The organism is Halogeometricum limi, assembly GCF_900115785.1.
In the GTDB taxonomy this organism is placed as follows: Archaea; Halobacteriota; Halobacteria; order Halobacteriales; family Haloferacaceae; genus Halogeometricum; species Halogeometricum limi.
This window is the reverse complement of record NZ_FOYS01000005.1, coordinates 227699-284583: the sequence shown is the minus strand read 5'-3', so window position 1 is coordinate 284583 and position 56885 is coordinate 227699. Positions and strand designations below refer to the sequence as shown.

Here is a 56885-nt window from a genome sequence, read left to right as displayed (position 1 = left end):
CGTCGGGCACCACACGACTGACAGAGACGAACCGCGGTTCGGCGCGCGCCCGAACGAGGGGTCGTTCCTCGGACTCCGCGTCGAACTCGACGACCGGACGGAGGACGCCGCGGAGACGACGTGGTTTCGCGACTGGCGAAGCCGACAGCGCTACGTCGACCCGCGTTCGGACGTCGTCGAGACGACCCACACGCACGAGGGGTTCGGACTGTCGGCGACGGTGACGGACGTCGTCGACGCGGAGACGGACGTCCTCGTCCGCGAGGTGTCCGTCTCTCGGTCTCCCGACTCTCCCGTCCGACGCGCGGTGCTTCTCGCGTTCGCTAACGTCGACGTCACCGTCTCGAAGCGGCGGTGGTCGCCACTGCAGGACCTCCGGCGACGGTGGAACGGGGACAACCACGCCGAGTACCACCGCGACGTCGGCGCGGTGATGTTCTGGAAGTCCGGAACCGACGACTCGGCGGACGAACCGCAGAGCGTCGCCGTCGCGTTCGCGTTCGCCGGGCCGTGCGACGCGTTCCACGTCGGGTCCGACGACCAGTTCCCGTCTCGGGGGGCGACCCCCGCCGACGCGTACGCCGTGGCGACGCAGGGGACGTTCGACCGAAACCGGTCTCACACGGGGACGACGACGGGCCTTCTTGTCCGTTCGCTCGACTTCGAGACCGACTCGAAGGCCGACGCCACCAGGGGCGACGTCGCGAGTGCGACGGTGCTGTACGCCGCCGCGACGACGCCCTCGGACGCTCGTAGAGTCCTCGCGGACGCACGCGGACGCTCGCCCGACGCCGTGCGGGGAGACAAGCGCGCGTGGTTCGACGGCTACCTCGGCGACGCACCGATGCCCGCGACGGACGACCCCGTCGTCGTCGCCGTCGCGTGGCGCGCCCTCGTCACACTCGTCACCAACTACGACCCGCAGTCGGGCGCGGTCGTCGCCTCTATCGCCACCCAGAGCCCGTACGCCCAAGACTGGCCGCGGGACGGCGCGTTCTGCAACCACGTCCTCGACCGAATCGGCCGCAGCGACTGGGCTCGAAAGCGGAACCGATGGTACGCGTCGCTGCAAGAGTCCGTCGGATGGGGAGTGCTCGGAACGACCATCGTCCCCGCGGGCAACTGGGCGATGAACTACTACGCCGACGGCGACGAGGGCGGGCCCATCCCGTGGGAGATAGACCAGACCGCGCTGACGGTCTGGGGTCTGTGGGACCACTACCAGACGACCGGCGCGCGCGAGTACCTCCGCGAGGTGTACCCCGCGATTCGTCGCGCGGCCGACTTCTTCGTCGCCTACCGCGACCCCTCGACGGGCCTGCACCGCGCGGCCCACGAGGACGACAACCTCGTCCGCTCCCGCACCATCGTCGGCGCGAGTACGGTGTGGCTCGCACTCGACTCGGCCGTCCGCGCGGCGACGGTACTCGGTTTCGACGCCGACGTCTCTCGCTTCTCTCGCCGCCGCGACGAACTCGCCGGAGCGATAGAGATGCACCTGTGGAACCCCGCTGACGGCGCGTACACGCGGAATCGGTCGTTCGTCGACCGACTCGTCGCCCATCCCCTCGTCCCCGACGCGTTCCGCGCGCTTCCGCTCGTCCCGACGACGAGTGGCGCGTCGGTGCTCTCGTGGCCCGCCCGGTACGCCGACGTCGACCAGCCCCGGATGCGCCGTCACCTCGAACACGTCTGGAAACACGTCTCGGCGTCGTTCGCGGAGCCGGATTCGGGCTCGCGGCAGTTCGGAATGTACGAGACGAAGGCGCTCATCGCGCTGTCGAAGGCGTGGGCGGACGACCCGGTGCGACTGGAACGCGTCCGCGACGGCGTCCGCTGGGTCGCGCACGAACACGCGACGTTCGATACGCACGTCCTCGGCGAGGCGTGGATTCGCCACGACGGCGACGTCGTCGCCGCGGTGTGTCAACCGCACACGTTCACCGGACTGCTGTTCTACTACGCGGCGTTGGAAGCGTTCGGGACGGCGTCGTGACGGGCGTCGCTCTGTTTACTTTTCGCGGGGACTCTCTTCGGTGCCGGGTTTTCCGGACGGTGGGAATCAGAACGGGAACAGTTCGGAATCGTCGAGGGAGTCGTCAGAGTCCGGCGCGGCGGACGACCCCAGAGAGACCACGAAATACCCGAACGAGCGAGCGACCGTCTCCCCGACCTACACCTGTTCGAGCAAGGCCGTCGCGACGTCGAAGCGGTCGCCTCTCCGGACGGTCCTCGACGGACGGTCGACGTCGAACACGCCGGCGTCGTTCAGTTTCGGCAGGTGCACGTGACGGAGCATCGTCGCGATGTCGGCCGCGGCGTCGTCCACGTCTTTCTCGGCCGTCGGGCGGTCTTCCCGTTCGGCGAGTTCCCGAGCGAGTTCTTCGACGGTCTTCGAACCGGTCCCCTTCTCGAAAATGTCGACGAGGCGGCGTCTCCGCGCGTCGGCCAAACAGTCGAACATCGAATCTACGTCTTCGAGTGCCGACTCGTCTGCGAGCCTCCGCTCCCGTGGTGGAGGGGAACCGTCCGGGGAGTCATCGCCTGACAACATCTGGTATACAGTAAGAAAGACAACTCGTCCGGGTCACTCTTGTTGCTGTTTATACAACGCGCTTATATACTCTGCCATCAGGCCTCGAGCGAGGCGAGCGTTCGGCCGAGCACTTGACGTATCCCGCGCCGGAGACGCGAGGCGACGGCCTGCTGTGTAATCCCCAACTCCTCGCCGAGTTCGGCCATCGTCACGTCGCGCGGCGAGTTGAAGTAGCCGCGTTCGTAGGCGAGAAAGAGTAGCTCCTGTTGCGGGTCTGTGAGCGACGACTCGACGGTGGTTTCGACCGGTGTGAGCGTGTTCAGAGCCGTCAGCGACACCGGAATGTCGCGGTCCCGGCAGAGTTGCTGAAAGTTCGCGACGTTGCTTCGTCGGTCGCCTCGAATCTCGAAGGTCCAGCGGTCGTCCGTCCCCACGGCCGAGATGAGGGGAACCTCCGTCTCGGCGAGTGTGCTGAGAACTCCTTCGTAGGTCGAATCCCACTCCGCGCGCAGGAGATACTCGTCCCCGACGGAGTCCACCAGTCGGATGGTCTTCACGCCGGGATGCTCGGCGAACGCCGCCTCCACGTCGTCGATGTCGACGCCGCGGACCCAGAAGTAGGGGATGACGACCCCGTTGCCGGGGACGATACGCTCCAGTTCGACGGTGACGCCCGGAACCTGCTCGAATATCGTTCCCAGCGGAAACTCGTCCGTCGCGACGGTGAACGTCGCCTCGGTGGCCATACCTTCCTCTCGTTCCGCGTGGAGATAGACTTGCGCTCCGGTCTGCGGGTCTGGGGGGTGTACGGGAGACGTGCGGCGATTCGCGCCGCTCCGAAACTCGACATACCAACGGCCAGACACATGCTAATAGCTAACTATGGCCGTCGATACCGCGTACGTACGGATGCCAGAACCAATCATCGCGTCGGTCGGCGCCTCGCCGCTCGGCCGCACGGACCTGCCGGGCCGCGACCTCTTCTCGGTCGCCCTCGCGGAGGCGTTCGACGAACTGCCCGACCCCGCCGACGTCGTCGAGGCGGTGTACGTCGGCAGCCAGTCGGAGAGTTACGAACACCAGATCATGTACGGGACGCTCTTGGCCGAGTGGGCCGGTCTCCGTCACGTCCCCGCCGAGCGGGTAGAGGGCTGTGCCGCCGCGGGTGCGCTCGCACTGCGTCACGCGGTCAAGGACGTCCGGAACGGCGAACACGAGGCCGTGCTCGCGTGCGGCGTCGAGAAGATGACGTCCGCGGGGACGAGCGGTGCGACGGACGCGCTGTCGGCGGCGTTCGACCGCGCCATCGAACAGCGCTCCGGCGTCACCGCGCCCAGCCAGTACGCGCTGCTCGCCCAGCGCTATCTCCACGAGACGGACGCCACGGAGCGCGACCTCGCCGAAATCGCGGTGAAGAACCACGCCAACGCCGCTCGCAACCCGCGGGCGCAGTTCCCGAAGGAAGTCGACGTCGAGACGGTCTTGGAGTCCAACCCCGTCGCTTCGCCGCTGAAGCTCTACGACTGTGCGCCGGTCGGTGACGGCGCGGCGGCCGTCCTCGTCACGACCGCCGAGTTGGCGGCCGACCTCGACTGCCCGCAGGTGCGCGTCGCGGGCAGCGGAGCGTCCGCGAACAACATCGCGGTCGCCGAGCGCGACATGACCGACATCGCGGGCGCTCGCATCGCCGCCGAGACGGCCTACGAGGAGGCGGGCATCGACGCCGCCGACGTCGACATCGCGGAGGTACACGACGCCTTCACCGTCTGTGAGGCGCTGCTGGCGGAGGCCGTCGGCTTCGCTCCGACGGGAACGGGGTATCAGAGCTATCTGGACCCGGCAGACCGGGCCGACGGCTGGACGGACGTGCAGTTGAGTCCGAGCGGCGGGCTGAAGGCACGTGGCCATCCAATCGGCGCGACCGGGCTCTTGCAGGCGCTCGAAGCGTACGAACAGCTCACGGGGGCCGCGGGCGACCGGGCGGTCGAGGGAGCCGAGACGGCCCTGTTGCTCAACGAAGGGGGCGTCGCGGACGCCGTCACCGTCGGTCACGTGCTCACGACGGCGGAGGCACAATGAGCGACGACACCCTCGATTCGAGCGACCCGCGGACGCTCCCGGGCTTCTTCGACGCCCTCGCGGACGAGGAACTCCTTGGTGGCGTCTGTACGGACTGCGGACAGGTACTGCTGCCGCCGCGACCGGCCTGCTACGCCTGCGGCAGTCGCGCCGTCGACGTCGAACCGCAGTCCCGGGAGGGGGAGATATTCTCGTACACGGAGGTCCACGCGGCACCGCCGGCGTTCGCGGCGGACGCGCCCTACACGGTCGCCGTCGTGGAACTCGCGGACGGCGGCCGCCTCCTCGGGCGCGTGAACGCCGACTACGCCGACGTCGCCATCGGCGACCCGGTCGAACTCACGGTCCGAGAGCCGACGGCCGCAGAGCGCGACGCCGCACTCGACTACGAGGCCGACTGGCCGATTCACGTCTTCGAACCGCGGTAAGAGTCGGTCGCGGCTTCGCGCCCGACTCGGCGACGACGCCGATGGGACTCACTCTCGACCCGCCCGCACCACCGCGTCGGCCAACACCTCCACGCCGAGTCCGAGGCTCGCTTCGTCCACGTCGAACGCCGCCGCGTGGTGGCCCGCGGGGTGGTCCGTTCCGACGACGGCGTACGTCGCAGTCCCACCTCGCTCCGTCACCCGCTTCATCAGGTACGTCGCGTCTTCGCTCGCACCGAACGCCTCCGAGGCGACGGCGTCGGTCACGCTCGGGTGTTCCTCGGCGGCGGCGAGGACGTGTCGCGACGTTCGCTCGTCGCTGTCGGCGCGAATCGCTTCCCCCCTGACCGTCACGTCCGCGTCGCACCCGTATCGCTCTGCGGCCGTCCGTATCACCGTCTCGCACTCTTCGTACATGTACTCCATCAGGTCGGTGTCGTCGCCGCGAACCTCCAACTCGAACTCGGCGGACTCGGAGACGACGTTCGTCGTCGTCCCGCCCTCGATTCGGCCGACGTTGACCCGCGTCGCACCGCCGCCGTGACGGGGTATCGCGTACACGCTCGACGCCGCGTCGACGGCCGCCTGCACCGCGTTCGCCCCCTGCTCCGGGTTCTTCGCGGCGTGCGCCGAGGTGCCAGAGAACTCGACGAAGAACCGGCGTTTCGCGAGCATCTTCGTCATCCCCGCGACGACGGTTCCCGTCGGTCTGTCGAGTCCGAGGTGGACGGCGACGAGGTGGTCGACGCCGTCCACGTGACCGCTCTGAGCGAGCGCTCTCGCGCCGCCGGCCACCTCTTCTGCGGGTTGGAAGACGACTTTGAACGTCCCCTCGAAGTCGCTGTCTCGCACCGCCTCGAGGACGCCGAGTCCGATGGCCGTGTGGCCGTCGTGGCCGCAGGCGTGCATCACGCCGTCGGTGACCGAGCGGAACCCCTCCCTCGTCGGTCGATGGCTCTCGGCGTCGGACTCGGCGACGAACAGGGCGTCCATGTCGACGCGGAGGGCGACTGTCGGTCCCGACCCCCGTTCGAGGACGGCCACCGCGCCCGTGTAGCCACCGCGGGTGCGTTCGAGGACGTCCGTTCGCGCACCGCGCTCTCGCGCCCGTTCGTGCCACGCCTCCAGTTCTTCCTCGGGCGGAAGCGACAGTCTGCGCTCGGATTCGTACAACTCCCGGCCGTAGTGGAGTTCGTCGACGCCGATTCGCTCGGCTTCGTCGACGACGGCGCTCGTGGTGGCGAACTCGCACCACGCCGGTTCGGGGTAGCGATGGAGGCGTCGACGTATCTCGGACAGACGCTCGCTGACCGGCGGAGTGCCTTCAGTCGCCATCGCCGCAGAGCACCTCCCGGAGTTTCGACGTCGCGAGGTTCTTCCCGGAAATCTGCAGGACCACCGTCTGCCCGGCGAGTTCCTCGCGGCGTTCCAGCGCCGCCGCGACGGACGCGCACGCGGCGCCTTCGAGCAGGAGGTGTTCCTCTCTGAGCATCGCTTCGACCGCTTCTCGAATCCGGTCGTCGCCGACGAGAACCATCTCTGCGAGGTGGTCGCGGAGGAGTCGCGTGGTCAACGCGAACGGGACGCGCGACTGCAACCCTTCGGCGTACGTCTCCGCGTCCTCGCGCGGCCGGAGGTGTCCCTCGGCCCACGCGTGGTACATCGCGCTCGCGTTCTCCGACTGGACGCCTATCACGTCCGCGTCCGTCGTCTGGCCGACGGTCAGACAGTACCCCGCCGCGCTACTCCCGCCGCCGACGGGACAGATGAGCGTGTCGACGGCGGGGAGTTCTTCGACGACTTCGAGGCCCGCCGTCCCGACGCCCGCGACGAGTTTCGGTTCGTTCGCCGAGTGGACGTATCGGTAGCCGTGTTCCCGCGCCTGTTCTTCGGCCCACTCGCGTGCGGCGTCGTAGTCTCGCCCGTGCGGGTGGACTTCCGCGCCGAACCGCTCCATCGCGGCGACCTTGTCGGGGTTCGGGTCGCCCGGCACGGCGACCAGAACGGGGATGTCGAACGCTCGCCCCGCGTACGCGACGGACTGACCGTGGTTGCCCGTACTCGCCGCGACGAGGCCGGGGTCCGTGAACTCCTCGTCCAGCGTCGCGCACAGGTTGATTCCGCCTCTGACCTTGAACGCGCCCGTCGGAAGCGTGTCCTCGCGTTTCAGGTAGACGTCGGCGTCGAGTTCGGCCGAGAGATACTCGCTCCTGACGAGGGGGGTTCTCGGGAGGTACCGTCCGACGACGCGTCGCGCCTCGTAGACGTCGGCCAGCGTCGGCGGGTCGAGGTCGTGATACGAGAACAACGTCGTCTCGTCCGGCGACTCTCTCGTGTCGTACGTTGTCATAGTACGCGATTACGGTCGGACTGTAAAACACTGCCGACGCCGCGGAATTACCTCGTTCGTCCCGGGGATGTGGACGTTCCGAGGGCCGAGACTCGCGTTGGGCACGCCGAACAGTCGTCGGGAACGAGTGACGCTTCGTCGTTTCGTCGACACCGCCTGCGAGCGTGTTACAGCGTTAGTGAAACACGTCGACGCTACGTGTGATACCCCCGGGTTCGTAGCCGTTCGGTTCGCCTCGGGGGTCGGAACGGCCGTCGTCTCTTTACTTCTCGCCCTGCACTCCCTTCTGAGATGGCACACATCGCAGTGACTGGCGCGTCGGGGAACGTCGGCGGTGCGGCCCTCGACGCGTTCGACAGCGACGAACACGAAGTGACGGCAATGACGAAGTCGGGTCTGGACGACGGCGACAGCATCGTGGTGAACGTCCTGGACAGAGCGGCGCTCACGCAGAAACTCCCGGACGACGTGGACGTCATCGTCCATCTGGCCGCGAACCCGTCGCCGTACGCCGACTGGGACGAGGTGAAAGACGTGAACGTCGACGGCGTCTACAACGTCTATCACGCGGCCGTCGAGAACGACGTCGACCGCGTGGTCTACTCCTCTTCGAACCACGCGCTCAACGCGCACGAAGTCGCAGACTCCTCGGAACCGGAGACGCTTCGCGAGGACGCCCCGGCGATATACCCCGACGACGAACCGTTCCCGGACTCGTTCTACGGCGTGACGAAAGTCGCCGGGGAGTCGCTCGGCAAACTGTTCGCACACCGGGAAGGTATCGAAGTCGTCAACCTCCGCATCGGATGGCTCCTCTCGGCGGACGAGTTGCGAGAGACCCTCGCGGACCCGGTTTCGGAGGAGTACGCCGAGGAGGCCGCACGCTTCGCGCGGGCCATGTGGCTCAGCCCCCGCGACTGCCGCGACGCCGTCAGGTCGGCGGCGCTCGCGGACCTTTCGGAGAACCCGGTCACCGCGCACGCGATATCCGCGAACGACGAGCGGTGTCTCTCGCTCACGCACACGCTCCGGACCATCGGCTACGAACCGCGAGACAACGCGGCCGACGTCATCGCGTCGAACTGACCGACGACCGGTCTCGGGTCGCCGTTCACGACACCCAGAGAGTTCTCCACTCGGTACGACACTCGAGTTCGGAGACCCGACGGTTGACCGAGCTCTGAGCGTCGGCGACGGCGGTTCGAATCAGACCGTCGTCGCGCCGTTCGAGAGCGTTTCGACGTTTCCTATCTCTCTCGACGTGGTCGCCTTCGGCCAGCGTGAAATCCTCGGGTGGGACGAGAGACGTGCCGGTCAGGAGGACGGCGAGTTCTGAGACGGCGTCGTGTTCGGTGAGCGCGGTCACGAGTTCGTCGCACGTTCGAACCATCCCGGGTCGTAGACGAGGTTGAACCCCCCGTCGGTTCCGACGTCGGACGACGGCTAGCTGAACTCCGTCGTCTCGATACGGGTGCCAGACGGTGCCATGGTCGGCGTTCGAGAGTCTCCCTGAGAGTTCGGACGGCCGTTCGGGCACTCGTCGCGTCCACCCGTCGTGCGACCCGCCATCGCGCTTAAGCGACTGCCGCTTGTCCCCCCGATGACCACCCCATGACGAAAGTTGCAGTCTTAGGCTCGGGCTACGCCGGGTGTGCCGCCGTGCAGAGCTTAGAAGACGAACTCGGCGACGACGCCGACGTCGTCTGGGTCTCTGAGGACCCGTATCATCTGGTCCTCCACGAAGTCCACCGCTGCATCCGCAAGCCCTCCGTTCGCGACCACGTCACCGTCCCCATCGACGAGATAGCCGACGACGACACGGCGTTCGTACGGGGACGCGTCGTCGACATCGACGTGGCCGACGACGTCGTCGTGTTGGACGACGAGCGAACCGTCGACTACGACTACTGCGTCGTCTGCCTTGGGAGTCAGACCGCCTTCTACGGCATCGACGGCCTCGAAGAACACGCGCTCACGCTCAAGAGCCTCGACGACGCCCTGCGCATCCACGAGCAAATTAAGGACGCCGCGCTCTCGGCTTCGAGAACCGACCCGGCGAACGTCGTCGTCGGCGGCGCGGGACTGACGGGTATCCAGACGGCCGGTGAGATAGCCGAACTGCGCGACCGGACCGACGAACCCGTCGACGTCCACCTCGTCGAGCGAGAAGACGAGATATTCCCCGGTCACGACCCCGAGTTCCAGGGCGCTATCGAGAAGCGACTGGAGCGACACGACGTGGACGTGGTCACGGGCAAGGCGATGTCCGAAGTGCGCGCGGACACCGTCGAGTTCGACGACGGCGACACGATAGCGTACGACGTCCTCGTCTGGACGGGCGGCGTGACGGGACAGGACGCTCTCGAAGACGTCGACGTCGACAAAGACCAGAACCGCGCGTACGCCGACTCGACGCTGAAGACGAGCGACGACCGGGTGTTCGCCATCGGCGACTCCGCACTCGTGGCCCAGGACACCGAGGGTGGACCACTCTCCGAACACGACCTGTGGGAGCAGGTGGTCCACCCGGACGCCGACGCGTCGCCGCCGCCGACGGCGGAGGCGGCCATGGAAGAGGGAACACACGTCGGGCAGAACGTCGCGCGGACCATCGAGGGGCGTGACCTCGTCCATTGGTCGTACATCGACAAAGGGACGCTCGTCTCCGTCGGGGACGACGCCGTCGCTCACGACGTCCTCGGCGTCCCACTCGAGACGTTCGGCGGTCGTCCGGCCCGGTTCGTCAAGAAGAGTATCTCGTTTCGGTGGCTGAGGAAGATATCGTCGCTCCGGCGGGCCGCCCGCGCGTGGGACGACATGTGACCTCCGCTCGTGTGTCCGGGCCGGCCCGATGGGAGAGCCGATTCGGGCTCTCGCTGGGCGGTCGAGTAGGCTGTGCAGGACGGACGAGCGTCGTTATCGACGTCGGGACGGCCGTAAGACACCTAACCGACGCCCTCCTCTTTCGCGTACACAACATGGACGGGACTCATCTCCCGAGTGACAAGGACGCGCTACTCAGTTCGCCGCGTGACGCGGGCGGGTACGTGCTGGCGACGGTGAACCAGTACCCCTCCCGCGTCGTCGACGAAGACTGGCGCGGCGCACTGATCGAAGATACGTCCGCGTTCCGCGCCGACGTCGAACAGTTCAGCGACTTCCACACGCTCCTCTGGGACGCCGACCGGGAGCAGACGCTCGACGTGCGCCGGGACGCCGTCGAGAGCGACGTCGAGTACGAGTCGCCGCGCGTCCCCGAGACGCACATCGAGAACGCGTTCGAGTTCGCCGACGGCACCGAGGCGTCGTTGAGTCAGGACGTTCTCGTCTGCGGCGCGGAACCCGCGCTGTTCGTCCGGAACCGAGCGACGTTCGACGCGTCCGGCGAACGAACGCTGTTCTCCGTTCTCAACTCGTCTATCCGCGACGGTGCCGAAGAGAACGACGGCGACGACGCCCACGTCACCACCGTCGAGGGCGAGGAGCGAACGTACGAGTGCATCGTCTCACACGACGGTGACCGCTACTTCGCCGTTGCACTCCACCGACCGGAGACGGGTCAGACCTCGTTCGACGGTCACCGAATCGGTCGCATAGGAGATACCGAGGGCGACGAGAAGAGCGCCTGGCACGACATCTACGAGGAGAACGACGGTTACATCGACTCGAACGAGGAACTCTCGGGGCAGTTAGACCTCGGATTCGGGCTCTACGTCGACGACGACACCGACGTGACGTGGGAGACGGCCGTCGGGTTCGGTCGCAGCGAGGACGACGCACTCGACGCCGTCGCCGCGGCACTCGACGACGGCTACGAGGCCAAACGCGAGGCGTTCGCCGACGCGTGGGAGGAGTGGCACGACGGCGTCGCCGACGGGCCGACGGACGACGACACCGCGAACGCGATGTACGAGCGGTCGCTGACGAGTATAAAGTGCGCGCAGGACCCGCGCGGCCCGATGATAGCCGGTGCGTTCGAACCAGACGACCAGGGGTATCGGTACGTCTGGCCGCGCGACCAGGTGTTCCTCGCCGCGGCGATGCTCGCGGCGGGCGCGGAGGACGAGGCCCGCGCCGCACTCGATTGGCTACGAGACGAGCAGATAGTCGAGGAGACGACGGACGAACGGGACATCCAGCGCCGAGGGACGTGGTGGCAGAACTACCGCACCGACGGCGAACCGCACTGGACGGTGCTCCAACTCGACCAGATAGGCGGTCCCATCTACACGCACTGGCTCGTCTGGCAGGAGACCGGCGACGACGACGTCCTCGACGAGTACTACGAGATGAGCGAACGCGCGGCCGACTTTCTCCTGTCCTACGACAACGGCGACGGCTTCCCGGGTAAATCGCAGGACCCGTGGGAGGAGGTGTGGGGCCACTCCACGGAAGGCAGTGCGGCCTCCATCGCCGGCCTGCGGTGCATGGCCGAGATGGCCGACGCCCGCGACGACGGCGACTTCGCGGACGAGTGTCGCGAGCAAGCCGACGAGTGGGCCGACAGCTTCGACGACTACTGCTTCCGCGAGGACGCCTACCTCGGCGACCACTACGTGACGGCCGACAGCCCCGACGCGGAGGACAACGTCGCACCCGACCAGCGACCCGACGCCGCCGCGTTCATGGCGACGTGGCCGTGGAACGTCGTCGCCGCCGACAGCGACGAGATGCGCTCGACGGTCGAACTCGCCGACGACCCGTCGTGGGGGGCGTCGGAGGTTCCGTGCGTCGGCCGCTACCCCGAGGACGACTACACCCCCTCGGGCGAAGTCGAAGACGGGGGCTGGCCGCTCTGTGAGGCCTACGCCGACGCCGTCCGATGGCTCGACGGCGACGAGGACGCTCTCGCCGAGTATCTCTTCGAGGACGCTCCGAACTGGACGTCCGCGGCGGGACTGCTTCCCGAACAGACGACCGGCGACGGGTCGGTCCGCTGGAACTCCAACCTTCAGTGGAGCCAGGCGATGTACGTCCTCTTAGCCGAGAGCTACGTCGACGACGAACCGTACGGGATGGCTCCCGGGCCGGACTGAAACGGACGAAAACCCGCTCTGTCTCTCCGCGTCCCGACTTCTCTCGTCGCTCTGATAGCAGTGCTGTCTCATTCGTTTTTCTCTCTTTGATAGCTTTTTCAATTTTGCTAGTTTTGCTGTCTTTGCCAAAGTCTCCGACTTCCTATTTTTGTCGCTCAGTTTCTCTCGTCTCGGAGGCCGAAGCGGAGTCGGGGCGTCGCTGTCGCGGACGGACGTTCCGCCGACCCGTCGCACTCTCAGAGTCGGTACGTCGGTGACCGTTAGGAGGGGACGCCCGGCACCGTACCGAGGTATCCACGACCGATCTGTCGCAGAATCGACGCCCACTCCGCGTCGAGCCACACTTCGACGACTTCGCCCCTCTCGTGTCTGTGACGTCCGTGCCCCGAGAACGAGACGTCCGCTCCGCTGGGTGGAATCCCCGCTACGGTGCCGGTGTGGGTGCCGTTGAACTGCCACGAGGCGTAGACGAACTCGTCGTCCGCGTACATCTCTTCGAGTTCGATCTCGCAGTCGGGAAACGCCGTCTGGAATAGTTCGACGACGCGTCGATACTGCGCTCGGCCGATGGTCTTCGGCACCGGGAAGCCGTGACCGCAGAAGTCCGCCGCGTAGATGTCCCGGACGGCCTCCACGTCGCGTTGTTCCCAGACGCGCGTGAAGTCCTGACGGCTGATGGCCATCCGCCCCTCTTTGGACTCTCTCATACCACCCATTGCGCCAAACGAGTGATAAAATCTCGCCCCGGTGACAGGACTGTGGAACGAGTTCCACGGCGTGGTGATGTGTTCGCGTCCGGCCGTCCTCTCTCGTTTCGCTCTCCGCCTGCGAGTGCGCTTTTGTCGCCTCGGCCCGTGATACGAACGATGGAGCACACCGCCCTCGTCGACGTGTACGACCGCCTCTCGTCGACGAGTTCGAACAACGAGAAACGCGACGTCGTCGCGGAGGCGTTCGCCGAGAGCGACGCTCACCTGTGGCGTCTGGTCGTCCTCGTTCGCGGCCGACTGTTTCCGGCGCACGACCGGCGCGAACTCGGCGTGTCTTCGCGTCTGACGCTCGAGGCGGTTCTGACGGCGACAGGTGCGCCCGAAGACGAGGTGCGAGAACGATGGCGACAGACCGGTGACCTCGGCGACGCCGCCGCGTGGGCGGTCGAAAACGGCGGCCAACAGACGCTGTTCTCCGAGACGCTCACGGTCGGTCGGGTCCACGACGGACTCCGCGAACTCGCCGACTTCGAAGGTGACGGGAGTCAGGGACGACGCGTCGACGCCCTCGCGGGACTGGTCTCCGTCGCGACGCCCGACGAGGCGCGGTACGTCGTCAGAACCGCCCTCGGACACATGCGAGTCGGCGTCGGCGAGGGGACCATCCGCGACGCCATCGCCGTCGCCTTCCTCGACGGCGGCGACGACGCCGTTTCGGCGGTCGAACGCGCCTACCAGGTGACGAACGACTTCGCCGTCGTCGCCGAGACGGCCCGCGACGGCGGCCGAGACGCACTCGCCGAACTGGACGTCGAACTGTTCCGTCCGATCCAGTCGATGCTGGCGGAGAAAGCCGAGTCGCTCGCCGAGGGCCTCGCGGACGCCGCCGCGGACGGACGCGTGCGGTATGAGTACAAGTACGACGGCATCCGCATCCAAGTTCACGTCGGAGGCGACGACGTCCGCCTGTTCACCCGACGACTCGAAGACGTGACCGCGCAGTTCCCGGACGTGGTCCGCGCGATGGAACGCGGCGTCACGGCCGAGAACGCCATCTTCGACGGCGAACTCGTCGGCTACACGCCGGAGACGATAGCGGGAGACGACCGCACCCCGGTCGTCTTCCAAGAACTCTCTCGCCGCGTGAAGCGCGAGTCGGACGTCGAGGCGACGAGTCGCGAGATTCCGGTCGTCGTCCACCTCTTCGACTGTCTGTACGACGGCGAGACGCTTCTCGACGACCCGGCGGCGGAGCGATACGAACGACTCGTCGCCGCCTTCGACTCGGTCGAACCCGAGTTCGACGACGGCGTCGCCGGCCTCGAACTGGCGACGACGGCGACGGTGTCTCCCGACGACCCGGACCCGGCGGCGGCCCTCTACGAGGAGGCGCTCGAACGCGGGCACGAGGGTCTGATGCTCAAGAACCCGGACGCGACGTACCAACCGGGGCGTCGCGTCGGACGACTGCTGAAACTCAAGCCGACGATGGAACCGCTCGACGTGGTCGTCGTGCGAGCGAAGTACAGCGAGGGTCGTCGGAGCGAACTACTCGGCCGACTCTATCTCGCGTGTTACGACGCCCAAAGCGACGAGCTTCGGGAGGTCGGACGCCTCTCGACGGGGTACACCGACGACGAACTCCGAGCACTGACCGACCGACTGGAGTCGCTGGCGACGACCCGAGACGGACGACTCGTCGAGGTGGACCCCGAGGTGGTGCTCGAAGTCGAGTACGAGGAGATTCAGTCGTCGACGGAGTACGACTCGGGTTACGCGCTCCGATTCCCGCGTTTCCTCGGCGTCCGCGAGGACCTCGGACCGGCGGACGCCGACACGCTCGAACGCGTCGACTCGCTGTTCGACGCGCAGTGAGTCGGCCGACGCTCGCCGTGCGGCCGGAACCGGCTTCTGCGCGCGTCCCTTCCCTCGATACGTGTCCGTTCACTACCGCGACGGCATCGAGATTACCCTCTCGGACGGGACCCGCGTCGTCTGCGACGCGGACCACCCCGACGGCGACGTGAACGTCGTCTCCCACGCCCACGGCGACCACTTCCCGGAGGGCGAATCGACGGCCGTCTGCTCGCCGCTGACCGCCGCGTTGGCGACGGCCCGTCGCGACGTGCCGCTTCACGCGAGGACGGACGACCGAATCGAACTCCTCCCGGCGGGTCACGTCGCCGGGTCGCGGGCGGCCCTCGTCACCGACCCAGACGACGGGACCCGATACCTCTACACCGGGGACGTCTGCACCCGGTCTCGGTTCTACCTCGACGGTTTCGACCCGCCGGAGGCGGACGTACTCGTCGTCGAGACGACGTACGGGGAACCCGAGTACGTCTTCCCGGACCACGACACGGTCGCAGGCGAGATTGTCTCGTGGTTGCAGGAGACGGACGAACCCGTCCTGTTGTTCGGGTACGCTCTCGGCCGCGCGCAGAAACTCCAGTTGCTCGCGGAGGCGGCCGGTCGCGACCGCCTGTTCACGACCGACGCGGTGTTCCGCGTCAACGACGTGGTCTCCGAGTTTCTCGACGTGTCGTTCGCGGCGGAACCGTACACGTCCGAGACGGAACTCGGCCCCGGAGACGCGCTCGTCCTCCCGATGACGACGGCGCGGATACGCTGGATAGAGACGCTCGCGGCCGAGACCGGAGCGACAAAGGCCGGATTCTCGGGGTGGGCCGTCGACGACTCGTACAAGTTTCGCGGCGACTACGACGTGACGTTCCCGCTGTCGGACCACTGCGACTTCGAGGAACTGTGCGCCCTCGTCGACGCCGTCGACCCGGGACGCGTCTACACGCAGCACGGGTCCACGGACGCTTTCGCCGAGACGCTGACGCGGCGGGGATTCGAGGCGACTGCACTTCGGCAGAACCAGACGGCACTGGGGGATTTCTGAGTCGCTCAGACCGGCTTGAGCGTCTTCGATTCGCCGCAGCCGACGCACTTCAGAATCTTGTACCGCCGTTTCGCGACTCCCGTCTCGTCGCGAGTGATTCCGTCGCGACTGAGCGCTCGCTTCATCGTGAACGTGACTCTGTGGGGAGTCACGTCGCCGCACGAGACACAGTCCGTGTCGAACGTTTCTGCGACCCCTACCTCGTCTTCTCGCCCCTCCATGTGTCACTTCTTCGAGGGCGAACCCTCTACTAATACGTTTGTAATTACTTCTCTCGTGACACGCGAGAGCGATTGGAAATCCGCTCGGAAATTCGGTCAAAATCGCCCGGAAATCCGGGTGAACGGGCACCCGCGTTTCGTGTTACAGTCCGGCGTACGGGCCGCCTTTCGCCTCCGTCAGTCGGTCGACCTGTTCGTCGGAGAGTGCCACCGAGGCGGCGGCGAGGTTCTCTTCCAGTTGGTCGACGGTTCGCGCACCGACGATGGGGGCGGTGACGCCGTCGCGGTGCATCGCCCACGCCAGCGCCGTCTGTGCGGGCGTCGCGCCCACCTCGTCGGCGACGGCGTCGAGTTCGTCGTGGACGGCGAAGTTCTCTTCGGTCAGGTAGTTCTCCTCGAACCGACTCGATTCGGAAGCGCGCGACTCGCCGGTGAGGCCGTCTTCGCGACTGTACTTGCCCGTGAGGAAGCCCTGTCCGAGCGGACTCCACGGACAGACCGCCATCCCGTAGGACCGCGCCATCTCCAAGTAGTCTCCCTCTATCTCGCGGTCGACGAGGTTGTAGCGGGGTTGGGAGACGGTGAACGGTTCCCACCCGTTCGAGCGGGCTATCTCGTTGGCCTTCGCCACCTTCCACGCGTTCGGCCGGAGCGTCGACGCGCCGAGGTAGTGGACCTTGCCGTCCTCGACGAGGCCGTTCAGCGTCTTCATCATCTCGCGGGTCGGCGTCTGGTCGTCCCAGCGGTGGATGTAGAGGACGTCGACGTAGTCGGTTCCGAGGCGGTCGAGCAGTGCGTCGATGCGGTCGCGGACGTTCTTGCGATTCGTCCCGCGACTGTTCGGGTCGCCGTCGCGAATCTGCCAGTATATCTTCGAGGCGATGGTGTAGCGTTCCCGGTCGCGGTCCGCCAACCAATCGCCGATCCACTCCTCGCTGTCGCCGCCGCCGTACACGTCCGCCGTGTCGATGTAGCGGCCACCCGCGGCCTCGTAGGCGTCCAGCAGTTCGTGCGCCCGTTTCTCGTCGATTTCGACGTTTCCTTCTTCGGTTTCCTTTCCGAATCGCCACGTCCCGAACTGGAGTTCGCTCGTGTGGATACCCGTCTCCCCGAGTTGGACGAATCCGACGTCGAGGTCTGTCGTGTCGCTCATATCCTCTCTCACTCGTCGTGGCCCGAAAAACGAGGGGGAAGCGGTAGCCGACGGTGTGTTTCGTCGCCGGAGTTCTCCCCGGCCCGAGAGAGTGCGTTACTCCGCCAGCCACTCGAACATCTCGTCCTCGTACTCCACGAAGGTCGAGAGGTGTCCGCGGTCCGGGTAGAAGTGACCCTCCGCGGTCGAAACTGCGTCCATCACCCCGAGTCCCATCTCGACCGGAGTTATCCGGTCGGCCCGCCCGTGCCAGACGCCGACCGGAACGTCTATCGCTTCGAGCGCGAAGCCCCAGTCCCCCGCGAACAGTTGCAGGTCTCGCACGAACGTCGCAGTCCCGTGACGATGGCAGGCGGCCGGAACGGACGCTATCAGTAGCTTTCCGACCTCGCTCCGCCAGACCCCTTCGTCTCCGGGGGCCGCGGCCGCGACGCGTCGTTCGAGCGTCCACCCGGGCGCGTACCGAGACGAGAGCACCTCCGCCCGCAGGAACGACCGAACGACGGTCGGCGCGTACCGCGCGCCGAGCAACAGCCCCCGAGTCGCCATCCCGGCGGAGTCGGACGGCCCGAAACTACAGCAGACGGCGGCGCGCGGGAAGCGTTCGGGAGCGGTCGCACCGCACGCCAGCGCGTACGGTCCGCCGCCCGAGATACCGACGACGGGGGCGGCGTCGATTCCCAGCGCGTCCAACACCTCGGCGACGTCGCGCGGCCAGTCGGTCATCTCGCGGTCGGGGTCCGGGTCGGAGACGCCCACGCCCGGTCGCTCGGGGGCGACGATTCGAATGCCTCGCTCGCGACCGATGCGGTCGAACACGGCGGCACCCAGCCTTCCGCTCGGGATGCCGTGAAAGGCGAGCACCGGGTCGCCGTCGGGGTCGCCCGTCTCCCCGTAACCGAGTGTTCGACCGTCCGAGAGCGTCACGGTCTCGGGGTTCTCGAACAGGTCTCTCGCGACCGAGAGCATCTCGTCACGCTCGGTGTCGAGGAAGGGCGGGACGTCGTCTCGGTCGCGCAAAAGCAGACAACTGGCCGAACGGAGTGCGTTCATGACAGAGAGGACACCACGAACGACATTAACAGTTGACACGAGAGACGTCTCGTGGCCGGCCGAGCGAGTTCACTTCACCGGAATGGGGGAGCCCTGTCTCTCACTCTCGACAGAACCGGGCGAAGTTCTCCAGCGTCCGCGTCGCCGTCGACTCCTCGAACGAGTGTTCGTTCTCTTCCCAGTGGTCGCGGTACTCGGGGACGATTTCGGGCGTGAACTCGGGGTGGTACTGGACGGTCCAGACGTCGTGTTCGCGGTGCGTCGTCGCGAAGGCGTCGTTGTAGCCGGTCGTTCCGACGACGTCCATCCCCTGGCCGGGTTCGGTCACGACGTCGGAGTGGAGGACGGGAACGACGCCCGCGACGCCCTCGAACAGCGGTATCTCGGCGAACTCGGCCTCGACTAACTCGCCGCGGGAGACGCCGCTGTCGACGACGGTTCCGCCGTACATCTCGTTGACGAGTTGGTGGCCGAAACAGATTCCGAGGAGGGGGACGCCGGCGTCGACGACGTTCCGGACGAACTCCTTCTGACGGGTGATCCACGGCTGGTCGGGTTCGTCGTAGACGCCCGCTCCGCTTCCGCCGACGACCACGCCGTCGACGTCCTCGAACGACGGGTCCGTCTCTCTGTTCGGGTAGTTGTACGTCTCCACGTCGTCGCCGGGGAGCAGACGGGCGACTTCGCCGGCCATGTAGCCGCCTTCCACCGCGTTGTCTACGACCAGTATCACGTTGTCCGTCGATTCGTCTCCTCGTTTATTACCTCACTGGTCCGGTCCCCGTCGTTTACTACCTCACTGGTCCGGTCCCCGGCAACTCTGCCCGGGTCGGCGCCTCCCTACGCCGACGCCGTTCGCAACGCGTAGCGGTAGTTCTCGTGGTCGGTGTCCGGGAAGAGCGCGATAGTCGGTTCACCCGTCGTCCGGTCGGGACACGACTGCGTAACCTCGACCGGAATCGTCTCGCCGGAGACGTTCACGGCGTCGGTGTGCAGGCGGACCGGGAACGACCGCTGACCGCCGCCGAAGACGAACTCGTTGTAGCCGTCGTCGACGTGGGCGTTGAGACGCACCGGCCGCGGTTGCTCGCCCGGTTCGCCCTGTCGCTGGTACGGCGTCCAGTTTCCGGCGGCACAGACGTGGTATCGGGGTGACTCCACGCGTTCGGGGAACGGTCCCGGGTTCGACACTTGCATCGTCGCGACGACGAGTTCGTCGCCGCGGTCGTAGTCGCCCTCGAACGCCACTTCGCTCGCGGGTTGGAGTTCGTACGCGAGCGTTCCGGTCGCGACGTCCGCGACGAGGACGAGGACGGCGACGACGGCGACGGCCGCGAACAGGTTTCTCGCGTGCGCATCGGAGAGTATCTGCCGTCGCGCGTCGCGTTTCGGGAGGACGTACAGGAGCGTCGCCAAGACGAGGAGGCCGAGGATGACGACGAGGTCACCCGCGCCGAACGTGTTCGCGACGTCGAAGAACAGTCCGACGAGCGTCGTGACCATGACGCCGTACCCGAGAAGCGTCACCTGCGGGTCGGACGTTCGCTGCCCGACGTAGAGGATGGCGGCGAAGAACGCGAGGACGAGTCCGTACTTCGAGACCGGCGAGTACGGGTACTGGAGCGTGAAGACGAACATCAGGACGGCGATGGTGCCGATGATGGCCGCCGCGGCGTTGAACAGCGTGTCTGTGGTTATCGAAGCCATTGGAGGGCCGTCCGCCGGTGAATCCGACGGGACTATCGAATTCGTTACAGTCAGAATATAAGTGTATTTCGGACGACGCGACCGAGTCGTTCGGTTTCTCGACGGTGAACGTCGCTCGTCGAGCGGAGGCGGTGGCGCGGTACGTATTTACCGCCCCGCTCACCACTCATCGCGTGGAACCACGAGACGTCCTCGAAGACTGCACCGTCGAAGTCGCGGCCGACACGTACGCCGTCGTCACCGCCGACGGCGACGTCTCGGACGCGTTCGCGACAGTCGACGACGGTCGGGAGACCACACACGTCGTCTCCGAAGACCGACTCGACGGTGTCGACGCGGCCGAGACGAACTGCGGGTGGCGACTCCTCACCTTCGACGCCGTCCTCCCGTTCGAGTTGGTCGGCTTTCTGGCCGTGGTCGCGACTGCGCTCGCCGAGGCGAACGTCTCGATATTCGCGCTCTCGGCGTACTCGACGGACCACGTTCTCGTCAAGCAGGACGACCTGGAATCGGCGCTCGATGCGCTCTCCGAGTTGGGGTGTCGCGTCCGGCGGCGCTGAGACGCTGGTATCTCTCGGACTCGCCGCACGGACTCTTCTCTCGACTACTCGTCGAGGAGGTCACTCACGACTTCGCCCCGTTCGGCCGCGTCGATGTGCGAGTAGGCCTCTTTCGTCGTCGACAGCGACTTGTGCCGAAGCACGTCCTGTGCGAGGCCCCGGTCCGAGCGAAAGAGTTCGTCGCCGAGACCCCGGCGGGCACCGTGTGGGAGCGGCGGTTTGCCGTCGACGTCGACGTCCGCGGCGTCGGCGACGCGTTCGAGGACGCGACGGACGCCCTCGGTGGTGATGGCGGGCGGTGCGATGTCGTACTCGCGGAGGACGTCGTCGACGTCGGCCCCGTCGAGGAGTTCGTCGGCATCGTCTCTCGCCGCCCGAACGGCGGCGTACTTCGACGGCGCGTGACTCGTCGGGAACACCGGCCAGTCGCCGGACGGCGGTTTCGCGAGCGTGCGCCAGCGTTCGAGGGCCGCCCGTGCCTGCTTCGGGACGGAGACGTCCTCCCACTCCTGTGATTTCCCCCACACGCGGAACGTCCACGCGTCGTCGTCGACGCGACCCCACGTGAGTCCGTTTCTCCCCTCGCGGCCGTCACCGCTGACGCGGAACACTTCGGCGCCGCGAACGCCCGTGTACGCGAGGACGTGGACGATTGCGCGGTCACGGACTGCTCGTCGCGCGCTCGTTCCCTCGGATTCGATGGCCTCGTACGCGACGTCGTTCGTGTGCTGGACGAGTCGGCGACGCACTTCCTGTGTCCAGAACTGCTGGGTGTGGTCCTCGTCGTCTCGGGGAAGCGGTTCGCGGGCGCGGTCCGCGAGCGCGAAGTTCCGAGAGAGGACGCCGTCGCGGACGCAGTAGCCGAGGAATCCGGACACGACGTTGTAGTACGTCGCCGCCGACGAGGCGGAGATTCCGCCGGAGTCGACGCGCTGTGCGAGTCGGTCGGCGTACCGTCTGAGAAGTTGTTCACCCTCGGCCTCGAACGCCTCGAAGGAGTCCTTCCCGCGCCGTCGGAGCCACGTCTCGAACTGCGAGAGGACCGAGTCGGCCGTCGACCGGTACTGCGCGGAGTCACCGCTCGACCGGAGATACCGCGCTATCGCCCGCGACACGTCACTCTCCGACGTCATCGAAAACTCTCCCCCTCGCGAAGCATGAATCGACGTACAGGAGCGGCACTCTTGAATCCACTCGTCTCTTCGCCGGGCGTCCGTCGCCACCGACCGTCCGGCGGCGGTTCTCCCGAGAAAAATAAACTTAAACGATGTTTAAACTAAGAATTTGTCCGAATCCTCGAACCACTACGCGGACGACATTTTTGTAGCCTACCCGTGACGTGGTATCGTATGACGGTCAGTGCGAACAACCCGGTGAAGGCACTCCGGACGACGGAGGAGATAGTCGACGCTCTCGAACGCCACGAACGGGCCGGCGTCACGGAACTCGCGACGAAGACGAACGAACTCATCACGCTGACGGTCGAAGAACACGGGCAGGGAATCTACCTCGACGTGAACCAAGACAGCGCGGACATCCACTACCCGGCGATATCCGGCGCACGCGTCAAAATCCACTGTACGGCCGCGGGAAAAGCGATGTTCGCCCACCTCTCGGACGCCCGCGTCGAGGAGGTAATCGAGCGACACGGCCTCCCGGCACAGACCGACGAGACGCTGACGACGCGCGAAGAACTGTTCGAGGAACTGGAGACGGTCAGAGAGCGGGGATACGCGTACGACCGACAGGAGTTCCGAAACGGGATGCGCTCTATCGGTGCCCCGATACTCGACGAATCGGGGAACGTCCTCGGCGGACTGAGCGTCGCGGGACCGACGCATCGACTCGACGGTGACCGACTCGAAACCGACCTCCCGACGAAACTCTTCCAGTCAGTAAACGTTGTCGAGTTGAACTACAACGAGCCGACGATAAAGTAAGAGCGGGTTAGAGCTGTTTCGCGAGTCGGTCGAGTCCGATGGCGAGTGCGGCCGGAACGACGAGCAACAGTGCCGCGACGACGAGGAGCGTCGAGACGACGCTGATTATCGGGTCGAGGACGTTCCGGAGTGCGATCCACGCGAGGACGGGAATCGTTCGGGTCCCCTGCCCCGAGAGGAACAGTGCCATGACGAACTCTTGGAGGCTGATGATGAACGCGATGAACGCCGACGCCAAGATACCGTTCTTGACGTTCGAGAGGATGACCTCGACGAACGCCTGTATCGGGCCTGCACCGAGGTCATTCGCGGCCGTACTTTCCGCCCGTACTGCCCGTCGTCGCGCCGGACGGTGTTACGCTTCCGCCGGTGCCGCCCGTGTACCCGGCGAGCAGTGACGCCGACGCACCGAGCGCAGAGAGGACGACGCTTCGGCGACTCCGCCCTCTGCGCTGCGTCCCGTCCCGACGGATGCGATTCTGCCGACTCACTACCCGTGTCACTTCCACTCACATATCTATCATCTATCATTAGTGACTCGTGTTTAACTCTTACTCCCGTCTCGACCGCGCGTCTCGTGACAGAGCCTGTCGGCGGACCGTCGTGTTCCGAATTCGCCCACCAGAGGCTTTATCACTCGATTACGACAAAGAGTGACCAATGAAGCGAGAGGCAGACGGAGCGTCGTCCGATACGCTCGCATCGTTCGTCGTCGCGCGATGGCGGGCACTCGAGAGAGGATGGAAGGCGACTATCGTCGGCGTCGTCCTCGTCGCCGGCGTCGGCCTCGTCTGAGGCGTCGATGTCCGAACACGGACTCCGAAATCACGCGCGCAATCTCGGGTGGTTAGTCGCACTCGGCGTCCTCGCGCACCTCCTCTCGGGCGTCGTCGCGCAGGTCAGCGCACTCGTCGTCGCCGTCGTCCTCGGCGCACTCGTCTCCAACACGGTCGGCGTTCCGACGGCGATTCGTGAGGGATACGACTATCACAAGTTGCTCCTCGAAGTGGGTATCGTGTTGCTGGGCGTTCGACTGACGCTCGGCGAACTCGCCGCCGCCGGACTCGAACTCGTCGGTCTGACGTTAGCTACGGTGGTCGTCGGCGTCCTCCTCGTGGAGGTCATGTCTCGTTACGTGTTCGGTCTCCAGTCGAAGACGGGGTCGCTCATCGCGGCAGGAGCCAGTATCTGCGGCGTCTCGGCGGTGCTCACGGTGGCGGCGACCATCGACGCCGACGAGGAACAGATAGCGTACGTCGCCGGTGCCATCCTCCTCTTCGACGCGTTGACGCTCGTCGGCTTCCCACTCGTCGGCCACTGGTTGTCGCTGGACCCGCAGACGTTCGGCATCTGGGCCGGACTGAGCATGTTCAGTACGGGTCCGGTCGTGGCCGCCGGGTTCGCGTTCGACCCCGTCGCGGGTAAGTGGGCGACGCTGACCAAAGTCGCCCGCAACTCGTTCATCGGACTCGCTGCACTGGGCTACTCGGTGTACTTCACGCGACGGACCGCCCTCGACGAGGGCGGGACGCTGCGAACGCTCTGGGGGCAGTTCCCCAAGTTCCTCGTCGGGTTCGCTCTCGTCGTCGCGGTGACGAACGCGGGACTGTTGGGACCGTCGACGGTCGAACTCGTCAACCTTGCGTCGTCGTGGCTGTTCACCGTCGCCTTCGTCGGGTTGGGGTTCGACATCCGACTGGCCCGACTCCGCGGGGTCGGCCTCAGGCCCGTCGCCGTCGTCACCGCGTACTTGCTCGTGATGGGCGCTGCGACGCTCGCCGCGATAGACGTACTCTTCTGACCTCGCGGACCTGCGTTCTGAGTGCTGCGGTCAAAAGAGACTCGCACGGAGCGCAGTCGCGACGGCTCGACCGGCCCGAGTCGCCGCGGACCGGACTCCGCGGTTCGGAGGGTCGTTCAGACGCGAACGACGATGTCGTCTCTCTCGACGCGGACCGGGTGAGCGGGGAGGCGGGCGTCGGAGGTGAGCGACGACCCGTCGACCACGTCGTACTCCCATCCGTGCCACGGACAGCTCAGTATCTCGCCTTCTCTGCACAACTCCATCCCTACTTCGAGTTCCTCTCTGTCGAAGTCGGCGTCCCACGTCCCCGTGAGCGTTCCCTCGCAAACCGGGCCCGCCTGATGGGCACACCAGTTCGTGTACGCCACGTACTCGCCGTCGACGTTGAACACGACTATCTCTCCCCCCTCGACTTCGACCAGCAACCGGTCTCCGTCGTCCAGTTCGTCCGTTCGTGCCACTGTGTGTTCCGTCATGGGTCCGTCTGGCCGTCTCGGGTCTCGTTTCTCGGTCCGTTCACAGGTCTAACTGGAACGCTTCCACGGGCGTGTCGTGGAGTACCTTCTGTCGCTCTTCCGCCGTGAAGTAGTGCTGGAGGTACTTGTCCAAGAGGCGACGGTTGTACGCGCGCATCAGTTCCATTGCGAGGTCCGGTTGCGAGAACTTCCCGAGGGTTCGAACGTGTTGATGATGGGGTAGTCGACGTCGAACTCCTCTTTGAACCGGACGATGTCTTCGGCCTCGGTGAACGAGGAGAAGTTGTCCTCTATCTTTCCGCTCATCCGCTGGTCCCAACTGCTCGACGGGAATATCGGATGCGGCGAGTCGGTGATGCTCGACGCGTACGGTTCGTCCATGTACGCTGCGATCTCGTCCTCGGGGACCGTCATGTGGACTCGGTGTCCACCACAGTCGTCTCTGCGAGGGTCGTGTTGGCTACGCTCTGTGCTATGCAGGTGACACATTATGACAGCCGAACATAAATCTTAGTTCCCGTTAGCACTACTGAACCAGCGTGTCTCGGCCGCTCACGTTCGGTATCGCAGAATCCAGGACTGTTCTTCGACGTCTCTCGTTCGATGCTTCAACGGGCAGTTTAGACGGGCGTGCGGAGTAAGAGCGAACTAGCCTCGATTCGGTATCGACGAACTACTGCTTCACGAGAGAACGTGGTGTACGAGTCGCTTACCGCGCGATTTTCGAGGGTTCGAGAACACGGTCGTATCGGACGCGGTCGCTTCGTCCGGAAGTCCACCGCAGTCTTTCGATTACGTTCGCTTCCCGATTCGTCGCTCGAATTCGTCGAGAGCGAATACCTCTCGACGTGCGGAGGCGACACAATTCCCTCACGCAATTAGCTATGTAATGGATTGGCCCGACCACCCGTATCTATCCGCAACTCGACTATCGTCGAATCGGGAGAGGCCCGGTTCCGGATGGCTCTTCGCTCTGTACCGCCCGACTCTCTGGTCCGATTCGACTCACGAGCTTCTGAGAAGTGATTGGATATCGTTCGTTGGCCGTCACCACCGTCCGGTCGGAACTCTCTCGCCGAGAGACGAGACTCGAACGTCGAACTCGGTTGCTACTCGGTTTCTCTTCTGTCCCTCTCATCGACGTCGGAAGTCGTCCTCCGGCCGACTCTCCGGCGATTACCAGCGTCTTAATTCGTCTGAAAATCGACGGTACAGCCGTAGTTCGTCGGTTCTCTCTCGTCTGGATAGTCGTTCACGACGGTTACTGTTGGCGGATCACTATTACGAAGACTTTTGATACCCTCGAACCGCTTTCGTCTCTCGTCGCGTCGGAATCCTTCCCGTTCGACGCTCCTTTTCGAACCGAAATATCTTCTACCCGTCGCCGTAACGAACGACTATGTACGTCATTCGCAACGCGACGCTCCACACCGCGACGGACCGCGGGACCATCGACGGTGACCTCCTCGTCGAAGGCGGAACCATCGCGGCGGTGGGCGACGTGGACGCCCCCGCGGACGCGACGGAGATAGACGTCGGCGGCGCGCCGGTCACGCCCGGACTCGTCGAGGCGCACAGTCACGCCGGCATGGCCGAGTGGGGCGAACCCGAAGACGGCGACGTGAATGAGGGGACAGACCCCGTCACGCCGCACGTCAACGCCCTCGACGGTTTTCACCCCCGAGACGAGGAATTGAAGTACGCCTTCCAGAACGGCGTCACCACCGTCTCCGCCCGGATGGGGTCGGGCAACGTCGTCGGCGGTGTCATCTGTTCGATGAAGACCTACGGCGACGTCGCAGACCGCATGCTCGTCCGCGAGGACGGGATGAAAGCCGCGATGGGGGAGAACCCGAAGCGCTTCCACGGGGAGCGAAAGGACCGCCAACCGTCGACGCGGCCGGGCGTCGCGGCGACGCTCCGACAGGCGTTGATGGAGGCCGAAGACTACGTCGAGAAACGCGACCACGCCCGCGAGAACGGCGACCCGTTCGACCGCGACCTCGGCATGGAGAACCTCGCTCGCGTCGTCGAGGGTGACCTCCCACTCCGCGTTCATGCTCACCGCGCCGACGACATCGTCACCGTGTTCCGCATCGCCGACGAGTTCGGCATCGAGGACCTCTCTATCGAACACGCGACCGAGGGCCACCTCGTCGCGGACGAGTTCGTCGAACGCGACGTGCCCGCCGTCTGCGGACCGTCGTTGTACTCCGGCGCGAAGTACGAACTCCGCAACATCACGTTCGAGACGCCCGGCATCCTGCACGAGGAGGGAGTGAAAGTCGCCATCCAGACGGACGCGCCCGTCGTCCCGCAGCGATACCTTGACGTCTGCGTCGGTCTCGCCGTCCGCGAGGGACTCCCCGAGGAGGCGGCACTCGACGTCGTGACGCGTAACCCCGCCGAGATTCTCGGTATCGAGGACCGCGTCGGAACGCTCGCGGAGGGCACCGACGCCGACGTGGTCGTCTGGGACGGCCCGTTCTACCAGTTCGACACGACCGCACAGCACGTCTTCGTCGACGGCGAACACGTCTTCGACCGCGCGGAAGACAGTGTCGACCCGCGCGAGGAGTGGCAGTGGTGACCCCGCAGTAGACCCCCGTTACTTTCCGAAGGTGTTCCACAGCGCACCGCCGAGTCCCTCGCCGACGGTCTCACCGATTATCCCGCCCGCGACGGCACCGACGGCGAGTCCGAACGGTCCGAGCGGAGCGAGGACGGCGGCACCTATCGCGGCACCGGCCATCCCACCGAGCGCCTTCCCCGACGCCTTCGAGGTGTGCTCTCCCCACGTCCGGCCGTCCTCGTAGTACGCCGTTGCGACGTCCGTCGCGCTCACGACCCGCCCGAGCGGTCCGGTAACTTTCGCGATGGGTTTGAGGACCTTGTTCGCCCCGGCGGCGAACTTCAGTTTCGTGGCGGCCGACGCGTTCGCGACGGGGGCCGCGGGTGGTTTCTGTACGGACAACTTCGGCGACGACGGCTTCGTGGCGTACGGTTTCGAGACGCGAGGCTTCGTCACGACCGGTTTCGTGACCGCGGGTTTCGTCGCGTTCGGCTTCGCGGTCGGTCGCGACTCTGCCGCGCTCTGCTCTAGTTCTTTCACCGCGCCGTCGCCGAGGTCTGTCGCGTCGTCTATCGGACTCACGACGTCGCTCGCCGAGTCGACGACCGTCCGCGTCGTCTCCGTCGGGTTCGCGGACGCCTCCGCGAGGACCGCCTGAGTCACCGACGCCGTCTTCTCTTTCTTTCTCATCCGCTGGTAGGCGCTCGTTCCGCCGCGGGCGGCGACGTACGTCGCCGTCCCGATGAGAACCAGTTTCCCCTCTTCGTCGTACCTGAACCCCGCCGGCGGCGTCTCTTCGGCCGGCGGTTCGCCGCTCGCGGTGGCCCCGCCGGAGACAGCGTCGCCTCCCGTGACCGCCGCTCCCGTCTCGTCGGAGACAGCGTCGTTCTCGCCGACAGCGTCGGCCGGTCCGCTCTCGCCACTCGCCGCATCGTCTCCGTCCGCGGGCGGGTCGTCGCTCGAAACGGGTGCAAGAGTCTCGTCATCCTCGCCCGACTCCGGGCGCTCCGATGCGGGCGGGCCGTCGCTCGCGGGTGAGTCGCCGGTCTCGTCGGCGACGTCGGGTTCGCTCGACGACTCGGGAGCGACGTCTCCCGCCTCCGTGGCCGAACCGGTCCGCTCGTAGACCGGAGGCTCGCCCGGTCCGTCGAACGCGCCCGCTCTGAGGCGTTCGTGGTACTCCGACTGGCAGTCGCCGAGTTCGCTGTTGATGGCGGTGAGTTCGGCGGACGTCTCCCGTATCTCCGCCTGTGTGGCCTCGATATCGGCGTCGTACTTCTCGCTCGCGGCCTTCGACTGTGCGGCCACCCACGCGATTATCGAGAGGTCGTCGGGCGCACCCTCCAGACTCATCTCCTCGGCTTTCGCCTGAGTGAGCGCGTTACTCTTCTCGATGAGGTCGTTCAACTCCGCCTGCTCGGCCTTCTGGTCGGCGATGACGGCCGCGCAGTAGTCGCCCCACGGCGGATACGACTGGGCGACGGCAGACGGCGCGGCAGCGCCGAACAGAACGAGAATCACCACCAGCACCACCACCGCCCTCGCGACGTTTCGCTGCCACATGAGGGTAGCCGATACGACTGGTCGAGCAATAAACATCTATCGCCGCTCCGTCCGGAGGTTCCGGTGACTCACGACACTCCTCCAGCGATGGATGCTCTCGCGACCTGAGACGGACGACCGACCGTTCCGTTTCGCACTCTTCCGAAGCCACGACTTTCGAATCGAAGATATCGTGCGTCTCTCGCTTCACGTCCGAAAGGGAAAGTCGGTTGAATGGGGAACCCGTACTAGCACCAATGAGTATGCGAAAAAGCCGTATCGACGTGCAAGGGATGAGTTGCGCGAACTGTTCGCAGACGGTGAGCGAGGCCGTAGAGCGTCTCGACGGCGTCAGGGAGGCGAACGTCAACTTCGCAACCGACGAGGGGTCAGTCGAGTACGACCCCGAACGCGTCTCGCTGGGCGATATCTACGCCGCCATCGACGACGCCGGCTACGACCCCGTCGCGGAGACGACGACGGTGGCCATCACGGACATGTCGTGTTCGAACTGCTCGGACTCGGTCCAGAGCGCACTCGAACGGACGCCGGGCGTCGTCTCGGCGGACGTCAACTTCGCCACCGACGAGGCGCAGGTCCGGTACAACCCCGCGGAAGCGACGCTCTCGGACCTGTACGCCGCAATCGAGGACGCGGGCTACTCGCCCGTTCGCGAGGACGACGGCACCGAGGAGTCCGCGGAAGACAAACGCGACGCCGCCCGAACGGCCGAGATTCGCAAGCAACTCCGCCTCACGCTGTTCGGGGCGGCGCTCTCGGCTCCGTTGCTTTTCTTCATCGTCGATAAGCTCCTCTTGGGCGGCACCGTCCTCCCCGACCGAATCCTCGGCGTCGAGTTCGGGTGGGTGGAGTTCCTCCTGGCGACGCCCGTGCAGTTCGTGCTGGGCCGTCCGTTCTACGTCAACTCCTACAAAGCGCTCGTGAAGAACCGGACGGCGAACATGGACGTGCTCATCGCCCTCGGGTCGTCCACGGCGTACCTCTACTCGCTGGTCGTCCTCCTGGGACTCCTCGCGAGCGAGGGCCTGTACTTCGACACGGCCGCTCTCATCCTCGTGTTCATCACGCTGGGGAACTACCTCGAAGCCCGGTCGAAGGGGCAGGCAAGCGAGGCGCTTCGCACCCTCCTCGAGATGGAGGCGGACACCGCGACGCTCGTCGACGAGGACGGAACCGAGCGTGAGGTCGCCATCGAAGACGTCGACGTCGGCGACCGGATGAAGGTTCGCCCCGGCGAGCAGATTCCCACCGACGGTGTCGTCCGCGAGGGTCAGTCCGCCGTCGACGAGTCGATGGTCACCGGCGAGTCCGTCCCCGTCGAGAAGGAACCGGGCGACGAAGTCGTCGGTTCGACCATCAACGAGAACGGCGTCCTCGTCGTCGAAGCGACGAAGGTTGGAAAGGACACCGCCCTCCAGCAGATCGTCCAGACCGTCAAGGAGGCGCAGTCGCGGCAACCCGAGATTCAGAACCTCGCGGACCGAATCTCCGCGTACTTCGTCCCCGTCGTCATCCTCAACGCCCTCTTCTGGGGTGCCGTCTGGTATCTGTTCCCCCAGACGCTCGCCGGATTCGTCGGGTCGCTTCCGCTCTGGGGACTCGTCGGCGGCGGCCCCGCGGCGCTCTCGGCGTTCGAGTTCGCCGTCGTCGTCTTCGCGTCGTCGGTGCTCATCGCCTGCCCCTGTGCGCTGGGTCTGGCGACGCCCGCGGCGACGATGGTCGGAACGACCATCGGCGCGCAGAACGGCGTGCTGTTCAAGGGCGGTGACGTCCTCGAACGCGCGAAGGACGTCGACACCGTCGTCTTCGACAAGACGGGTACCCTCACGAGAGGCGAGATGACGCTCACCGACGTGGTGACGTTCGACGCCGCAGGCGACGCGGTGACGGACGGAGGCCGGACGAACGACGCGAGTGCGAACGCGTCGGACCCGCGGTCCGACGGCGGCGCCGTCGCGACGCGCGAACGCGCAGACGAGTCCGAAGTGCTCAGACTCGCCGCCAGCGCCGAGTCCGGCAGCGAGCACCCCCTCGCTCGCGCCATCGTCGAGGGCGCGGAAGAACGCGGTATCGACGTCCCGGAGGCCACCGAGTTCGAGAACGTCCCGGGGCACGGCATCCGCGCCACCGTCGAGGGTGACGAGATACTCGTCGGCAACCGCAAACTCCTGCGCGACGAGGGCATCGACCCCTCGTCCGCCGAATCGACGATGGAGCGACTTGAGAACGAGGGCAAGACGGCGATGCTCGTCGCGCGGGCCGGTTCGGACGGCGCGCAGGGCGAACTCCTCGGCGTCGTCGCCGACGCGGACACGGTCAAAGAGAGCGCGAAAGACGCCGTCGCCGCGCTTCGAGAGCGCGGCGTCGAGGTGATGATGCTCACCGGCGACAACGAGCGAACCGCCCGCGCCGTCGCCGAACAGGTCGGCATCGACCCCGAGAACGTCCGCGCGGAGGTCCTGCCCGAGGACAAATCCGACGCCGTCGAGGAGATTCAGGCCGACGGCTCGAAGGCGATGATGGTCGGCGACGGCGTGAACGACGCGCCCGCCCTCGCCGTCGCGTACGTGGGGTGCGCCATCGGCAGTGGGACCGACGTGGCCATCGAAGCCGCGGACGTGACGCTCATGCGCGACGACCCGCAGGACGTCGTCAAGGCAATCCGTATCTCCGACGGCACGCTCCAGAAGATAAAACAGAACCTCTTCTGGGCGCTCGGCTACAACACGGCGATGATTCCGCTCGCCTCGCTGGGACTCCTCCAACCCGTCCTCGCGGCGGGAGCGATGGCGTTCTCGTCCGTGTCGGTGCTGACGAACAGCCTGCTGTTCCGTCAGTACACGCCCGACCACGACTACGAACTGTTGGGTTTTCTCCGGCGGTAGGGCGGCCGCACGTCTCTTCTTTCGGCCCGCTTGGACGTCCCCGCCCGGTCGTCTACCGTGCCGACGACTAAACGAACAAGTCCGCTCGGTTCGACTATCGGGGTATGCCGACGACCACAGACGCCAGCATCCGTCTCGTCCGCCACGCCACGCTCCTCCTCGCCGCCGCCGACACGACGTTCCTCGTCGACCCGATGCTCGGCGCGCCGGGCGACATGCCACCGATAGAGAACACGCCGAACCAGCGAGACAACCCGCTCGTCCCGTTGCCGGACGTCGACCTGACGTACGACGCCGTCGTCGTCACGCACCGCCACCCGGACCACTTCGACGAGGCGGCGAAAGCGGAACTCGCAGACGACGTTCCGCTGTTCTGCCAACCCGAGGAGGCGGATGCCTTCGTCGAGGAGGAATTCACCGACGTTCGACCCGTCGACGACGAGACGGCGTTCGAGGGAGTCACGATTCGACGGACGCCCGGCCGTCACGGACACGGCGAGTTGGCCGAGCGGATGGGGCCCGTCTCCGGATTCGTCTTCGAGGCCGGAGCGAGTGTCTACCTCGCGGGCGACACCGTCTGGTGCGACGACGTGGAACGGACGCTGGACAGCTACGACCTCGATGCCGTCGTGCTCAACGCCGGTGCGGCGCAGTTCCTCGAAGGTGATCCCATCACGATGGCCGAAGACGACGTCGCCGCGGTCCGTTCGTCGACGGACGCGACGGTACTCGCCGTCCACATGGAGGCCATCAACCACTGTCTGCTCACGCGCGAGGAGTTACGGTCGGCCGTCGACGACGTTCTCGTCCCCGACGACGGCGAAGACGTTCGGCTCTGAGGCGACGGGACGGGCGTCCGTTCGGATTCACGGCGACGTCGTATCCCCGGCGGACCCGGCGTCGTACAGCGTCACCGACTCCGCCGCGTACCCCTCGTAGAACGGTTGCAGACTCCCGTCGTTCCCGCCCGCGGCGATTCGACCGTCCGGCGTCTCGAACACCAGACTGTTCTCGATGGGGAACTCGTTCGTCGGGTCGCCGACGAGGTTCTGCCGGACGGCGACGACGGGGACGCGTTCGTACGTCGTCGTCTCCTCGGTGCCCACCGCTCGCACCGTCACGTCCGCGAGGAGCGACCGACCGGCCGCCTCGTGCAGTGCCGCGTTCGTGACGGCGGTTCGGACGTGGTCGTACGTCGCCGGAAGCGGGTCGGGGTCGGCGACGTGCAGTACCTCCCCCATCGGCCAGAAGTTACTGATGGCGTTCCCGAAGAAGCCACCCGCGATGTCTCGCTGCGAGAACACGAGCGCGTACGCCGAACCGTGACGGCCCGAGAGGATGCTGTGCGACCCCATTACGCCCGTCTCCTCGTCGGCGACGACGGTGACCGGCGGCCGGGCGTCCCACGTCTCCGCGACGGTGGCGTACCGGTCCCACTCCACGTCGTCCGCGACGCGGTCCACGGGCGCGACGAGTTGGAGATAGACGGCGACGCCGCGCGCTCTGGCCTCCGAGAGCGACTCGCGCACGTGTTCGAACTCGGTGGCCGGGAGCGTCAGTATCACGTCGCGCCGGGCGCGTTCGAGGGTGCGAACGATGCGCTTTCTGACCGTCGCTCGCGAGTGGACGATTTCGACCGCCGGTTCGCCCGCGTCGGACTGCCGAAATCGGGTCGCTATCTCGGACTCCATCCGGTCGAGTCGGTCGGTGAACGTGCCGACCGCCTCACCCGGCGGACGCGCGCGGAGGAGCGTCGGACTGGCCGCCTCGTCGACGGTTATCAGCCCCCGGTCGGCCAGTTCGGCCGCGAGTTCGTAGACGTACCCCTGCGAGACGCCCGCCGAACGGGAGACGTCACCCGTCGTCGCCTCGCCGGACTCCAGAATGGCGAGGTACGCCTCCGCCTCCTTCGCCGAGAGGCCGAAAGAGACGAGGTGGTCACGCAGACTGTCCTCTGCCATGGACGAAGATTATACGACTAACTACAAAATATTTTTCCGTCGGTGCGTCGTGGTCGGCGCATGGAGACGGTCACCGACGGCGAGACTGCACGAGAGCACGACAGTCGTCGCTGGTGGACGCTGGTCGTGTTCTCGTTCGCCGCACTCGAAGGGGCCACGCTACAGATTCAGGGCGCGGTCATCCCCTCGTTGCGCGAGAGTTTCGGGACGCCCGAGTGGCAGTTGGGACTCGTCGCCCCTGCGGGAACTATCGGATTTCTCGTCTTCGTCGCCGCCGTCGGGGCCGTCGCGGGCAGACTCGACACGCGCCGACTCCTCTTGGTCGGCGTCGTCGGAACCGGCGTCGGCGTCTTCGCGATGGGTCTCGTCCCCTCTTTTTCGGTGTTTCTCGGCGCGTTGGTCCTCCGGGGCGCGTTCGCCGGCATCGGCCGCGGGAGCGACCGGCCGCTGTTGAGCCACCTCTACCCTCGCCGTCGAGGACGGCTGTTCGGCTACTACGACATGATGTGGGCCGTCGGCGCGACGCTCGGTCCGTTGGCCGTCGCCGCCGCCCTCTTGGTTGCCAACTGGCGACTCGCCTACTACGTACTCGGCGTCGCCTTCCTCCCAGTCGCCGCCCTCGTGTGGTATCTCCCCGCGCCGTCCGTCGACGGCGGCGACGAACCGCTCACGATAGACGGTCTGTCTCGGGTCGTTCGCAGTCCGGCCGTGTTGGTGATGGCGGCCGGCATCCTCCTCTCGACCGGCGTCGAGGGCGGCCTCTTCACGTGGCTCACCACGTACGCGGAGGGGCGACTCGCACCGTCGCTGGTGACGGTGTCGTTGAGCGTCCTCTTGGCCGCGTACGTTCCCGGACGGTTCGTCGCGGGGTCGCTGTCCGAACGGTTCGGCTACGTCCCCCTCGCGTTCGGTCTCGGTTCGCTCTGCCTGCTCTCGGCGGCGTACACCTTCCTCGTCGCGTCGGGACTCGGCCTCCTCGTCGGCGTGTTCTGTATCGGGCTCTCGCTGTCCGGCCTCTACCCGACGCTTCTGGCCTACGCGACCGAGAGCGCTCCGGAACACAGCGCACCCGTCAACGCGCTCGGCCTCGTCGTCTCTTCGTGCGGTATCGCCGGCGTCCCCGCGGTGATGGGGTTCGTCATCGAGGGGGCGAGCGTCGCCGCGGCGATGCGACTGCTGTTCGTCCCGTTGGTCGGATTGTTGCTCGTCACCGGCGTCGCGTGGGTCCGCCTCGGAACGGCGACGTCCTCGTGACTCCGGCAGTTCGTCCGATTAGTCCCCGTCGTCGTCTTCGTCGCTCCCGGGAAGCCGACAGACCGCTCTCTTCCAGCGGTGTTTCGCGGCCTGCCCGGGGTCCGCGAACGGGTCGTACGTGATATCGTCGAGTCGCCCGAGATGCGTGAACCCGTCGCGGCCGGTTCGCTTCCGCCACCATCCGACTCCCGTCGCGACGACGAGCGAGGCGAAGAGAAGGACCACCGCCGTGCGGCCGACGCCGTCCGTCGTGACGGCGACGGCGACGAGGACGGCGAGGAGCACGGCTATCTGTGACAGGCGTAAGAGACGACTGAGCGAGTCACCCGAGAACTCGAAACTCCGTCCCACGTCTCTCGGAGGACAGGACGTGTCCCGAATAGCGTTTCGCATCCGACGACCGAACCGGCTCTCGTTCCGTCGGTCGACGTGTGCGCCCTACAGTTCGCGGTAGCCGGGGTTCTCGAACGCTCGAAACTCGGGGTCGTCGTCCTCGACGTCGGCGACGAACGCCGCGAGTCGCTCTCTGAGTTCGTCCGCTCTCGGGCGGTAGTCCGCGCGGCCGACGAGGTTGACGTGTTCTTCGGGGTCCGACTTGAGGTCGTAGAGGTAGCGGTCGACGTACAGGTCGCTCCGTTCGTCGCCCATCCCCCCGCGCCACCCGGCCATCGTCGGCGCGGCGACGCCGAGTTTCCAGCGCTCGGTTCGAATCGACCGGCCGATTTCGGCCTCGCTCGTCTGCACGAACACGGCGTCGCGCCACGTCTCGGTCGTTCCGTCGACGAGCGGTCGGAGACTCTTTCCGTCCATCTCCGAGGGCACTCCCACGCCGGCCGCGTCCAGGAGGGTCGGCGCGACGTCTATCAGAGAGACGAGTTCCTCCACCGGCCCGCGTCGTTCGAACCCCGGCCCCTCGAACAGCATCGGGACGCGGATGGACGACTCGTGACAGCTTCGCTTATGCTCGCCGGGGCGCGTCTCGAAGTGACAGCCGTGGTCGGCGGTGAAACACCGAACCGACTCGCGGTACGTCTCGCGCTCTAACGCCTCGAACAGGCGACCGACGCACTCGTCGATTCGCTCGACCATCGCGTAGTAATCCGGCAGTTCGGCGTACCAGTCGCCCGGTCTGCCGTCCAAGTCGTCGGGAACGTGCGGATTCGTCTCGTGTCTCGCGGCGGCCCCCGTCGGTCCGACGAACCGCCCGGCGTCGTTCTGGTCGTGGGGTTCGAGGTACGAGACGACGAGCACGAACGGCTCCGAAAGCTCCGTTATCGCCTCGATAGCGAACTCCGTGAACGCGTCCGTCCGATACGTCGAGAACGCTCTCGGCTCGCCGTACCCGTCGTAGAGCGTCCCCTCGTTCGGCCGCGTCGTGAACTCCGGGACGTCGGCGGCGACCCAGAAATCCTCGTAGCCGTGGCGTCGCTTCGGGGGTACCGCCTCGTCGAACGTCCCCGCGAGGTGCCAGTCGCCCACGAACCCGGTGTCGTAGCCTGCGTCTTTGAACGCGTGGGCGAGCGTCGTGGCGTCGTGTGGAAGGGGGACGGAGTCGCGGACGACGCCGAGTCGGGAGGCGTACTGCCCCGTCTGGAGCACCGCCCGCGCGGGTCCGCAGAGCGGTTGGGGTGAGAACGCGTGTTCGACCCGAACGCCGCGCTCTGCCATCCCGTCCAGTGTCGGCGTGAGGTCCATCGGGTTTCCGTACGCTGAGAGTGTGTCCCACCGCTGTTGGTCCGTCTGTACGAGCAGGACGTTCGGCTTCTCTGTCACGTGATCCTCCGTCCCCGGAACGAGGCGGAGTACCGTGATAAATGACACGACATCACACGCTGCTCAGGGCGAGCGGAGTTTGTTCTCTATCGCCGTCGCGGTGCTGATGACGAGTCCGGGCACGTCCTGCGTCCGCTTCGAGGCGTCGCCGAACTCGGTCTCCGCGGAGACGGAGACGGCGGCGACGGCGTCGCCCTCCTCGTTCGTGATGGGTGCGGCGACGCAGTGCCACCCGTCGAGGAGTTCCTCGCGGTCGTACGCGGTCCGCGTGTCGCGGACGCTCCTGAGTTCTTCCCGGAACGCGTCGCGGTCCGTGATGGTGTGTTCCGTCATCGGTGGCAAGCCGTGCGATTCGAGTATCTCCTCGCGCCGGTCCGCGGGGGTGTACGCGAGAATCGCCTTCCCCCCTGCGGTCGCGTGGAGGGGAAGGACGTCGCCCTCGTGGTGAGCCAGTTCGTACTCGTCGCCGTGCGGAACGCGGTAGGCGTACCGCCCCCGGCCGTGTTCTGCCACCATCAGACTGGCCACCGTATCGGTCGCCTTCGAGAGGCGGTCGGTCGGTCCTCGCCCGACCCGGTAGACGTCCAGACGGCGTTGAGAGTTGACACCGACGCCGAGAAAGCCAAGTCCGAGTCGGTACTCTCGGTCTTCTTTCACCACGTATCCGAGGCGTTCCAGCGTGGTCACGTGCTTGTGGACTGTTCCCTTCGCGAGGTCTAACTCCGCCGCCAACGCGGTCACCCCGAGTCGGCCGTGTTCGTCGAGTGCCTCCACGACGCGGAGACTCGTCACCGTCGTCTGCGCGAGAGGCGCGCGCGAGTCGGTCATGAACGGCGGTTCGTCGTCCACCCTCCTAAGCTTGTTCATGAATCGTGAACGGTTGGCTCTCGCCGCCCGCGTTCTCCTCGCGGTGTCGTTCGAGAGATTCGACTACGTTCACTATCGTTAATGTCTAAAACGCCGGATTCTCCCTTCTCGCGTGTGGACCTCGGAGCGGCTCTCGAAGCCAATTAATTCACGGTGTGTGAACAAAATTTGTCGGCAGCTATCTGCACTCAAAGCGCTCTATAGGCTCTGAATCGCCAATCTTGGGGACTTTTGGTGGCCGCTGAGTAATATATAAATACCCCTATTCGCATGTGGGTCACATGGGAGAGATAGACATCGATACGCTCCGGAAGGTGTTCCCCGGGGCGGAAGGGGAGATCGTCGCCATCGACGACCTCGACATCACCATCGAGGACGGCGAATTTCTCGTCCTCGTCGGACCGTCGGGGTGCGGGAAGTCGACGACGCTCCGCTGCATCGCCGGCTTAGAGACGCCGTCGTCGGGGACGATCAGTCTCGACGGCGTCGACATCACCGACCGCCAACCGAAGAACCGCAACATGGCGATGGTGTTCCAGAGCTACGCGCTCTACCCGCACATGACCGCGCGGGAGAACATGTCGTTCGGACTCAAGATGACGACGGACCTCTCGAAGGGCGAGATAGACACCCGAGTCAGCGAGGCGGCCGAGATGATGGGCATCGAACGACTCCTCGACCAGAAACCGGGAGAGATGTCCGGCGGTCAGCAACAGCGCGTGGCTCTCGGCCGCGCCATCGTCCGGGACCCGGAAGTGTTCCTGATGGACGAACCGCTCTCGAATCTCGATGCGAAACTCCGGACGACGATGCGAACCGAACTCCAGAGCCTCCAGTCCGAGTTCGGCGTCACCACCGTCTACGTCACGCACGACCAGACGGAGGCGATGACGATGGGCGACCGCATCGCCGTCCTGAACGACGGCGAACTCCAGCAGATAGGGACGCCGCTGGAGTGCTATCACGAACCCGCGAACCAGTTCGTCGCGGGGTTCATCGGGTCGCCCTCGATGAACTTCTTCGAGACGTCGCTGTCGAGAACCGGCGCGGGCGCTCGATTGGACCACGAGGTGTTCGACTACCTGCTGGACCAGGAGGGAACCGACGCGGTGGCGGACGTCTCGGACTCGGTGACGCTGGGTATCCGACCCGAAGACATCGAACTCGCCGACGGGGACGAACCGAACGCCTTCAGCGCCGACGTGACCGTCACCGAACCGCTGGGCGACGTCACGTTCGTCTACTTCGAGATAGGTGGCCAGCAGGTGACCGCCAGCATCGACGGCGACATCCTCCTCAGCGAGGGGAGCACGCTGGACATCGTGTTCCCCCAGAACCGCATCCACCTCTTCGACGGCCGGACCGGCGGCGCGCTGAAGAACCGCGAGATGCCGACTGACGACGAACTGGTCGACGTGAGTCTGTAGTTCTCACTCTCTCAGAATTTTACAAACACTCTTTCAGTGCCTACAGAGTTTTAGAAAACAAAATTAAATAGGTAATTTTATTACAAAGCATAAATTAGTGGCGGGTGAAGGCAGATGACCGACGACATACCGAACACGCGAACGCGGCGGACCGTACTGAAGGCACTCGGCGTCGCGACGGCGACGGGACTGGCGGGGTGCAGTGGCGGCGGCGGGTCCGCGGCCCAGCAGGGCACAGGAGCGGGTGACGAGTCCACTTCCGGCGGGAGCGGAAACGGCGGTGGTGGAAGCGGTGACAAACTCATCATGTGGAACGCCGGGTTCCAGGGTGACGAGAACAAACCGTGGAAGGACTGGTACGTCGACCAGTTCTCCGGCGAGTACGGCCGGTCGATTCAGGTGTCGGCGTTCGAGTACCCCGACGCCCGACAGAAGTTCCTCACCGGCGGCCGCACAGGCAATCCGGACGTCATCGAGGGCGTGCTCTCGCACCTCTCGGAGTACGCGAAGGCCGGACTCATCGAACCGGTCGGTGACCGCGCGGAGCAACTCGACCACTTCGACGGCTACGTCGACAGCACTATCGAGGCGATGACGTACAAAGGCGAACTGTACGGCCTCCCGTACACGGGGAACGGCCGCGCACTCGTCTACCGCAAAGACATCTTCGACGAACTCGGGTTGGAACCGCCGGAGACGGCCGAGCAGTTCCTCGAAGCCGGTCGGACGATAAACGAAGAACGCGACGACGTCGAGGCGTTCCACAACTGCACGAAAGACGGGAGCGTCCGCGCGTTCCAAGAGTGGATTTCGCACGTCTACCAGCACGAAGACCGGTTGTACGAACCGGACGGCGACTCGTGGACGCTCGTCCCCGACGCCGAGACGCTCGGCCTCGTGTTCGACAACTTCTACTACCAGGTGTGGGCCGGCGACGACCCCATCGGCAACCCCGAACAGCGCGGGACCGGCTGGCAGGTCAACGACCCCGGCTACCTGAACGGGCAGTTCGCGATGATAGAGTGCGGGCCGTGGCTCCGCGGGTGGACGTCCGGGTCCGACATCAACGACTCCGAGAAGACGACCACCATCTTAGACGAGAAGACGGCCATCGCCCACCTCCCGAGAGCCGAGGGCGGCAGCAAAGGGACGTACCTCGAAGTGAAGCCGGTGATGCTCAACGCCAACTCCAAGCAGAAGGAGATGGGCTGGAACGCGCTGAGCCTGTTCACGAGTCCGGCGTCACTCGAAGAGGGGAAGAAGGTCTCCGCGGGCGACTACATCACGCCCGTCCACGAGGACGTGGAGACGTCGCTGGACAACGAGAACTGGACGCCGTTCACCGAGGTGTTCGAGACGGGCAAAGCGCTCTCGAAGATCGGATGGGGTCCCGTCAGGGAGGCGTTCTACACGCACATGCAGAACGTCGTCTACGGGAAGAGCGACCCGTACAAAGCCGGCGAGCAGTTCCACGGCGAACTGAAAGACCTCGAGAGCAAGGTCTGACCCATGGCGACGAGTTCAGGCACCGGGTCACGCTACGCGGCGGAGTTCAAGTCGTTCGTCAAGGAGACGTGGCTGGGGTACGCGTTCATGCTCCCGGCGTCGGTCCTTCTGGGACTCATCGTCATCTACCCGACGCTCCGCGGTGTCCACATCTCGTTCTTCGAGATGTCGCTGCTGCAGCCCGGGCAGGAGACGTTCGTCGCCTTCCAGAACTTCGCGGCGATGGCGAGCGATCCGAAGTTCTGGAACGCCTTCGGCAACAGCATCTTGCTCACCGGCGTCGCGGTCGCGTTGCAGTACCTCCTCGGCCTCGGTCTGGCCCTCGCGTTGAAGGAGAAAGTGCCCGGCGTCGCGCTGTTCCGAAGCGCGTCGATGATCACGTGGGTGCTGCCCGTCGTCGTGATGGTCATCATCTTCCGGTTCATGGTCCAGCCGGGCTACGGCTTCCTCAACATCGTGCTCGGGTGGTTCAACCTGCCGACGAGCTACTGGTTCGGCGACCCGACGACGGCGTTTCCGCTCGTCGTCACGATGCACGTCTGGCGGAACGTCCCGTTCTTCGCCATCGCGCTCATGGCCGCCATGCAGTCGATTCCGGAGTCGCTGTACGAGGCCGCCGAGATGGACGGTGCAGGCTCGCTGGCGAAGTTCCGCTACGTGACGCTCCCGCAGATATCGTACGTGTCGATGATCATGATTGTCCTGCACGTCATCTACACGTTCAACAACTTCGACATCGTGTTCCTGTCGACCGGCGGCGGTCCGCTGGGCTCGACCGAAGTGCTGGCGACGTACGTCTACAAGCAGGCGTTCCAGTCCTACGCGCTGGGCTACGCGGCGTCCGTCGGCGTCGTGATGCTCGTCCTGTTGCTGGCGTTCACCGTCGTCTACGTCAAACTGGAGGACACCGAGTGATGTTCGAGACAGACACACCAGATACTATGGAGGAGAACGGCGATGGCAACTGAGACGACGCGAGAGAAGAACCTCGTCCAACGGTTCGACGACTGGTTGGGACAGGAGACGACGCCGAAGCGCGCGCTGGCCACGTACGCGGTGCTGGCGCTCTACTTCGGGTTCCTCCTCGTCCCCGTCGCGTGGTTGGTCCTCTCGACGCTGGTGTCGAGCGACACGCTGTACTCCAGTACGCTCGTCCCCTCGCTGACGGAACTGTCGCTGGCGAACTACGCGTTCGTGCTGGGACTCGGCGAGTTCCAGGGCTACTTCGTCAACTCGCTCATCGTCGCCGTGGGAACGACGGCGCTGACGCTCGTCTCGGGGACGCTCGCGGGGTACGCGCTCTCGCGCTTCGAGTTCCCGGGCCGCAAGCCGATGCTGCTGTCGTTCCTCTCGACGCAGATGCTCCCGCGGGTGCTCATCCTCATCCCGTTCTTCCTCGTGATGCTGGACCTCGAGTTGGTCGACAGTCTCCTCGGACTCGTCGCCGCGCACACGGTGCTGGCGCTGCCGTTCACGACGTGGCTCCTGAAGGGCTACTTCGACGACATCCCGCGCTCGCTCGACGAGGCGGCGAAGATGGACGGCTGTTCACAAGTCGACATCCTCGTGCGCATCATCGCACCGCTGTCGCTTCCGGGGTTCGCCGTCGCGGGGTTCTACTCGTTCATCATCTCGTGGAACGACTTCCTGATGGTCTCGATACTCTCGCAGACCGCAGGCACCCGGACGCTCCCGTTCGGACTCCAGTTGTTCCAGTCGGCGAACCAGGTGAACTGGGGACTCACGCTAACCGCCGCGGTCATCACGATGATTCCGGTCATCGTCCTGTTCGCGCTGGTGCAGAAGTGGCTCGTCGAGGGACTGGCGAGTGGCGGTATGAAGGGGGCCTGACGCGACGATGTCCGACGACTGTCTCGACGAGGCGCTTCGCCACGCGGGTCTGAGCCAGTACGAGTCGGCAGTCGTCGTCTCCCTCCTCGACACCGGAGCCGTCTCCGTCTCGGACCTCGCTCGGGCGAGCGGCGTCCCCCAAGGTCGAGTCTACGGCGTCGTCGACGGCCTCGAACGCGAGGGCCTCGTCGAGACGTTCGACGCGACGGTTCGACACGTCCGTCTCCGCGACCCGCCGTCGCTGGCGGACCGTCTCCGCCGACGCGCCGGGCGACTCGAATCGGCCTGCCGGTCGGTCGAACGGCAGTACGCCGGTCACCGCGGCCGCGAGCGAGACAGTCACGAGGCGTCGGTTCTCTCGGACGACGAGTCGGTGTTGGCTCGGGCGCGACGGGCGATTCGCGAAGCGACGACGCACGTCCAACTCGCGGGCCGTCCGGCGACGCTTGAGTCCCTCGGAGACGCCCTCGAAGCGGCCGTCTCGGACGGCGTCCACGTCGAGGTGAGCGTCCACCGAACGGACGCGGAGGCGTCCGACGAACTCGACGAGTCGTGGTTCGAGGGTCGCTGCACCGAGGGTCGGGTACGGACGTTGCCCGGTCCGTTCCTCCTCGTCGCCGACTCGGAGGCCGTCTGTCTCGGTGGACGCGCTCCGGGGGAGTACGGCCTCGCCGTCCGCGACTCGGCGCACGCCGCCGTCTGCTACTGGTACTTCCTCACGTGCCTGTGGGACGGGTGGGAGAGCGTCCACGAGGCGGAGTCCGGACGGCCGTCGGCGTACCGCGAAGTTCGGCACTTCGTCGACGAGGTGGCTCCGTTGCGACCGGGAGAACGGATTCCGGTGACGGTCACCGGAACGGAGACAGAGACCGGAACTCCGGTCCGGTTCTCCGGCGAGGTGGTCGACACCGTCGTGAGCGGAGACACGACCGGTCACGGCGTCGCCCGGTACAACGAACAGGTCGCTCTCGTCGTCGAGACGGCGGCGGAACGACTGCTCGTCGGCGGCCGAAGCGCCGTCCTCGAAGACGTCCGCGCAGAGCGAATCGACCCGGAGACGACGGCCGCGACGAGAGGGGTACGACGGCGAGCGCCGGGTACCTCGCACGGGGACTGACCGACGATGTTCGAAAACAGTACGTGGACGTCGATGGACGCGTGGTACGACGAGTGGCGCGACAGATACCCGGTCGCCTCGGCGGACGACCCGGTTCGCTTCGCCGTCGTCGGACTGGGCGGATTCGCGCGCGAGTACGCGCTCCCTGCAATCGAGTCCGCAGACGGATGCGAGGCGACCGTCGCGGTGAGTGGGTCCCCGGAGACGGCGGCGAACGTCGTCGCCGCTCACGGGATGGACCGCCACCTGACGTACGAGGCGTACGCCGACGGCGTCGGGACCGCTGACTACGACGCCGTCTACGTGGCGACGCCGCACGCCCGACACGCCGAACACGTCGAGACGGCGGCGAGACACGGGAAGGCCGTCCTCTGCGAGAAGGCGCTGGCGGCGACGACCGACGGTGCCGAACGCATCGTCGAGGCCGTCGAGTCCGCAGGTGTCCCGTTCGCAGTCGCCTACCGGATGCAGTTCGCCCCCGCCGTGTGCTACGCGCGACACCTCGTCGCGACGGGGTTCGTCGGAGAACCGGCGCACGTCCACGCCGACTTCTCGGTGCGGATGCTCGCGGACCCGGCGACACCGAACGACGCGTGGCGACTCGACCCCGACCTCGCGGGCGGGTCGGCGCTCGTCGACCTCGGACTCTACCCGCTGAACACCACGCGATTCGTCCTCGACGACGACCCGGTTCGGGTTCGCGGCGAAACGAGTAGCCCGCACGCCGCCTTCGACGCCGTCGACGAACACGTCGCGTTCACGATGCGGTTCGAGTCGGGCGCGCACGCCGTCTGCACGGCCAGTCAACACGCGCACGAGTCCCACCACCTCCGCGTGGTCGGGTCCGAGGGCGCGGTGACGCTCGAACCGGTGTTCTTCGAGGGCGCACCGCAGACGGTCCGCCTCGAACGCGGCGGTCGCACGACGACGGTCGAACTCGGACCGGTCGAGCAACTCCCGCGGCAGTTCGCGGCGTTCGCGGGGTCCGTCTCTCGCGGCATCGACCCGGAACCGGGCGTCCGCGAGGGACTCCGCGACACGAGACTGCTCGCGGCAATCTACGACTCGGCGGCCGACGGGGTGGCCGTCGATGTCTGAGGTATCGCACGTCCCGACCGAGCGACGACGTTCGGTCCGGGTCGAGACGGCGAACGCGGACGCGGACGCGGGACCGACGGCCATCGGCCGTCCGGTCGCGCAGAGCGCACACGAACACAGAGACTGAAATACAATGACCGTAGACATCGCATTCATCGGCGCGGGCGGTATCGGATCGATTCACCTGAACAACATCGAAGACGTCGACGCGGCGAACGTCGTCGCCATCTGCGACGTGTCGGAGGACGCCGCGACGACCGCTGCGGACCGCTTCGACGCGACGGCGTACACCGACCACGAGGAGATGCTGGAGGCGGAGTCGCTCGACGCACTCTTCGTGGCCGTCCCGCCGTTCGCACACACGAACCAAGAGACGCTCGCCGTCGAACACGACATCGACCTCTTCGTCGAGAAACCCATCGCCGTCTCGGCGTCGACGGCGGAGACGGTCGACGACGCGATTGCGGCCGCGGGCGTCCACTCGCAGGTCGGACACATGTACCGCTACGCCAGCGTCGTCGAACGGGCGAAAGAGATTCTGGACGGCCGCGACGTGGCCCTCCTCGACGGCCGATGGCTCGGCGGCGTCCCGCCGTCGGGATGGTGGGGCGTCAAGGAGAAGTCGGGCGGACAGCTCGTCGAACAGACGGCGCACATCTTCGACCTCGTCCGGTACTTCGGCGGAGAGGTCGATGACGTCTGCGCGGCGAGTGGGAAGAACGTCGTCGGCGACGAGATAGACTTCTACGACACGGCGTCGGCGACGATGACGCACGAGAACGGCGCGGTCAGTCACGTCTCGACGTCGTCCGCCTCGCCCGAGGAACTCATCGACCTGCACGTCGTCGGCGACGGCGTGAAACTGCACCTTGAGTTCCGATTCGAGGGCGAGGACCCGCCGCGCGCGCTTGGTCGACTCACCGGCACCGTCGACGGAGAACGAATCGAACTCGAAGACGACGAAGACGCGTGGAAACGCGAGGTCGAAGCGTTCGTCGAGGCCGTCGAGACCGACGACGCGTCGCTCCTCCGGTCGCCGTACCGCGACGCCCGCGGCACGTTCGAACTCACGCTCTCCGTGGACGACGCGCTCGAATCGGCGGTTCCCGAGGCGGTGAAACAGTAGATGCGCGTCGCTGTCACGCTCCCGACGGTCTTCGAGGGACAGTCGCTGGCGCAGGCGGTTGGGTCCGCGGCCGACGCGGGTGCCGACGGCGTGGAGTTCTTCGACTGGGAGAACGCCGACCTGGACGCCGTCGCCGCGGCCTGCGACGAACACGACGTCTCTGTCGCCGGCACACTCGCCGCGGGCGCGGGGTCGAGTATCGAGGAGACTGCACCGGCGATGACCGACCCCGAGTACGCCGACGAGGCCGTCGTCGACATCGAACGGTCCATCGAGACGGCCGCTGACCTCGGTGCGCCGACGCTCATCGTGACCGTCGGTGCCGAACAGGACCACCTCTCCCGCGCGGAGCAACGAGCGAGTATCGAGCGCGTCCTCTCGGCCGTCGCACCGGCCGCCGAAGCGGCCGACGTGACGCTCGTCGTCGAACTCCTGAACGTCGCCGTCGACCACCCCGGCTACTTCCTCACGACGACGGCGGACGGCGTCGACCTGGTCGAATCCGTCGACAGTTCGAGTGTGAAACTCCTCTACGACGTCTACCACCAGCAGATAACGGAGGGGAACATCATCGAGACGATGACGGACAACCTCGACGCCATCGGCCACGTCCACATCGCGGACGTCCCGGGTCGACACGAACCCGGGACCGGCGAACTCAACTACCGGAACGTCCTCGCCGCACTCGCCGAGGCTGGCTACGACGGCTACGTCGGCTGTGAGTTCTTCCCGGTTGGCGACCCCGCGGACGCCGTCGCCGACGTCGTGGACGTGGTCGAGACGACCCGTCAGTAGCGTCGCTGTCCGCTTCCGCACTCGATACGCGCGTCGTAGACGGCAGCGAGAACCACCGGCTCCCGAGGGACTCAACCGTTCGCGACGCCTCCGTCTCCGTAGTCGAACACAGATGACAACCGAACCAATCGTCCCGGACCACGCGCGAATCGGACGCACGACCGCGATAAGCGCAACCAACTGAGTGTGGGTCGACTGACTACCGAGTGAGTTAGTAGAGACTCCGCGTCGCCGTCCCATCTCTGTTAGAGAACTCCAACTGCAGCGTCACGTCGACTACGATCCTACTTCTGAGTGGCAGTATCCGTTCCGTCGTCGGTTACGACCTCGTATCTCACAGTCCGCAGTGACTCGTGTTCTCGAACGCTCGAAGTATGTTCTCATACAAGATGAACAAACTAGTTTTTGTGTCTTTGCTATCAAATAAATATATGTAGTTGTGCCAATCCAGTATTATGGCCCAGTACTTTGTGCATCTGAAAATCTATTTTTCGTCGCTAAAACACGAATTTATTTTCATACTATGCCATTTAGTGGGGATATATGGCATTATTCTAAAAATAACGGTGAGAAATTATCTCCCACACTAGCTGTTTTGGCCGCGACCGAATCCAATTCTTTATGTTTGATTGATTTGTTCTCAGCTCTCTCCAGACGGTGGTAACCGAGGAGTCTTCGAGCGGTGATCCCGGATCATGAAACATGAGTCCGAATGTCTAAGTAGACTCCAATGGACTGAGGAATATGGTGGACGACGACCGAGGACCCGCAAATACGGTCGAGGCAGTGGAGCGGGCAGTCTCCGTCATCAACGCGCTCAAAGACCTCGACGGGGCTGGTGTCACGGAACTCGCGGACTACCTCGGCATGTCCAAGAGCGGAGCACACAAGCAACTGTCGACGCTCGTCAAGACGGAATTCGTCGCGAAGCATGCAGACGAGTACCGCCTCTGCTACCGCTTCGTCCAGATGGGCGAGTACGTCAAGACCAACAGTCCGTTGTACCAGATCGGCGCCGCCGAAGTCGACAAACTGGCGGAGAAGAGTAACTACTTCGTCTATCTAGCCGCGATGGGACAGGACCACGCGTACTGTCTCCACGCCGCGGAGGGTAAGGAAGCGGTCGTCCCGAACCTAAGTGTCGGGAAACAGATCTCACTTCACAGCACCGCTGCTGGAAAAGCGATACTCGCAGAACTCCCCGAAGAACGACGTTCAAGAGTGTTGAACAGTCCGATCTCGTCGCCGACGCCGAACACCGTGAGCGACCCAGAGGAGTTAGCTGCCGAGTTGGCGTCGATACGCGAAGACGGAGTCGCTTTCGAGGATGAGGAGAACGTCCCCGGGATGCGGGGTGTCGGCGCTCCGATTCGACCCGAAGGAGATCGTGTCCTCGGAGCTGTCGGTATTTCCGGGCCACTATCGCTCCTGAGCGACGAACACTTCCGCGAAGAACTACCTTCTCTGGTCTCCCAGACGAGGAACTTCATCGAAGTAAAGTTCTCTCTCGAATCACGGGATCCGTTCGCCGAAGGATCACACATCCCGCGCGACTTCTACTAACTCCTCACATCGAATCTACCGTTACGGCTTGAAGATCACCTTCTGTGTCTCGTGATTGTCGAATTTCGTGAACGCCTCTCGGACACTCTCCTCTTCCAGGGGATACTCGTGAGAGATTATCTGTTCGGCGCGGTCGTTACCGATGTCTTCGACGATGAACTCCGCTATCTCCGGCCATTCCCAGGTGCGGAAGTACCACGAGCCCATGTAGTTGACCTTCTTGTGAATGAGGTGGTCGCTCGGGTTGATCGTTACCTCGTCGGTTTCCCCAATCTGGGCGAAGGTACCGTTTTTTTTCACCAAATCGAATCCCATCTCGATACCGGGTTGGGCCGCTGAACAGTCGACGACGACGTCGAGACCGCGGCCGTTGGTTATGGCGTCGACTCGTTCGCCGGGATCGTCCGAACTTGGATCGACGGCGTGGTTCGCACCCAGTTCTAGTCCCTTCTCTCGGCGGTGGTCGACGAGTTCGAACGCGACGACTTCTGCTCCCATCGCGTCCGCGTTGAGGACGCCGGCCAGACCCATCGGTCCGAGACCGATGATACCGACGGTGTCCGTCCCGCTGACGTGACACTCGTTGAGGGTACTGTAGAGATTTCCGAGGGCGTCCGTCGATATCGCACCGACGCCCATACTCATCTCGTCGGGCATGAGGTGACAGGTCGACGCTGGAGTGACGAGTTCTTCCGCGTCGCCGCCGTGACGGTCGAAGCCGAGAATCTCGACGTCGGGACAGAGGTTCGGTTCGCCGCGTTGGCAGTACTCACAGTGCTCACATCCCGCGAAGCAGTTGATAGCGACTCGGTCGCCGGTCGAGAGGTGGTCGACGTTGTCGCCGACTTCCACGATGGTACCTGCCGGTTCGTGTCCCGGGACGACTTCGCCCGCAGGCTTACTCCCGACGAGCGGGTCACCGTTGTAGAGGCTCATATCGCTCCGACAGAGTGCCGCTGCGCCGATTTCGACGCGGACCTCGTCAGTTCCGAGTGACGACCGCTCCCACTCTGTCACGTGTGCTTCTTTGTCTCCGGGCAGTACGACGCCTCTCATCTGATCTCGAACTTCGTTTTCTTGCATTGTATCGTTGTCTGTCGGTTGTCTACCAATCTGTACACGGTCAGTCTGCAGCCGTCCTCGCGCGCCCCATCATCATTCCGACGAGTTCGTCCTCGGTGACGTCCGTGAGGTCCTCGACGCCGACGAGCCGTCCCGACGAGAGAATCGCGGCTCTGTCGGCGACGTCGAACACCGCCTCTAAGTTGTGGCTGATGAGGACGATGGTCACATCTTGGTCGTTGAGGCGTTTGATGAGGTCGAGGACGCGTTGCGTCGCGTCCAGGGAGAGCGCGCTCGTCGGTTCGTCGAGGATGACGATGTTGGGGTCGGACTGGAGTGCGCGAGCGATGGCGACGCTCTGCTGTTCACCGCCCGAGAAGTTCCGCACCTCACTTCGGGGGTCTAAGTCCAACTCCAAGCGAGCGAGAAGCTCTCGCGCCTCGCTCTCCATACGGTCGTCGTCGACGAAGTTGAAGAACTTTCCTAGCGGGCCGGAACTCAGCAGTTCGTTCCCGAGGAAGATGTTCTCCGCGACGGTTCGGTGCGGTGCGATGGCGAGGTCCTGATAGACCGTCTCGATGCCGCGCTCCTCCGCGTCGTTGTAGTCGCTCAGTTCGACTGGCTCTCCGCGAACGTACACCGTGCCGCTCGTCTGCTGGAGTACCCCACTGATTATCTTGATAAGCGTGGATTTCCCCGCACCGTTGTCGCCGACCAGAGCCAGTACCTCGTTCTCCTCGATAGCGAACGAGACGTCTTCCAACGCTTGTATCTGGCCGAACTGCTTCGAGATGTTCTCGAGTCGGATAACGTCGCTCATAGCCACTCACCGTCCTCGTCCCGTGCACGGAGTGCGACGGCGACGATGATGACGATACCACGGATGAGTTGCTGCCAACTCGACCCGTAACCGAGCAGTGTGAGGCCGTTGTCGATGACGCTGATGAGCAACGCACCGAGGATCGTCCCGACGATAGTCCCTCGACCGCCGAACAACGACGTGCCACCGATGATGACGGCGGCGATGACGGCGAGTTCGATACCGGAGCCCATCCCCGGTCTGGCGACGCCGAGACGACCGACGAACAGGAGTCCAGCCATCGCTGCGGCCAGCCCGGACAGCGTCAGCGTCAGTATCTTCACACGGTCGGTATCGATACCGGAGTAGCGGGCTGCCTGTTCGGAGTCACCCGTCGCGTAGACGTGTCGCCCGAACCGGGTCTTCCAGAGGGCGATACCGGCCAGGACAGACAGGCCGAGTGCCCAGACGATGATCGTCGGAACGGGGCCGACCGTTCCGCCGAACACCGCCGAGAACACGTCGTTTCGGACGATAACCGGTTCCTGCTGTGAGACGATGAACGCCCCTCCGCGAGCGATTCCAAGCGTCCCGATGGTAACGATGAACGAAGGGATCCCGAACCGCACGGTTATCAGACCGTTGAAGAACCCGAACACGACTCCGACCGCTAGCCCCACGAGCACGCCGACGAGCGGACCGTACGCGTTAATTGCTATCGCGGCGGGAACGGCGCTCAGTGCCATGACACCACCGATTGACACGTCTATCTCCGCGCTGATGATGACGTACGTCATCCCGAGTCCGAGGACGATGACGAGAGCCGTCTGACGCACGATGTTGACGAAGTTCCCCACAGAGAAGAACACCGGACTCAACACGCTGAAAAACGCGCCGAGGAGAACGATCGCCAGCGTCAGTAATACGAGTTCACCCGCCTCGTCGAGTGCGTCGCTGACGAGCCGCTGCACGTCGGAGGTGGATTTCGTCGACATTGCTTAGGGGAAACTCCGTCTCATTCGAAGTGCTCCGTGACTGTTTCGGGTGGCTGTTTCTGGAGAATTTTCTCGTACATATCCAGTAAGTTTTCGCGGGAGATGGCGGGCGACGGAACTCCGATGTACGGCGGTGTCTCGTTGCCGAGAAGCGCGTGTGCCATCATATCCACTTCGGTGAGTCCCTGTTGGTATGGCTGCTGTGAGCCGACACCTTGGAGCGGCGACTGTTCGGCCATGAGAACCGCACTCCGTTCACCGAGGTCACAGGAGGTGACGGGAATATCCATTCCTTGTTCACGAATCGCCTGTATCGCCTGCGCTCCCGGGGGGTCGACCCACGGAGCCCACAACCCGGCAGCGTCCGGATTCGCTGTGAGCGCGTCCTGTGCCAGCTGGAGGGTGTTTCCGGGTTCCGTGAACCCGAACGTCTCCAACTGGTAGTCGTCGTTGCCCTTGAGGACACTTTTGAACCCCGTCTCTCGTTCGTCGACCACGTAGAACGGCACGTCGAACTCGAGGACGATGATCTTCCCGGAGTCGACGAGCGTCTCCATCATCCGACCGCCGATGGTCCCCATCGCCCGGTTGTCCGCGGCGACGAGGCCCGCGTAGTCACCTGGGTGTTCGAACCCCTCAGGAACGTTGTCCATGAAGACGAGTTGTTTCCCGGCTTCGGCGACTTCTCGGTATGCGTCTACCGTCGCCGCGGTGTCGACGGGGATGGAGAACACGCCATCGACGTCGTCCTTCTGCGCGACGGTTTGCAGAATGTTGCTCTGTTTCTCGGGGTCGAAGTCGGGGTAGTGTATCCCCGTAATGTTCATACCCAACTCTTCGGTCCGATTCTTGATGGCTTCACGTTGAAGCCGGACCCACGTGTCCCCTTTGTAGTGGAACACGATTTCGACGTTGAACTCTCCCTCTTCGACCTTCGACACCTGCTCGTCCGTGAGCGACACCGAATCCATCGGACTCGGTTCCTCACCTGACGGTCCCTTCCCGACCAGACTATCGGGCTCGATCGCGTCCAGATCGAAGTCTACCTCTGTCGTACTGTCTCCGGTTCCGCTACTCCCTCCGGCGGTGCCACCAGAACCTCCACCTCCACCGGTACAACCGGCGAGTCCGACGCCGAGACTGGTCGCACCGAGAGCTTTCATGAACCGTCGACGGTTGTGGCTATCTCTCATACTTCCACGTCACCCCATTGAGAGTTTAGTTATTTATAATTACCGACGGTGGCAGTCGAGATCACCTGCGCTGGCCGCTCTCTTTGCGTTTGGAGCGCTGTTCGCTGCCCGCGAACACTCGTGTAGTGGATCTCACCTCGACACTTACCCTCAAGGTCGCTCTGAGGGAAGTCTCGGACCACCGATCTGCGTTTTCGAGGCGTGAATGACGGCTACGCGCGACCGTTTCTGACCCGAGGTGAGTTCCGCCGTGGCTACTCGTCGTCTCGACCACGCTATCGTCTTCCCAGAACGGGTCGTTCTACGTGACTCTGTTCGCTCGGAGCAAACGCCTCTCTCGTCTTCGCGCACGACATGATTCGAGACGTCTCGCGGGCGCTTTCGTTCCCATCCTTCGAGATGCACGCGTCTGTACTCCGGGATAATTCGGCTACCCAACGCACTACTGCCCCGTACCGTGACAGTATTAGCTCTGTAACGGATTGTCCGTAGTGGGAAGGTAGCGACTCCTCTGGAAGCGTAATGAATTCTGCCGACCGTCCGGATGTCGTGTCTGAGACCGCGCTCAATCGTACAGTGAGACGATCTCTGCCGGAGGTTCCTCTTGGAAGTAGGTCGAGTAGAGGTCGAGGAGGTTGTCACGGTGTACTGGAAGCACGCCCGATGCGACGAACTGCGGCGTGCCGTTCGCGAGGAGCGAACTGCCTATCATATTTGCTTCGATGCGCCCCTGTTGGTACGGGTACTGCGCGCCAGTCGCCTTGATGAGTCCATCTCGTGCGATGTTCGTCGCCGTCTCGACACTGAGGTCGGTTGTCGTGATGACTAAGTCGTCCATCCCCAGATCTTGCGCGGCGGCGGCCGCCTGCGTCCCCGGGGGGTCGCCCCAACTGACGAACAGACCCTCGATGTCTCGATGTTCGACGAGCATCTCCTGCGTCCGTCTGTAAACGTCGTCCGGGTCGGTGAACCCTGCTTCTGCGACCACGTCGACGCCGTCCATCGTCGTCAGTACGTCCCGAACGCCGCGCTCTCTCTCCGAGGTGACGTAGAACGGCGCATCGAACCCGACGATACCGACTCGTCCGGTCGATAGGCGGTTCCCGAGCGTCCGTCCCGCGAAGATTCCCAGCCCGCGGTTGTCCGACGAGACGGTTCCCGCGTAGTCACCCGGATGCTCGAATCCCTTTGGGACGTTGTCGATGAACACCATGTTCGTCCCCGACTCGGCGACGGCCCGATACGCGTCTGCCGTCGCGAGTTCGTCGATGGGGATCGAGACGAGTGCGTCGACGTCTCGATCTGCGATACCGTGGAGTATCTCTGCTTGTTTGCTGGCGTCGAACTCACAACCGTAGACGCCTTCGACTGTGATTCCGAGATCACTGAACCGTTCTTCCAGACCTTTCCGTTGAAGTCGGACGTAGTCGGTCTTCAAGTAGTGAAAGACGATCGCTACGGTGTAGTCGTTCGCGCGGAGTCGGTCGACGTCTCCGACGGAGAGGTCGACGCTGTCCACCGGTGCCGACTCCGCACCTCTGGGCCCACGACCGAGCGGATTCCCTGACAAGATGGTATCCATTACGTCTTTTCTTCTTCCGGGCAGTAATAGTGTTTTTGGACAGTATCACGACCCGTACACGGGAATTTCTGATTCGACGCGTACTCCCTGAACGAGTGCGAAGAAAGGCGACGACAGCGTTTGGGGACGACGCCAGCGCCGATGTGAGAGCGAACGAATCTCGGCTCGTATCCGATGACGCCGTTGGCGTCTGTATCCTCGTCTGTCGACTCCCCGAACGCTCACGCTGACTGTCAGTCCAGCATCGAAGCGAGGTTTCGTCGCGTCGCCACCGCGGCTTCGTCGGGGTTCAAGTGACTGCCGAATATCTCGGCGGTGTAGTGTCCGTCGTACCCCACGTCGTCCAACTTGTCGAACATCACCTCGAACGAGAGCGAACCCTCCCCCGGAGGGAGTCGGTCGGTGTCGGCTAAGTGAAGGTGGACCAAATCGTCGGCGAGTTCTTCGACGTACGCCGACGGAGCCTCGCCACGATGGGCGGCGTGCGCCGTGTCCATCATCACTCCCGCACTCGACGAATCCACTTCGTCGAGCAAGCGGAGTTGGTCCTGTGTCGTCTCGATGAGATTGACGTCTGCCGCGTTCGCCTCGATCGCGATCGTCTTACCCTTCTGTTCGGCGGTCTCGAGGACGTCTTCGAGGAGGAGACGCTGATTCTCCCACGCGTCCTCGTACCGTTGTCCTTGGAGCCGCCACCCACCTACCCAGACGACGATATCGCTGTCGAACGTCTCGGCGACGTCGAGACATCCCATGTAGTGCTCGCGTGCCGCCTCACGCTCTGCCTCTAACGGACTCGCCGGGTTCGGGCCCGGTCCGCCACCGAGTGCGGGACAGATACTCGAGACGGTCAGACCCGTCTCTTCTAACCGTTCGCTGATCGATGCGGTGCGTTCCTCGTCCATGTACTGTGGCCACGCGTGGGGGGATGCAGCGCCGAACTCGATAGAGTCGAACCCCGCATCTGCAACGTGATCTATCGTATCTTCGAGCGTGTAACTCGGTGTCCAAACCGGGAAACTCGCGTACAACCAAGTGTTGATGCCGATGCTAACCATGGCGATTGTTAGTACACACTCCGTCCTATTTAAAAATTGACCACAACGACGCTTCGGTCCAACCGATAATAATCTGAATAGACTCTCTGTCTCTTCTAGTTCGCAAACAGAATTTATTGTTTTCATCGTGTCTGATTATCCTATCCCGACGCTCTCCGGGAATCCGTGGAGTCTTCGGCTGGCCAGTTCATTAGATACCCAAAATTCGAACTAATACGCTTTATTTTGTATCGTATGGGTTTTTTACACGTTCGAAAAGGAGTTGTGAATGAATCGGTAGTGACGTTCCCTTACTATCGTGCGTACGTCTTCGTCCTCCTGATTACATCGACAGTGGATATTCTTCTATCGAACGAGTACAATCTATTCTGTCTTCTGCTTTTATATTCTGCTCTTCACAGATGTAACACATATGTATTTAGATGTACTGCGTTCTCGAAGGTAGGCGTACTATCGGCACCCCTCTAGCTCAACTACCTCGGCACGAAAGATTCGATAGCACATGACCCCGTCCATCGTCCCGGACCACGCGCGAATCGGCCGCACGTCGCTGACCGTCTCCGACCTCGACGAGGTGGTCGCGTTCTACCGCGACGTCGTCGGCCTTGCGGTCCAATCGCGGACGGAGTCGGAAGCGACGCTCGGCGCGGGCGAGATGCCGCTTCTCGTCCTGACGAGAGACGAGGACGCACCGCCGAGAACGTCGGACCAGACGGGACTGTTTCACAACGCCTTCCTCGTTCCCTCGCGGGCGGCGTTGGGCGCCGCGCTCGAACGGATTCGCGACCGCTGGGAGTTAGACGGGGCGTCGGACCACTACGTGAGCGAAGCGCTCTACCTCTCGGACCCCGAGGGCAACGGCGTCGAGATATACGCCGACCGGTCGCGCGAGGAGTGGCCGCGGACTGCGGACGGACGAGTGCGAATCGGGACGATTCCGCTGGACCTCTCGACTCTCGCGTCCCGGTCGGACGGCTCAGAGGAAGTCCCGCCCGAAACGACGACGGGACACGTCCACCTCGAAGTGTCGTCGCTCGCGGCGGCGCGGACGTTCTACGTCGATACGCTCGGACTCCGCCTCCAGACGGAACTCTCGAACGCGCTGTTCGTCGCCGCGGGCGACTACCACCACCACCTCGGTCTGAACACGTGGAACGGCCGGTCGACGCCGGTGGGCGGTCGCGGTCTGGCGTGGTTCGAGGTGGTCGTCGCAGACGCGGAGACGCTCTCTACGGTCCGGCGGCGACTCGCGGACGACGGTGTCTCGACGGCCGACCGTGAGACAGGATTCGCGGTCGTCGACCCGGACGGAATCACGATTCGGTTTACCGTCGAGTGAGTCCTCGGCGGCCCGCACAAACCGACTTGTATACTCAGCCAGAAAGATGGTGGCTGCGGCTCGCGTCGCCACTAGTCGCCATGTCTATCACGGATACGCTCTCGAAGATGGATCACCTGATCGAGGAACAGCGCGACTGCATCGAGAACTGCACGGAGGCAGCCGAAGTCTGCGAGTGGTGCGCGGACGAGTGTCTCGGTGACGAGGAGATGGAAGCGTGCGCTCGCCTCTGCCGGGACGTCGCCGACATCGCGTCGCTGCACGCTCGACTGATGGCTCGCGGCTCCGACTACAGTTCCGACCTCGCCGAGACGTGCGCGGACGCGTGCGAGGCGTGCGCCGACGAGTGCGAGTCGCACGACGCCGACCACTGTCAGGTCTGCGCCGAGACGCTCCGCGAGTGCGCCGAGACGTGCCGCAGCATGGCCGCCTGAGGAGCGAACGCCCGCGCGGCCACGGCGAACGACCGCTTCCGTTATTTGTTATTTCTCGGTTTTACCCACCGACGAGCGATGCGAGAAGTGAGCGGACGTACTCG

The 56885-nt window shown here is 64.9% G+C and carries 55 protein-coding genes and 1 pseudogene (2 of these 56 running past the window's edge); 28 read left to right on the top strand and 28 right to left on the bottom strand.

Annotated features, from left to right (window positions below):
- Positions 1–1996: the 3' portion of a hypothetical protein gene (locus BM282_RS15340; protein WP_089882651.1), read on the top strand. Its footprint begins 188 nt before the window's first position; 1996 of the gene's 2184 nt are visible here — the last part of the coding sequence; its start codon lies beyond the left edge, outside the window; the stop codon is at positions 1994–1996.
- A gap of 177 nt (positions 1997–2173) precedes the next feature.
- Here BM282_RS15340 and BM282_RS15335 read toward each other — a convergent pair whose 3' ends face one another.
- Together BM282_RS15335 and BM282_RS15330 are read right to left on the bottom strand one after the other, a co-directional pair.
- Positions 2174–2464, bottom strand: coding sequence for a DUF7344 domain-containing protein (locus BM282_RS15335; protein WP_089882649.1), 291 nt, complete (start codon positions 2462–2464; stop codon positions 2174–2176).
- A 167-nt stretch (positions 2465–2631) separates the two neighbouring features.
- Positions 2632–3282, bottom strand: coding sequence for a helix-turn-helix domain-containing protein (locus BM282_RS15330; protein WP_089882647.1), 651 nt, complete (start codon positions 3280–3282; stop codon positions 2632–2634).
- Positions 3283–3445: 163 nt separating this feature from the next.
- Here BM282_RS15330 and BM282_RS15325 point away from each other — a divergent pair, with 163 nt between their 5' ends.
- Positions 3446–4615, top strand: coding sequence for a thiolase C-terminal domain-containing protein (locus BM282_RS15325; RefSeq protein ID WP_089882810.1), 1170 nt, complete (start codon positions 3446–3448; stop codon positions 4613–4615).
- Complete coding sequence (locus tag BM282_RS15320; RefSeq protein WP_089882645.1) at positions 4612–5043, top strand: Zn-ribbon domain-containing OB-fold protein; 432 nt, start codon at positions 4612–4614, stop codon at positions 5041–5043. The genes BM282_RS15325 and BM282_RS15320 overlap by 4 nt, the downstream gene beginning before the upstream one ends.
- Before the next feature lie 48 nt (positions 5044–5091).
- Here BM282_RS15320 and BM282_RS15315 read toward each other — a convergent pair whose 3' ends face one another.
- Both BM282_RS15315 and BM282_RS15310 read right to left on the bottom strand, forming a co-directional pair.
- Complete coding sequence (locus tag BM282_RS15315) at positions 5092–6378, bottom strand: amidohydrolase (protein WP_089882643.1); 1287 nt, start codon at positions 6376–6378, stop codon at positions 5092–5094.
- On the bottom strand, positions 6368–7393 hold the full coding sequence (locus BM282_RS15310; protein WP_089882641.1) for a threonine ammonia-lyase: 1026 nt from the start codon (positions 7391–7393) through the stop codon (positions 6368–6370). Before BM282_RS15310 ends, BM282_RS15315 begins: the two co-directional genes overlap by 11 nt.
- Before the next feature lie 291 nt (positions 7394–7684).
- Here BM282_RS15310 and BM282_RS15305 point away from each other — a divergent pair, with 291 nt between their 5' ends.
- Complete coding sequence (locus BM282_RS15305; RefSeq protein ID WP_089882639.1) at positions 7685–8479, top strand: NAD-dependent epimerase/dehydratase family protein; 795 nt, start codon at positions 7685–7687, stop codon at positions 8477–8479.
- A gap of 120 nt (positions 8480–8599) precedes the next feature.
- Here BM282_RS15305 and BM282_RS18760 read toward each other — a convergent pair.
- Positions 8600–8783, bottom strand: a pseudogene (locus tag BM282_RS18760) (fumarylacetoacetate hydrolase family protein); the annotation flags it as partial.
- A gap of 221 nt (positions 8784–9004) precedes the next feature.
- Between BM282_RS18760 and BM282_RS15295 the strand changes: the two are divergent.
- The gene (locus BM282_RS15295; protein ID WP_089882636.1) at positions 9005–10216 is read left to right on the top strand and encodes an NAD(P)/FAD-dependent oxidoreductase; all 1212 of its coding nucleotides are present in this window, start codon (positions 9005–9007) and stop codon (positions 10214–10216) included.
- A 155-nt stretch (positions 10217–10371) separates the two neighbouring features.
- On the top strand, positions 10372–12429 hold the full coding sequence (locus BM282_RS15290) for a glycoside hydrolase family 15 protein (protein WP_089882634.1): 2058 nt from the start codon (positions 10372–10374) through the stop codon (positions 12427–12429).
- Positions 12430–12689: 260 nt separating this feature from the next.
- Here BM282_RS15290 and BM282_RS15285 read toward each other — a convergent pair whose 3' ends face one another.
- Positions 12690–13136: an ester cyclase gene (locus BM282_RS15285; RefSeq protein WP_175501574.1), complete on the bottom strand. Its 447-nt coding sequence runs from the start codon at positions 13134–13136 to the stop codon at positions 12690–12692.
- Between the two features lie 159 nt (positions 13137–13295).
- Between BM282_RS15285 and BM282_RS15280 the strand changes: the two genes are divergently transcribed.
- Positions 13296–15014, top strand: a complete 1719-nt coding sequence (locus BM282_RS15280; protein WP_089882631.1) for an ATP-dependent DNA ligase — start codon at positions 13296–13298, stop codon at positions 15012–15014.
- 61 nt (positions 15015–15075) lie between these two features.
- Positions 15076–16047: an mRNA 3'-end processing factor gene (locus BM282_RS15275; RefSeq protein WP_089882629.1), complete on the top strand. Its 972-nt coding sequence runs from the start codon at positions 15076–15078 to the stop codon at positions 16045–16047.
- Positions 16048–16052: 5 nt separating this feature from the next.
- Here the strand turns inward: BM282_RS15275 and BM282_RS18615 are convergent, their stop codons facing one another.
- The 5 genes from BM282_RS18615 to BM282_RS15250 form a co-directional block, all read right to left on the bottom strand.
- Positions 16053–16199 carry a hypothetical protein gene (locus BM282_RS18615; protein ID WP_175501573.1) on the bottom strand — a complete coding sequence of 49 codons (147 nt, stop codon included), beginning with the start codon at positions 16197–16199 and terminating at the stop codon, positions 16053–16055.
- Between the two features lie 211 nt (positions 16200–16410).
- Entirely contained in the window at positions 16411–17421 is a 1011-nt protein-coding gene (locus BM282_RS15265) for an aldo/keto reductase (protein WP_089882625.1), read from the bottom strand.
- 96 nt (positions 17422–17517) lie between these two features.
- Positions 17518–18474: an alpha/beta fold hydrolase gene (locus tag BM282_RS15260; RefSeq protein ID WP_089882623.1), complete on the bottom strand. Its 957-nt coding sequence runs from the start codon at positions 18472–18474 to the stop codon at positions 17518–17520.
- 100 nt (positions 18475–18574) lie between these two features.
- Entirely contained in the window at positions 18575–19207 is a 633-nt protein-coding gene (locus BM282_RS15255) for a type 1 glutamine amidotransferase (RefSeq protein WP_245758388.1), read from the bottom strand.
- Between the two features lie 107 nt (positions 19208–19314).
- Positions 19315–20181 (bottom strand): hypothetical protein, encoded by an 867-nt coding sequence (locus BM282_RS15250; protein ID WP_089882620.1) that lies wholly within the window; start codon positions 20179–20181, stop codon positions 19315–19317.
- Between the two features lie 173 nt (positions 20182–20354).
- Between BM282_RS15250 and BM282_RS15245 the strand changes: the two genes are divergently transcribed.
- Positions 20355–20741 carry an ACT domain-containing protein gene (locus BM282_RS15245; RefSeq protein WP_089882618.1) on the top strand — a complete coding sequence of 129 codons (387 nt, stop codon included), beginning with the start codon at positions 20355–20357 and terminating at the stop codon, positions 20739–20741.
- Positions 20742–20785: 44 nt separating this feature from the next.
- Here the strand turns inward: BM282_RS15245 and BM282_RS15240 are convergent, their stop codons facing one another.
- Positions 20786–21874, bottom strand: coding sequence for a tyrosine-type recombinase/integrase (locus tag BM282_RS15240; RefSeq protein ID WP_089882616.1), 1089 nt, complete (start codon positions 21872–21874; stop codon positions 20786–20788).
- Positions 21875–22090: 216 nt separating this feature from the next.
- On the opposite strand from BM282_RS15240, the gene BM282_RS15235 reads away from it, so the two are divergent.
- Positions 22091–22681: an IclR family transcriptional regulator gene (locus BM282_RS15235; RefSeq protein WP_089882614.1), complete on the top strand. Its 591-nt coding sequence runs from the start codon at positions 22091–22093 to the stop codon at positions 22679–22681.
- A gap of 7 nt (positions 22682–22688) precedes the next feature.
- Here the strand turns inward: BM282_RS15235 and BM282_RS15230 are convergent, their stop codons facing one another.
- The gene (locus BM282_RS15230; RefSeq protein ID WP_245758392.1) at positions 22689–22946 is read right to left on the bottom strand and encodes a hypothetical protein; all 258 of its coding nucleotides are present in this window, start codon (positions 22944–22946) and stop codon (positions 22689–22691) included.
- A gap of 37 nt (positions 22947–22983) precedes the next feature.
- Positions 22984–23172, bottom strand: a complete 189-nt coding sequence (locus BM282_RS18245) for a hypothetical protein (protein WP_139229737.1) — start codon at positions 23170–23172, stop codon at positions 22984–22986.
- A gap of 169 nt (positions 23173–23341) precedes the next feature.
- Here BM282_RS18245 and BM282_RS18970 point away from each other — a divergent pair, with 169 nt between their 5' ends.
- Both BM282_RS18970 and BM282_RS15225 read left to right on the top strand, forming a co-directional pair.
- The gene (locus BM282_RS18970) at positions 23342–23476 is read left to right on the top strand and encodes a hypothetical protein (RefSeq protein ID WP_281244802.1); all 135 of its coding nucleotides are present in this window, start codon (positions 23342–23344) and stop codon (positions 23474–23476) included.
- A 7-nt stretch (positions 23477–23483) separates the two neighbouring features.
- On the top strand, positions 23484–24482 hold the full coding sequence (locus tag BM282_RS15225; protein WP_089882610.1) for a YeiH family protein: 999 nt from the start codon (positions 23484–23486) through the stop codon (positions 24480–24482).
- A gap of 116 nt (positions 24483–24598) precedes the next feature.
- Here BM282_RS15225 and BM282_RS15220 read toward each other — a convergent pair whose 3' ends face one another.
- Together BM282_RS15220 and BM282_RS15215 are read right to left on the bottom strand one after the other, a co-directional pair.
- The gene (locus BM282_RS15220) at positions 24599–24961 is read right to left on the bottom strand and encodes a Rieske (2Fe-2S) protein (RefSeq protein ID WP_089882608.1); all 363 of its coding nucleotides are present in this window, start codon (positions 24959–24961) and stop codon (positions 24599–24601) included.
- A 156-nt stretch (positions 24962–25117) separates the two neighbouring features.
- The gene (locus BM282_RS15215) at positions 25118–25375 is read right to left on the bottom strand and encodes a hypothetical protein (protein WP_175501571.1); all 258 of its coding nucleotides are present in this window, start codon (positions 25373–25375) and stop codon (positions 25118–25120) included.
- 985 nt (positions 25376–26360) lie between these two features.
- Here BM282_RS15215 and BM282_RS15210 point away from each other — a divergent pair.
- Positions 26361–27551, top strand: coding sequence for an amidohydrolase family protein (locus BM282_RS15210; RefSeq protein ID WP_089882606.1), 1191 nt, complete (start codon positions 26361–26363; stop codon positions 27549–27551).
- Between the two features lie 18 nt (positions 27552–27569).
- Here BM282_RS15210 and BM282_RS15205 read toward each other — a convergent pair whose 3' ends face one another.
- A complete protein-coding gene (locus tag BM282_RS15205; protein ID WP_089882604.1) occupies positions 27570–29096 on the bottom strand; it encodes a hypothetical protein in 1527 nt (508 codons plus the stop codon).
- 236 nt (positions 29097–29332) lie between these two features.
- Here BM282_RS15205 and BM282_RS15200 point away from each other — a divergent pair, with 236 nt between their 5' ends.
- Both BM282_RS15200 and BM282_RS15195 read left to right on the top strand, forming a co-directional pair.
- Positions 29333–31981, top strand: a complete 2649-nt coding sequence (locus BM282_RS15200; protein ID WP_089882603.1) for a heavy metal translocating P-type ATPase — start codon at positions 29333–29335, stop codon at positions 31979–31981.
- Between the two features lie 104 nt (positions 31982–32085).
- Positions 32086–32820 carry an MBL fold metallo-hydrolase gene (locus BM282_RS15195; RefSeq protein WP_089882601.1) on the top strand — a complete coding sequence of 245 codons (735 nt, stop codon included), beginning with the start codon at positions 32086–32088 and terminating at the stop codon, positions 32818–32820.
- 27 nt (positions 32821–32847) lie between these two features.
- Here the strand turns inward: BM282_RS15195 and BM282_RS15190 are convergent, their stop codons facing one another.
- Positions 32848–33942, bottom strand: coding sequence for a TrmB family transcriptional regulator (locus BM282_RS15190; RefSeq protein WP_089882599.1), 1095 nt, complete (start codon positions 33940–33942; stop codon positions 32848–32850).
- 60 nt (positions 33943–34002) lie between these two features.
- On the opposite strand from BM282_RS15190, the gene BM282_RS15185 reads away from it, so the two are divergent.
- On the top strand, positions 34003–35196 hold the full coding sequence (locus tag BM282_RS15185; protein ID WP_089882598.1) for an MFS transporter: 1194 nt from the start codon (positions 34003–34005) through the stop codon (positions 35194–35196).
- An 18-nt stretch (positions 35197–35214) separates the two neighbouring features.
- Here the strand turns inward: BM282_RS15185 and BM282_RS15180 are convergent, their stop codons facing one another.
- The 3 genes from BM282_RS15180 to BM282_RS15170 form a co-directional block, all read right to left on the bottom strand.
- Entirely contained in the window at positions 35215–35547 is a 333-nt protein-coding gene (locus BM282_RS15180) for a hypothetical protein (RefSeq protein ID WP_089882808.1), read from the bottom strand.
- Between the two features lie 87 nt (positions 35548–35634).
- Positions 35635–36969, bottom strand: coding sequence for a sulfatase-like hydrolase/transferase (locus BM282_RS15175; protein WP_089882596.1), 1335 nt, complete (start codon positions 36967–36969; stop codon positions 35635–35637).
- Positions 36970–37032: 63 nt separating this feature from the next.
- On the bottom strand, positions 37033–37797 hold the full coding sequence (locus tag BM282_RS15170) for an IclR family transcriptional regulator (protein WP_175501570.1): 765 nt from the start codon (positions 37795–37797) through the stop codon (positions 37033–37035).
- Positions 37798–38117: 320 nt separating this feature from the next.
- Between BM282_RS15170 and BM282_RS15165 the strand changes: the two genes are divergently transcribed.
- The 10 genes from BM282_RS15165 to BM282_RS15125 all read left to right on the top strand — a co-directional run bounded on the left by BM282_RS15165 (position 38118) and on the right by BM282_RS15125 (position 48319).
- On the top strand, positions 38118–39263 hold the full coding sequence (locus tag BM282_RS15165; RefSeq protein ID WP_089882592.1) for an ABC transporter ATP-binding protein: 1146 nt from the start codon (positions 38118–38120) through the stop codon (positions 39261–39263).
- Between the two features lie 114 nt (positions 39264–39377).
- On the top strand, positions 39378–40769 hold the full coding sequence (locus BM282_RS15160; RefSeq protein WP_089882591.1) for an extracellular solute-binding protein: 1392 nt from the start codon (positions 39378–39380) through the stop codon (positions 40767–40769).
- Between the two features lie 3 nt (positions 40770–40772).
- The gene (locus BM282_RS15155; RefSeq protein ID WP_089882590.1) at positions 40773–41684 is read left to right on the top strand and encodes a carbohydrate ABC transporter permease; all 912 of its coding nucleotides are present in this window, start codon (positions 40773–40775) and stop codon (positions 41682–41684) included.
- Between the two features lie 42 nt (positions 41685–41726).
- Positions 41727–42620 (top strand): carbohydrate ABC transporter permease, encoded by an 894-nt coding sequence (locus tag BM282_RS15150; RefSeq protein WP_089882588.1) that lies wholly within the window; start codon positions 41727–41729, stop codon positions 42618–42620.
- A 7-nt stretch (positions 42621–42627) separates the two neighbouring features.
- A complete protein-coding gene (locus BM282_RS15145; protein ID WP_089882586.1) occupies positions 42628–43737 on the top strand; it encodes a TrmB family transcriptional regulator in 1110 nt (369 codons plus the stop codon).
- 6 nt (positions 43738–43743) lie between these two features.
- Positions 43744–44835 carry a D-xylose 1-dehydrogenase Gfo6 gene (gene gfo6 / locus BM282_RS15140; protein WP_089882584.1) on the top strand — a complete coding sequence of 364 codons (1092 nt, stop codon included), beginning with the start codon at positions 43744–43746 and terminating at the stop codon, positions 44833–44835.
- Positions 44828–44962 (top strand): hypothetical protein, encoded by a 135-nt coding sequence (locus BM282_RS18965; RefSeq protein ID WP_281244801.1) that lies wholly within the window; start codon positions 44828–44830, stop codon positions 44960–44962. The genes gfo6 and BM282_RS18965 overlap by 8 nt, the downstream gene beginning before the upstream one ends.
- A 6-nt stretch (positions 44963–44968) precedes the next feature.
- The gene (locus tag BM282_RS15135; RefSeq protein ID WP_089882583.1) at positions 44969–45961 is read left to right on the top strand and encodes a Gfo/Idh/MocA family protein; all 993 of its coding nucleotides are present in this window, start codon (positions 44969–44971) and stop codon (positions 45959–45961) included.
- Positions 45962–46756: a hydroxypyruvate isomerase family protein gene (locus BM282_RS15130; protein WP_089882581.1), complete on the top strand. Its 795-nt coding sequence runs from the start codon at positions 45962–45964 to the stop codon at positions 46754–46756. It begins immediately after the preceding gene.
- Positions 46757–47500: 744 nt separating this feature from the next.
- A complete protein-coding gene (locus tag BM282_RS15125) occupies positions 47501–48319 on the top strand; it encodes an IclR family transcriptional regulator (RefSeq protein WP_217642715.1) in 819 nt (272 codons plus the stop codon).
- A gap of 21 nt (positions 48320–48340) precedes the next feature.
- On the opposite strand, the gene BM282_RS15120 is transcribed toward BM282_RS15125, so the two are convergent.
- The 6 genes from BM282_RS15120 to BM282_RS15095 all read right to left on the bottom strand — a co-directional run bounded on the left by BM282_RS15120 (position 48341) and on the right by BM282_RS15095 (position 55008).
- Positions 48341–49375, bottom strand: a complete 1035-nt coding sequence (locus BM282_RS15120) for a zinc-dependent alcohol dehydrogenase (protein ID WP_089882579.1) — start codon at positions 49373–49375, stop codon at positions 48341–48343.
- Between the two features lie 67 nt (positions 49376–49442).
- Positions 49443–50201, bottom strand: coding sequence for an ATP-binding cassette domain-containing protein (locus tag BM282_RS15115; RefSeq protein WP_089882577.1), 759 nt, complete (start codon positions 50199–50201; stop codon positions 49443–49445).
- A complete protein-coding gene (locus tag BM282_RS15110) occupies positions 50198–51175 on the bottom strand; it encodes an ABC transporter permease (RefSeq protein ID WP_089882576.1) in 978 nt (325 codons plus the stop codon). The genes BM282_RS15115 and BM282_RS15110 overlap by 4 nt, the downstream gene beginning before the upstream one ends.
- Positions 51176–51195: 20 nt before the next feature.
- Entirely contained in the window at positions 51196–52146 is a 951-nt protein-coding gene (locus tag BM282_RS15105; RefSeq protein WP_175501568.1) for a substrate-binding domain-containing protein, read from the bottom strand.
- Between the two features lie 787 nt (positions 52147–52933).
- Positions 52934–53887, bottom strand: a complete 954-nt coding sequence (locus tag BM282_RS15100) for a substrate-binding domain-containing protein (protein ID WP_245758386.1) — start codon at positions 53885–53887, stop codon at positions 52934–52936.
- A 296-nt stretch (positions 53888–54183) separates the two neighbouring features.
- Positions 54184–55008: a sugar phosphate isomerase/epimerase family protein gene (locus tag BM282_RS15095; RefSeq protein WP_175501566.1), complete on the bottom strand. Its 825-nt coding sequence runs from the start codon at positions 55006–55008 to the stop codon at positions 54184–54186.
- Positions 55009–55510: 502 nt separating this feature from the next.
- Between BM282_RS15095 and BM282_RS15090 the strand changes: the two genes are divergently transcribed.
- Together BM282_RS15090 and BM282_RS15085 are read left to right on the top strand one after the other, a co-directional pair.
- Positions 55511–56347, top strand: coding sequence for a VOC family protein (locus BM282_RS15090; RefSeq protein ID WP_089882569.1), 837 nt, complete (start codon positions 55511–55513; stop codon positions 56345–56347).
- Between the two features lie 80 nt (positions 56348–56427).
- Positions 56428–56781 carry a four-helix bundle copper-binding protein gene (locus BM282_RS15085; protein WP_089882567.1) on the top strand — a complete coding sequence of 118 codons (354 nt, stop codon included), beginning with the start codon at positions 56428–56430 and terminating at the stop codon, positions 56779–56781.
- 61 nt (positions 56782–56842) lie between these two features.
- Here the strand turns inward: BM282_RS15085 and BM282_RS15080 are convergent, their stop codons facing one another.
- A protein-coding gene (locus tag BM282_RS15080) for an alpha/beta hydrolase (protein WP_089882565.1) crosses the window boundary here: on the bottom strand, positions 56843–56885 show its final stretch. 629 nt of this gene lie beyond the right edge of the window; the window shows 43 of its 672 coding nt (coding positions 630–672); its start codon lies beyond the right edge, outside the window; its stop codon occupies positions 56843–56845.

Bases quoted from the DNA above. Each gene is read 5' to 3' on its own strand.
- BM282_RS15335 (WP_089882649.1), bottom strand. From the start codon at position 2,464: ATGTTCGACTGTTTGGCCGACGCGCGGAGACGCCGCCTCGTCGACATT.
- BM282_RS15330 (WP_089882647.1), bottom strand. From the start codon at position 3,282: ATGGCCACCGAGGCGACGTTCACCGTCGCGACGGACGAGTTTCCGCTG.
- BM282_RS15325 (WP_089882810.1), top strand. From the start codon at position 3,446: ATGCCAGAACCAATCATCGCGTCGGTCGGCGCCTCGCCGCTCGGCCGC.
- BM282_RS15320 (WP_089882645.1), top strand. From the start codon at position 4,612: ATGAGCGACGACACCCTCGATTCGAGCGACCCGCGGACGCTCCCGGGC.
- BM282_RS15315 (WP_089882643.1), bottom strand. From the start codon at position 6,378: ATGGCGACTGAAGGCACTCCGCCGGTCAGCGAGCGTCTGTCCGAGATA.
- BM282_RS15310 (WP_089882641.1), bottom strand. From the start codon at position 7,393: ATGACAACGTACGACACGAGAGAGTCGCCGGACGAGACGACGTTGTTC.
- BM282_RS15305 (WP_089882639.1), top strand. From the start codon at position 7,685: ATGGCACACATCGCAGTGACTGGCGCGTCGGGGAACGTCGGCGGTGCG.
- BM282_RS15295 (WP_089882636.1), top strand. From the start codon at position 9,005: ATGACGAAAGTTGCAGTCTTAGGCTCGGGCTACGCCGGGTGTGCCGCC.
- BM282_RS15290 (WP_089882634.1), top strand. From the start codon at position 10,372: ATGGACGGGACTCATCTCCCGAGTGACAAGGACGCGCTACTCAGTTCG.
- BM282_RS15285 (WP_175501574.1), bottom strand. From the start codon at position 13,136: ATGAGAGAGTCCAAAGAGGGGCGGATGGCCATCAGCCGTCAGGACTTC.
- BM282_RS15280 (WP_089882631.1), top strand. From the start codon at position 13,296: ATGGAGCACACCGCCCTCGTCGACGTGTACGACCGCCTCTCGTCGACG.
- BM282_RS15265 (WP_089882625.1), bottom strand. From the start codon at position 17,421: ATGAGCGACACGACAGACCTCGACGTCGGATTCGTCCAACTCGGGGAG.
- BM282_RS15260 (WP_089882623.1), bottom strand. From the start codon at position 18,474: ATGAACGCACTCCGTTCGGCCAGTTGTCTGCTTTTGCGCGACCGAGAC.
- BM282_RS15250 (WP_089882620.1), bottom strand. From the start codon at position 20,181: ATGGCTTCGATAACCACAGACACGCTGTTCAACGCCGCGGCGGCCATC.
- BM282_RS15240 (WP_089882616.1), bottom strand. From the start codon at position 21,874: ATGACGTCGGAGAGTGACGTGTCGCGGGCGATAGCGCGGTATCTCCGG.
- BM282_RS15235 (WP_089882614.1), top strand. From the start codon at position 22,091: ATGACGGTCAGTGCGAACAACCCGGTGAAGGCACTCCGGACGACGGAG.
- BM282_RS18970 (WP_281244802.1), top strand. From the start codon at position 23,342: ATGAAGCGAGAGGCAGACGGAGCGTCGTCCGATACGCTCGCATCGTTC.
- BM282_RS15225 (WP_089882610.1), top strand. From the start codon at position 23,484: ATGTCCGAACACGGACTCCGAAATCACGCGCGCAATCTCGGGTGGTTA.
- BM282_RS15220 (WP_089882608.1), bottom strand. From the start codon at position 24,961: ATGACGGAACACACAGTGGCACGAACGGACGAACTGGACGACGGAGAC.
- BM282_RS15215 (WP_175501571.1), bottom strand. From the start codon at position 25,375: ATGACGGTCCCCGAGGACGAGATCGCAGCGTACATGGACGAACCGTAC.
- BM282_RS15210 (WP_089882606.1), top strand. From the start codon at position 26,361: ATGTACGTCATTCGCAACGCGACGCTCCACACCGCGACGGACCGCGGG.
- BM282_RS15205 (WP_089882604.1), bottom strand. From the start codon at position 29,096: ATGTGGCAGCGAAACGTCGCGAGGGCGGTGGTGGTGCTGGTGGTGATT.
- BM282_RS15200 (WP_089882603.1), top strand. From the start codon at position 29,333: ATGAGTATGCGAAAAAGCCGTATCGACGTGCAAGGGATGAGTTGCGCG.
- BM282_RS15195 (WP_089882601.1), top strand. From the start codon at position 32,086: ATGCCGACGACCACAGACGCCAGCATCCGTCTCGTCCGCCACGCCACG.
- BM282_RS15190 (WP_089882599.1), bottom strand. From the start codon at position 33,942: ATGGCAGAGGACAGTCTGCGTGACCACCTCGTCTCTTTCGGCCTCTCG.
- BM282_RS15185 (WP_089882598.1), top strand. From the start codon at position 34,003: ATGGAGACGGTCACCGACGGCGAGACTGCACGAGAGCACGACAGTCGT.
- BM282_RS15170 (WP_175501570.1), bottom strand. From the start codon at position 37,797: ATGACCGACTCGCGCGCGCCTCTCGCGCAGACGACGGTGACGAGTCTC.
- BM282_RS15165 (WP_089882592.1), top strand. From the start codon at position 38,118: ATGGGAGAGATAGACATCGATACGCTCCGGAAGGTGTTCCCCGGGGCG.
- BM282_RS15160 (WP_089882591.1), top strand. From the start codon at position 39,378: ATGACCGACGACATACCGAACACGCGAACGCGGCGGACCGTACTGAAG.
- BM282_RS15155 (WP_089882590.1), top strand. From the start codon at position 40,773: ATGGCGACGAGTTCAGGCACCGGGTCACGCTACGCGGCGGAGTTCAAG.
- BM282_RS15150 (WP_089882588.1), top strand. From the start codon at position 41,727: ATGGCAACTGAGACGACGCGAGAGAAGAACCTCGTCCAACGGTTCGAC.
- BM282_RS15145 (WP_089882586.1), top strand. From the start codon at position 42,628: ATGTCCGACGACTGTCTCGACGAGGCGCTTCGCCACGCGGGTCTGAGC.
- gfo6 (WP_089882584.1), top strand. From the start codon at position 43,744: ATGTTCGAAAACAGTACGTGGACGTCGATGGACGCGTGGTACGACGAG.
- BM282_RS18965 (WP_281244801.1), top strand. From the start codon at position 44,828: ATGTCTGAGGTATCGCACGTCCCGACCGAGCGACGACGTTCGGTCCGG.
- BM282_RS15135 (WP_089882583.1), top strand. From the start codon at position 44,969: ATGACCGTAGACATCGCATTCATCGGCGCGGGCGGTATCGGATCGATT.
- BM282_RS15130 (WP_089882581.1), top strand. From the start codon at position 45,962: ATGCGCGTCGCTGTCACGCTCCCGACGGTCTTCGAGGGACAGTCGCTG.
- BM282_RS15125 (WP_217642715.1), top strand. From the start codon at position 47,501: ATGGTGGACGACGACCGAGGACCCGCAAATACGGTCGAGGCAGTGGAG.
- BM282_RS15120 (WP_089882579.1), bottom strand. From the start codon at position 49,375: ATGAGAGGCGTCGTACTGCCCGGAGACAAAGAAGCACACGTGACAGAG.
- BM282_RS15115 (WP_089882577.1), bottom strand. From the start codon at position 50,201: ATGAGCGACGTTATCCGACTCGAGAACATCTCGAAGCAGTTCGGCCAG.
- BM282_RS15110 (WP_089882576.1), bottom strand. From the start codon at position 51,175: ATGTCGACGAAATCCACCTCCGACGTGCAGCGGCTCGTCAGCGACGCA.
- BM282_RS15105 (WP_175501568.1), bottom strand. From the start codon at position 52,146: ATGGATTCGGTGTCGCTCACGGACGAGCAGGTGTCGAAGGTCGAAGAG.
- BM282_RS15095 (WP_175501566.1), bottom strand. From the start codon at position 55,008: ATGGTTAGCATCGGCATCAACACTTGGTTGTACGCGAGTTTCCCGGTT.
- BM282_RS15090 (WP_089882569.1), top strand. From the start codon at position 55,511: ATGACCCCGTCCATCGTCCCGGACCACGCGCGAATCGGCCGCACGTCG.
- BM282_RS15085 (WP_089882567.1), top strand. From the start codon at position 56,428: ATGTCTATCACGGATACGCTCTCGAAGATGGATCACCTGATCGAGGAA.